Annotated in this window: 65 protein-coding genes, 2 tRNA genes, 1 pseudogene and 1 riboswitch; of the genes and pseudogenes, 16 read left to right on the top strand and 52 right to left on the bottom strand. The window is 71.6% G+C overall.

Features of this window, described 5'->3' with window-relative positions; translation table 11 throughout:
* The 3 genes and pseudogenes from ACH4MY_RS04900 to ACH4MY_RS04890 form a co-directional block, all read left to right on the top strand.
* Window positions 1-346: pseudogene (locus ACH4MY_RS04900) on the top strand (RNA helicase); the annotation flags it as partial.
* Window positions 347-640: 294 nt separating this feature from the next.
* Window positions 641-3,748, top strand: a complete 3,108-nt coding sequence (locus ACH4MY_RS04895; protein WP_397997631.1) for an FG-GAP-like repeat-containing protein — start codon at window positions 641-643, stop codon at window positions 3,746-3,748.
* 112 nt (window positions 3,749-3,860) lie between these two features.
* Window positions 3,861-3,933: transfer RNA gene (locus ACH4MY_RS04890), tRNA-Lys, on the top strand.
* Between the two features lie 245 nt (window positions 3,934-4,178).
* Here ACH4MY_RS04890 and ACH4MY_RS04885 read toward each other — a convergent pair.
* The 49 genes from ACH4MY_RS04885 to ACH4MY_RS04645 all read right to left on the bottom strand — a co-directional run bounded on the left by ACH4MY_RS04885 (window position 4,179) and on the right by ACH4MY_RS04645 (window position 36,099).
* Window positions 4,179-4,361: a hypothetical protein gene (locus ACH4MY_RS04885; protein WP_397997628.1), complete on the bottom strand. Its 183-nt coding sequence runs from the start codon at window positions 4,359-4,361 to the stop codon at window positions 4,179-4,181.
* A 160-nt stretch (window positions 4,362-4,521) separates the two neighbouring features.
* On the bottom strand, window positions 4,522-4,713 hold the full coding sequence (locus ACH4MY_RS04880; RefSeq protein WP_397997624.1) for a hypothetical protein: 192 nt from the start codon (window positions 4,711-4,713) through the stop codon (window positions 4,522-4,524).
* Between the two features lie 85 nt (window positions 4,714-4,798).
* Window positions 4,799-5,641: a helix-turn-helix domain-containing protein gene (locus tag ACH4MY_RS04875; protein ID WP_397997622.1), complete on the bottom strand. Its 843-nt coding sequence runs from the start codon at window positions 5,639-5,641 to the stop codon at window positions 4,799-4,801.
* A complete protein-coding gene (locus ACH4MY_RS04870; RefSeq protein WP_397997620.1) occupies window positions 5,638-6,381 on the bottom strand; it encodes a DUF6879 family protein in 744 nt (247 codons plus the stop codon). Before ACH4MY_RS04870 ends, ACH4MY_RS04875 begins: the two co-directional genes overlap by 4 nt.
* A gap of 110 nt (window positions 6,382-6,491) precedes the next feature.
* Window positions 6,492-6,830 carry a hypothetical protein gene (locus ACH4MY_RS04865; RefSeq protein ID WP_397997617.1) on the bottom strand — a complete coding sequence of 113 codons (339 nt, stop codon included), beginning with the start codon at window positions 6,828-6,830 and terminating at the stop codon, window positions 6,492-6,494.
* Between the two features lie 4 nt (window positions 6,831-6,834).
* Window positions 6,835-7,311: a hypothetical protein gene (locus tag ACH4MY_RS04860; RefSeq protein ID WP_397997615.1), complete on the bottom strand. Its 477-nt coding sequence runs from the start codon at window positions 7,309-7,311 to the stop codon at window positions 6,835-6,837.
* Complete coding sequence (locus ACH4MY_RS04855) at window positions 7,311-7,577, bottom strand: hypothetical protein (RefSeq protein WP_397997612.1); 267 nt, start codon at window positions 7,575-7,577, stop codon at window positions 7,311-7,313. The genes ACH4MY_RS04860 and ACH4MY_RS04855 overlap by 1 nt, the downstream gene beginning before the upstream one ends.
* Window positions 7,578-7,591: 14 nt before the next feature.
* Window positions 7,592-8,509: a peptidoglycan-binding protein gene (locus tag ACH4MY_RS04850; protein ID WP_397997609.1), complete on the bottom strand. Its 918-nt coding sequence runs from the start codon at window positions 8,507-8,509 to the stop codon at window positions 7,592-7,594.
* Entirely contained in the window at window positions 8,509-8,736 is a 228-nt protein-coding gene (locus ACH4MY_RS04845; RefSeq protein ID WP_397997607.1) for a hypothetical protein, read from the bottom strand. Before ACH4MY_RS04845 ends, ACH4MY_RS04850 begins: the two co-directional genes overlap by 1 nt.
* Window positions 8,737-8,798: 62 nt before the next feature.
* Window positions 8,799-9,059, bottom strand: a complete 261-nt coding sequence (locus ACH4MY_RS04840; RefSeq protein ID WP_397997604.1) for a hypothetical protein — start codon at window positions 9,057-9,059, stop codon at window positions 8,799-8,801.
* Between the two features lie 16 nt (window positions 9,060-9,075).
* Complete coding sequence (locus tag ACH4MY_RS04835; RefSeq protein ID WP_397997601.1) at window positions 9,076-9,561, bottom strand: hypothetical protein; 486 nt, start codon at window positions 9,559-9,561, stop codon at window positions 9,076-9,078.
* A gap of 9 nt (window positions 9,562-9,570) precedes the next feature.
* Window positions 9,571-12,330, bottom strand: coding sequence for a hypothetical protein (locus tag ACH4MY_RS04830; RefSeq protein ID WP_397997598.1), 2,760 nt, complete (start codon window positions 12,328-12,330; stop codon window positions 9,571-9,573).
* Between the two features lie 4 nt (window positions 12,331-12,334).
* On the bottom strand, window positions 12,335-14,443 hold the full coding sequence (locus ACH4MY_RS04825; protein WP_397997596.1) for a phage tail tape measure protein: 2,109 nt from the start codon (window positions 14,441-14,443) through the stop codon (window positions 12,335-12,337).
* Complete coding sequence (locus tag ACH4MY_RS04820; protein ID WP_397997594.1) at window positions 14,443-14,646, bottom strand: hypothetical protein; 204 nt, start codon at window positions 14,644-14,646, stop codon at window positions 14,443-14,445. The genes ACH4MY_RS04825 and ACH4MY_RS04820 overlap by 1 nt, the downstream gene beginning before the upstream one ends.
* Window positions 14,647-14,774: 128 nt before the next feature.
* The gene (locus ACH4MY_RS04815) at window positions 14,775-15,188 is read right to left on the bottom strand and encodes a hypothetical protein (protein ID WP_397997591.1); all 414 of its coding nucleotides are present in this window, start codon (window positions 15,186-15,188) and stop codon (window positions 14,775-14,777) included.
* Window positions 15,189-15,205: 17 nt separating this feature from the next.
* Complete coding sequence (locus ACH4MY_RS04810) at window positions 15,206-15,637, bottom strand: phage tail tube protein (RefSeq protein WP_397997588.1); 432 nt, start codon at window positions 15,635-15,637, stop codon at window positions 15,206-15,208.
* Window position 15,638: 1 nt separating this feature from the next.
* The gene (locus ACH4MY_RS04805; protein WP_397997585.1) at window positions 15,639-15,977 is read right to left on the bottom strand and encodes a hypothetical protein; all 339 of its coding nucleotides are present in this window, start codon (window positions 15,975-15,977) and stop codon (window positions 15,639-15,641) included.
* Between the two features lie 31 nt (window positions 15,978-16,008).
* Entirely contained in the window at window positions 16,009-16,428 is a 420-nt protein-coding gene (locus ACH4MY_RS04800; protein ID WP_397997582.1) for a DUF3168 domain-containing protein, read from the bottom strand.
* On the bottom strand, window positions 16,425-16,835 hold the full coding sequence (locus ACH4MY_RS04795; RefSeq protein ID WP_397997579.1) for an HK97-gp10 family putative phage morphogenesis protein: 411 nt from the start codon (window positions 16,833-16,835) through the stop codon (window positions 16,425-16,427). Before ACH4MY_RS04795 ends, ACH4MY_RS04800 begins: the two co-directional genes overlap by 4 nt.
* Before the next feature lies 1 nt (window position 16,836).
* Entirely contained in the window at window positions 16,837-17,181 is a 345-nt protein-coding gene (locus ACH4MY_RS04790) for a head-tail adaptor protein (RefSeq protein ID WP_397997576.1), read from the bottom strand.
* Window positions 17,178-17,774, bottom strand: coding sequence for a hypothetical protein (locus tag ACH4MY_RS04785; RefSeq protein ID WP_397997573.1), 597 nt, complete (start codon window positions 17,772-17,774; stop codon window positions 17,178-17,180). The genes ACH4MY_RS04790 and ACH4MY_RS04785 overlap by 4 nt, the downstream gene beginning before the upstream one ends.
* Before the next feature lie 13 nt (window positions 17,775-17,787).
* Window positions 17,788-18,267 carry a hypothetical protein gene (locus ACH4MY_RS04780; RefSeq protein WP_397997570.1) on the bottom strand — a complete coding sequence of 160 codons (480 nt, stop codon included), beginning with the start codon at window positions 18,265-18,267 and terminating at the stop codon, window positions 17,788-17,790.
* A 1-nt stretch (window position 18,268) separates the two neighbouring features.
* Window positions 18,269-18,637 carry a hypothetical protein gene (locus ACH4MY_RS04775; RefSeq protein ID WP_397997567.1) on the bottom strand — a complete coding sequence of 123 codons (369 nt, stop codon included), beginning with the start codon at window positions 18,635-18,637 and terminating at the stop codon, window positions 18,269-18,271.
* A 16-nt stretch (window positions 18,638-18,653) separates the two neighbouring features.
* A complete protein-coding gene (locus ACH4MY_RS04770) occupies window positions 18,654-19,517 on the bottom strand; it encodes a phage capsid protein (RefSeq protein WP_397997564.1) in 864 nt (287 codons plus the stop codon).
* A 17-nt stretch (window positions 19,518-19,534) separates the two neighbouring features.
* Window positions 19,535-20,287 (bottom strand): hypothetical protein, encoded by a 753-nt coding sequence (locus tag ACH4MY_RS04765; RefSeq protein WP_397997562.1) that lies wholly within the window; start codon window positions 20,285-20,287, stop codon window positions 19,535-19,537.
* 51 nt (window positions 20,288-20,338) lie between these two features.
* Window positions 20,339-21,328, bottom strand: a complete 990-nt coding sequence (locus ACH4MY_RS04760) for a hypothetical protein (RefSeq protein ID WP_397997559.1) — start codon at window positions 21,326-21,328, stop codon at window positions 20,339-20,341.
* Window positions 21,325-22,797, bottom strand: a complete 1,473-nt coding sequence (locus ACH4MY_RS04755) for a phage portal protein (protein ID WP_397997556.1) — start codon at window positions 22,795-22,797, stop codon at window positions 21,325-21,327. Before ACH4MY_RS04755 ends, ACH4MY_RS04760 begins: the two co-directional genes overlap by 4 nt.
* A 9-nt stretch (window positions 22,798-22,806) precedes the next feature.
* Window positions 22,807-24,444, bottom strand: a complete 1,638-nt coding sequence (locus tag ACH4MY_RS04750) for a hypothetical protein (RefSeq protein ID WP_397997553.1) — start codon at window positions 24,442-24,444, stop codon at window positions 22,807-22,809.
* Window positions 24,428-24,910, bottom strand: a complete 483-nt coding sequence (locus tag ACH4MY_RS04745) for a hypothetical protein (protein ID WP_397997551.1) — start codon at window positions 24,908-24,910, stop codon at window positions 24,428-24,430. Before ACH4MY_RS04745 ends, ACH4MY_RS04750 begins: the two co-directional genes overlap by 17 nt.
* 175 nt (window positions 24,911-25,085) lie before the next feature.
* Entirely contained in the window at window positions 25,086-25,442 is a 357-nt protein-coding gene (locus tag ACH4MY_RS04740) for an HNH endonuclease signature motif containing protein (protein ID WP_397997548.1), read from the bottom strand.
* The gene (locus ACH4MY_RS04735) at window positions 25,442-25,633 is read right to left on the bottom strand and encodes a hypothetical protein (protein WP_397997545.1); all 192 of its coding nucleotides are present in this window, start codon (window positions 25,631-25,633) and stop codon (window positions 25,442-25,444) included. Before ACH4MY_RS04735 ends, ACH4MY_RS04740 begins: the two co-directional genes overlap by 1 nt.
* Before the next feature lie 199 nt (window positions 25,634-25,832).
* Complete coding sequence (locus ACH4MY_RS04730; protein WP_397997542.1) at window positions 25,833-26,054, bottom strand: hypothetical protein; 222 nt, start codon at window positions 26,052-26,054, stop codon at window positions 25,833-25,835.
* 247 nt (window positions 26,055-26,301) lie between these two features.
* Window positions 26,302-26,922, bottom strand: a complete 621-nt coding sequence (locus tag ACH4MY_RS04725) for a hypothetical protein (protein WP_397997539.1) — start codon at window positions 26,920-26,922, stop codon at window positions 26,302-26,304.
* A gap of 2 nt (window positions 26,923-26,924) precedes the next feature.
* Window positions 26,925-27,224, bottom strand: a complete 300-nt coding sequence (locus tag ACH4MY_RS04720) for a hypothetical protein (protein WP_397997537.1) — start codon at window positions 27,222-27,224, stop codon at window positions 26,925-26,927.
* 10 nt (window positions 27,225-27,234) lie between these two features.
* Window positions 27,235-27,399, bottom strand: a complete 165-nt coding sequence (locus ACH4MY_RS04715) for a hypothetical protein (protein ID WP_397997535.1) — start codon at window positions 27,397-27,399, stop codon at window positions 27,235-27,237.
* Entirely contained in the window at window positions 27,396-28,295 is a 900-nt protein-coding gene (locus tag ACH4MY_RS04710) for a DUF2637 domain-containing protein (protein ID WP_397997532.1), read from the bottom strand. The genes ACH4MY_RS04715 and ACH4MY_RS04710 overlap by 4 nt, the downstream gene beginning before the upstream one ends.
* Window positions 28,292-28,657, bottom strand: coding sequence for a DUF6907 domain-containing protein (locus ACH4MY_RS04705; RefSeq protein WP_397997529.1), 366 nt, complete (start codon window positions 28,655-28,657; stop codon window positions 28,292-28,294). The genes ACH4MY_RS04710 and ACH4MY_RS04705 overlap by 4 nt, the downstream gene beginning before the upstream one ends.
* Window positions 28,654-28,875 carry a hypothetical protein gene (locus tag ACH4MY_RS04700; RefSeq protein ID WP_397997526.1) on the bottom strand — a complete coding sequence of 74 codons (222 nt, stop codon included), beginning with the start codon at window positions 28,873-28,875 and terminating at the stop codon, window positions 28,654-28,656. Before ACH4MY_RS04700 ends, ACH4MY_RS04705 begins: the two co-directional genes overlap by 4 nt.
* Window positions 28,872-29,147: a hypothetical protein gene (locus ACH4MY_RS04695; RefSeq protein ID WP_397997523.1), complete on the bottom strand. Its 276-nt coding sequence runs from the start codon at window positions 29,145-29,147 to the stop codon at window positions 28,872-28,874. The genes ACH4MY_RS04700 and ACH4MY_RS04695 overlap by 4 nt, the downstream gene beginning before the upstream one ends.
* Window positions 29,144-29,317, bottom strand: coding sequence for a hypothetical protein (locus ACH4MY_RS04690; RefSeq protein WP_397997521.1), 174 nt, complete (start codon window positions 29,315-29,317; stop codon window positions 29,144-29,146). The genes ACH4MY_RS04695 and ACH4MY_RS04690 overlap by 4 nt, the downstream gene beginning before the upstream one ends.
* A 133-nt stretch (window positions 29,318-29,450) precedes the next feature.
* Window positions 29,451-29,684 carry a hypothetical protein gene (locus ACH4MY_RS04685; protein WP_397997518.1) on the bottom strand — a complete coding sequence of 78 codons (234 nt, stop codon included), beginning with the start codon at window positions 29,682-29,684 and terminating at the stop codon, window positions 29,451-29,453.
* 49 nt (window positions 29,685-29,733) lie between these two features.
* Window positions 29,734-30,387, bottom strand: coding sequence for a hypothetical protein (locus ACH4MY_RS04680; RefSeq protein ID WP_397997516.1), 654 nt, complete (start codon window positions 30,385-30,387; stop codon window positions 29,734-29,736).
* 56 nt (window positions 30,388-30,443) lie between these two features.
* The gene (locus ACH4MY_RS04675) at window positions 30,444-30,920 is read right to left on the bottom strand and encodes a single-stranded DNA-binding protein (protein ID WP_397997513.1); all 477 of its coding nucleotides are present in this window, start codon (window positions 30,918-30,920) and stop codon (window positions 30,444-30,446) included.
* Window positions 30,920-31,354, bottom strand: coding sequence for a hypothetical protein (locus tag ACH4MY_RS04670; protein ID WP_397997511.1), 435 nt, complete (start codon window positions 31,352-31,354; stop codon window positions 30,920-30,922). Before ACH4MY_RS04670 ends, ACH4MY_RS04675 begins: the two co-directional genes overlap by 1 nt.
* 232 nt (window positions 31,355-31,586) lie before the next feature.
* Complete coding sequence (locus ACH4MY_RS04665) at window positions 31,587-34,280, bottom strand: hypothetical protein (protein WP_397997507.1); 2,694 nt, start codon at window positions 34,278-34,280, stop codon at window positions 31,587-31,589.
* Window positions 34,277-34,576, bottom strand: a complete 300-nt coding sequence (locus tag ACH4MY_RS04660) for a hypothetical protein (protein ID WP_397997504.1) — start codon at window positions 34,574-34,576, stop codon at window positions 34,277-34,279. Before ACH4MY_RS04660 ends, ACH4MY_RS04665 begins: the two co-directional genes overlap by 4 nt.
* A gap of 99 nt (window positions 34,577-34,675) precedes the next feature.
* Window positions 34,676-35,128: a hypothetical protein gene (locus tag ACH4MY_RS04655; RefSeq protein WP_397997501.1), complete on the bottom strand. Its 453-nt coding sequence runs from the start codon at window positions 35,126-35,128 to the stop codon at window positions 34,676-34,678.
* A gap of 31 nt (window positions 35,129-35,159) precedes the next feature.
* Window positions 35,160-35,816 carry a hypothetical protein gene (locus ACH4MY_RS04650; protein ID WP_397997498.1) on the bottom strand — a complete coding sequence of 219 codons (657 nt, stop codon included), beginning with the start codon at window positions 35,814-35,816 and terminating at the stop codon, window positions 35,160-35,162.
* A gap of 22 nt (window positions 35,817-35,838) precedes the next feature.
* On the bottom strand, window positions 35,839-36,099 hold the full coding sequence (locus ACH4MY_RS04645) for a helix-turn-helix domain-containing protein (RefSeq protein ID WP_397999336.1): 261 nt from the start codon (window positions 36,097-36,099) through the stop codon (window positions 35,839-35,841).
* Between the two features lie 119 nt (window positions 36,100-36,218).
* Between ACH4MY_RS04645 and ACH4MY_RS04640 the strand changes: the two genes are divergently transcribed.
* The 4 genes from ACH4MY_RS04640 to ACH4MY_RS04625 all read left to right on the top strand — a co-directional run bounded on the left by ACH4MY_RS04640 (window position 36,219) and on the right by ACH4MY_RS04625 (window position 41,161).
* The gene (locus tag ACH4MY_RS04640; protein WP_397997495.1) at window positions 36,219-37,118 is read left to right on the top strand and encodes a helix-turn-helix domain-containing protein; all 900 of its coding nucleotides are present in this window, start codon (window positions 36,219-36,221) and stop codon (window positions 37,116-37,118) included.
* Between the two features lie 8 nt (window positions 37,119-37,126).
* Window positions 37,127-38,704, top strand: a complete 1,578-nt coding sequence (gene xerC, locus ACH4MY_RS04635; protein WP_397997492.1) for a tyrosine recombinase XerC — start codon at window positions 37,127-37,129, stop codon at window positions 38,702-38,704.
* A gap of 457 nt (window positions 38,705-39,161) precedes the next feature.
* Window positions 39,162-40,547, top strand: coding sequence for a diacylglycerol/lipid kinase family protein (locus tag ACH4MY_RS04630; RefSeq protein WP_397997489.1), 1,386 nt, complete (start codon window positions 39,162-39,164; stop codon window positions 40,545-40,547).
* Complete coding sequence (locus ACH4MY_RS04625; RefSeq protein WP_397997486.1) at window positions 40,544-41,161, top strand: phosphatase PAP2 family protein; 618 nt, start codon at window positions 40,544-40,546, stop codon at window positions 41,159-41,161. Before ACH4MY_RS04630 ends, ACH4MY_RS04625 begins: the two co-directional genes overlap by 4 nt.
* 86 nt (window positions 41,162-41,247) lie before the next feature.
* Here ACH4MY_RS04625 and sigJ read toward each other — a convergent pair whose 3' ends face one another.
* Entirely contained in the window at window positions 41,248-42,189 is a 942-nt protein-coding gene (sigJ, locus tag ACH4MY_RS04620; protein ID WP_397997484.1) for an RNA polymerase sigma factor SigJ, read from the bottom strand.
* Window positions 42,190-42,386: 197 nt separating this feature from the next.
* Here sigJ and ACH4MY_RS04615 point away from each other — a divergent pair, with 197 nt between their 5' ends.
* From ACH4MY_RS04615 to ACH4MY_RS04575, 9 genes are all read left to right on the top strand, one after another.
* The gene (locus tag ACH4MY_RS04615) at window positions 42,387-42,881 is read left to right on the top strand and encodes a rhodanese-like domain-containing protein (protein WP_397997481.1); all 495 of its coding nucleotides are present in this window, start codon (window positions 42,387-42,389) and stop codon (window positions 42,879-42,881) included.
* A 52-nt stretch (window positions 42,882-42,933) separates the two neighbouring features.
* Window positions 42,934-43,007: transfer RNA gene (locus ACH4MY_RS04610), tRNA-Met, on the top strand.
* A 127-nt stretch (window positions 43,008-43,134) separates the two neighbouring features.
* Window positions 43,135-43,875, top strand: a complete 741-nt coding sequence (locus tag ACH4MY_RS04605; protein WP_397997478.1) for a MerR family transcriptional regulator — start codon at window positions 43,135-43,137, stop codon at window positions 43,873-43,875.
* A gap of 81 nt (window positions 43,876-43,956) precedes the next feature.
* Entirely contained in the window at window positions 43,957-44,346 is a 390-nt protein-coding gene (locus tag ACH4MY_RS04600) for a hypothetical protein (protein ID WP_397997475.1), read from the top strand.
* A gap of 62 nt (window positions 44,347-44,408) precedes the next feature.
* Window positions 44,409-45,452 carry a PLP-dependent cysteine synthase family protein gene (locus ACH4MY_RS04595; protein WP_397997472.1) on the top strand — a complete coding sequence of 348 codons (1,044 nt, stop codon included), beginning with the start codon at window positions 44,409-44,411 and terminating at the stop codon, window positions 45,450-45,452.
* Entirely contained in the window at window positions 45,449-46,672 is a 1,224-nt protein-coding gene (locus ACH4MY_RS04590; RefSeq protein WP_397997469.1) for an MFS transporter, read from the top strand. The genes ACH4MY_RS04595 and ACH4MY_RS04590 overlap by 4 nt, the downstream gene beginning before the upstream one ends.
* Before the next feature lie 133 nt (window positions 46,673-46,805).
* The gene (locus tag ACH4MY_RS04585; protein ID WP_397997466.1) at window positions 46,806-48,047 is read left to right on the top strand and encodes a PP2C family protein-serine/threonine phosphatase; all 1,242 of its coding nucleotides are present in this window, start codon (window positions 46,806-46,808) and stop codon (window positions 48,045-48,047) included.
* A gap of 201 nt (window positions 48,048-48,248) precedes the next feature.
* Window positions 48,249-48,396: riboswitch (cyclic di-AMP (ydaO/yuaA leader) on the top strand.
* An 11-nt stretch (window positions 48,397-48,407) separates the two neighbouring features.
* Complete coding sequence (locus ACH4MY_RS04580; RefSeq protein ID WP_397997463.1) at window positions 48,408-49,529, top strand: M23 family metallopeptidase; 1,122 nt, start codon at window positions 48,408-48,410, stop codon at window positions 49,527-49,529.
* 45 nt (window positions 49,530-49,574) lie between these two features.
* On the top strand, window positions 49,575-50,522 hold the full coding sequence (locus tag ACH4MY_RS04575) for an aldo/keto reductase (protein ID WP_397997461.1): 948 nt from the start codon (window positions 49,575-49,577) through the stop codon (window positions 50,520-50,522).
* A gap of 89 nt (window positions 50,523-50,611) precedes the next feature.
* Here the strand turns inward: ACH4MY_RS04575 and ACH4MY_RS04570 are convergent, their stop codons facing one another.
* Both ACH4MY_RS04570 and trmB read right to left on the bottom strand, forming a co-directional pair.
* Window positions 50,612-51,952: a PrsW family intramembrane metalloprotease gene (locus ACH4MY_RS04570; RefSeq protein ID WP_397997458.1), complete on the bottom strand. Its 1,341-nt coding sequence runs from the start codon at window positions 51,950-51,952 to the stop codon at window positions 50,612-50,614.
* 56 nt (window positions 51,953-52,008) lie between these two features.
* On the bottom strand, window positions 52,009-52,803 hold the full coding sequence (trmB, locus tag ACH4MY_RS04565; protein ID WP_397997455.1) for a tRNA (guanosine(46)-N7)-methyltransferase TrmB: 795 nt from the start codon (window positions 52,801-52,803) through the stop codon (window positions 52,009-52,011).
* Between the last annotated feature and the right edge of the window lie 26 nt (window positions 52,804-52,829).

Genomic DNA, 52,829 nt, shown 5'->3' with positions numbered 1-52,829 from the left:
CCGCGGTGGCGACCGTGGTGGCTTCCGCCGCGACAACGACCGTCCGTCCGGTGGCTTCCGCCGTGACGACCGCCCCTCGGGTGGCTTCAACCGCGACGACCGCGGCGGCCGTCCCTTCGAGCGCCGTGACGACCGCCCGGCCGGCGGTCACCGTGGCAGCGACCGCCCGTTCAACCGCGACCGTCGCGACGACCGCCCCGCCGGCGGCTTCCGCTCGGGTGGCGGCGACCGCCCGGTCGGCCGTCGTGACGACCACCGCGGCACCGGCACCGGCACCGGCACCGGCTCGACCGGTGGCTCGTTCCAGCGCCGCGACGACAAGCCGCGCTGGAAGCGCAACGGCTGAGGTCGACCCGGTCGGCTGAACTGACAGAGCAGGGCCCGTACGGCACTTCGGTGACGTACGGGCCCTGCTCGTTGTCGTGGGCGGGCCCGGCACCGGGTTCCCGCCGTCCCCGGCACCGGGCCGGGCGGGCCCCGCGTCGTACCCGTGTACGACGGGATACGCTCAGCGGGTCGACGTGGGTGAGAGGTGCCGGCCAGGGGGCCCGGCGGAGACTCTCCCCGAATCCGGCACACCGGCTTGAGCAGCGGTCCGGGCATCAGCCGGACTTTTCAGGTTTCCCGGGGAGGGGCCTTCTTGTCTCGTTTCGCAACCGCGCGGCGCCCCCGCGCCCGTATCGCCGTCCTCGCCACGGCGTTGCTCGCCTCGGGCGTCGTGCTGTCGCCCGTGGTGACCGCGCAGGCCTCGCCGATCGTGGGCATCGACCAGCTGGACGTCGCGCCGAACTGGCGGGCCGTGCCCCGGCAGCAGACCGTCACCGCCGTCGGCCCCACGGGCTATGTGCACGAGACGGAGGACCCCGACCGGTCGTACGGCGGGGAGCTGGAGTGGACGGACTTCACCGACCCGGCGAAGAGCGTCCGGCTGGGGTACGGCAAGGGGTTCCTGCCGTTCGCCGAGTCCGGCACCGGCGGGCGCCATCTGTACGTCCAGCGCGGCGTCGGCGTCCACGCCGTCCGTGACCTGGAGACCGGCACCGAGCGGTCGCTCGACATACCCGGGGACGTGAGCTACCGGGGCCTCGTCGGCGACACCCTGATCTTCCAGCAGTACGCCTCCGCCGAGGACACCGGCACGACCACCGGGTACTACCTGGTGCGCGCCGACGACCCGAACGGGACCCGTACGCCCGTCACCGGCTGGCCCGCGGACGCCGGTCTGCACCTGGCGCGGCTCGCGGCCGGCGACGGTTCCACCGCCGTCATCCGCTTCGGGCGGTCCGCCGACCCGAACGCCTACGACTACTCCGACCTCGGCGTCGTCGATCTGCGCACCGGACAGATGACCGTGCTCCCGGCACCCACCCCGGCGGGCAGCGTGCTCGTCGCCCCGGTGGCCCTGAGCCCGGACCGGCTCGCCTGGGTGGACGGTTCCCGCACCGTCCATGTGCGCGAGCGCACCGCCCTGACCGGCCCCGAGCGGACCCTCGCCCTCCCCGCCGGCCTGAGCACCGCCCGTATCGCGCTGGTCGGCGACTGGATCCTCGCCCTGGGCGAGGCCCCCGGCACCGACGGGGCCCTGCAGCGGAAGCTGGTCGCCCTGCACCCCGACCGGCCCGCGCAGACGCTTCTGACGGGGGCCGAGGCGGAGCTCACCCAGATCGCGGGCGGCGGCGCGGCCGTCGTCGGCGGCACGTCCGCCACCGACTGGTCCCTCCTCAAGGCGGTCCCGGGCAAGGGTGGTGGCGCGCCGGTCCTGGAGAAGCTGAGCCGTGTGGAGCCGCTGCCGGCCGAGGTGCGGTCGCTCGCCCTCGGCGCGGGCCGGCTCTCCACCCTGGAGTCGAACACGTCGAAGGGCAGCGGCTTCTACGGACGGACTCTGCCCGTCGGACCCGTGCACACCGGTGATCCGCAGCCGGTGTGGGCGGGCGCCGAGCCGAAGCGGCTGGAGAACGGCACGCCGCTGTTCGACAGCGGCGACGGCCGTACGGTCTATCTGGCCCGCGACGACTTCAAGCCGTTCGAGGTCACCTCCCGTACCTCGGCCGGCCTGGTGAAGCGGGTGTCCACCGGGGAGACGAACGGACGGATCGCCGACGCCTTCGGCCGCCGCGCGGTCTTCCAGAGCGGTGGCACGACACGCGTCGTGGACCTCGACGCGGGGACCGTCGTCCGCACGCAGACGTCCACGACGGCGGCCCTCTGGGGCGACACCCTCTACTCGGCCACGGCCGCGACGGGTGAGCTGGCCCGTACCGACCTGGTCACCGGCAAGGACCTGGGCAAGGTCACGACCGGCACGGCGTGCGCCCCGACGGAGGTCCAGGCGGCCGCCGGGCGCTGGGTCTACTGGGCCTGCGGGCCCACCAAGCAGCGGGGCGTGGTCGACCTCAGGACGAACACGAAGCTGCAGCTGTCCCCGGGAACGGCCGACGACGCCCTGCTGGGCGACGGCTATCTCGTCGACCGGGACCCCGACGCGTACCTCCGGCTCACCGACCTGACCGCCGGCAAGCCCGCGGTGCGTACGCTCGTCGACTCGGCACCCGTACGAGGCCCCCGCCGGGAGGCCTGGACCGTCGACCGCTTCGGCGGCCCGGTCGCGTACAAGGACGCCGGCAACCGTGTCCACGTCGTGTGGCCCGGCGTCCCGACCTCCGACCTCAGCACCCCCTCGGCGCGCCCGGCGACCACCATGCGTCCGCAGGACGGCTGGAAGGCGGCCTGGACGCTCTCCAAGCCCGCGTCGAGCTGGCAGCTGACGGTCCGCAACTTCTACAGCTGGGCCCTGGTCCGCTCCTACGGGGGCGGCGAGACCCGCAACGGCATCGCGGTCACCTGGGACGGGAAGTCCGCCGCGGGCAGGACCGTGCTCAACGGCCAGTACTCCTGGGAGCTGACGGCGACGACGGCCGACGGCAAGGGCCAGGACCTCATCACCTCGGGCGTGATCACCGCCTCCGGCGGCACGCCGTCCTGGCGGGACCTCGCGGGGAACGACATGCAGGGCGAGCTCCTGGCGATGGACACGGCGGGCGCGGTGTCCATGTACCGGGGCGACGGGTACGGCGGTGTGTCGGCGCGGATCGCCGGGACGGGCACGAAGTTCGCGACGAGCTCCGTCCTGGTGCCCTACGGCGACGTGAACGGCGACGGGTGCGCGGACGTCCTGGCCCGCGTGGGCGACCAGCTGCGCGCGTACCGGCCGGGCTGCGGGAAGGTGGTCTCGGCCTCCTCCCCGTACACGCCGATCGGTTCGGGCTGGGGACAGTACGACGTCCTCACGTCCCCGGGCGACGTGAACGCCGACGGTTTCACCGACCTGATCGCGCGCCAGACGTCGACCGGTGACATGTACTTCTACGCCGGCACGGCCGACCACCGGGTGAAGTCCCGGGTGCGGATCGGCACCAACTGGAAGCTGTACAAGAAGATCGTCGGCGCCGGCGACCTGAACCGCGACGGCCGCGGCGACCTGCTCGGCATCGACGCGGCCGGCGTGCTGTGGCGCTACAACGGCACGGCGACCGGCGGCGTGACGGCCAGGGTCCGGATCGGCACCGGCTGGGGCGTCTACTCGTCCCTGGTCGGCATGGGCGACCACTCGGGCGACGGCTGCCCGGACCTGGTGGCCCGCGACACCGCCGGCAGGCTCTACGGCTACCAGAACACCTGCGCCGGCACGTACGGCGGCCGCGTCCTGATCGGCACGGGTGGCTGGAACACTTTCAAGGCCCTGTTCTGATCCTGACGCCGCGTCGCATCCCCCGAGCCGCGTCGCATCCCCCGACCCGTGTCGGATACCCGATCGGTTCGGGGGAGCTCTCGGGCTATGCTGCACGGGTGTGCTTGTCCACGGGCCGTTAGCTCAATTGGCAGAGCAGCGGACTTTTAATCCGTTGGTTGTGGGTTCGAGTCCCACACGGCCTACACACAGGGCCCAGGTCAGAGACCATCTGACCTGGGCCCGCCGCCATTCTCAGCCCGCGGAAGCGCCTTTGCTCAGCCGATGCTCAGCCGAGATGTAAACGCATCAGCCCCCGAGAGCGGACGCATGCACGCTCTCGGGGGCAGCCTCGCGGAGGAACGGAGGAGTGGCTCCGGCCGCCACTGGCGAACCGGCCGGAGCCGTCCTGCCTGCCCGTGTTCCGCCATGACCACGGACGAGCAGGAGATCAGGTGCGGCTCAGTAGCCGACGGAGAGGTGAGGACTGCCCGGTCGCGGCCTCGTCCGCCGTCACGCAGCCTGCGGTGTCCTTGTGCCAGTACGCCGTAGGCCGGGCGCCACTCGCCGACTCGGGTGCGATCGTGAGGGCCTCGCCGGTGATGGGGTGCCCGCAGTAGGTGCAGCGCTTCATGGGCGGGCCTTCCTTTTGTGGCACGAGCAGTCGCAGCGCGGCGCCGGGAAGACGAGCACCCCGTTCACGCGGACCTCGTCGAGCTTGCACCAGCTGTGCTCAGCGACTACGCACTCGGGCCGGAACACCACCCGGCTGGTCTTGGCCTTGAACGCCGCGCTCACAGCGCCGCCCCGGCCGGCTGGTCGTCCGTGAATACGTACAGCGGGATCCTGCCGCGCGCCTCCGCGCAGGCACGGTGGGCGTAGATGTGTGCGCCGCCCTCCTCGTCGCGCTGAGAGCGGACACAGACATCGGCTCCAGGCTCTGGGCAGTACATGCAGTGCCGTGGCCTGCGGGTTCGCGTCGCCATGGGTCGACCGTAGGCCGTGAAATTTCATGGGCGCCCGAGGATTTCTCCGGATTTCTCGCGGAGTCCCAGCGGTTTCCCGGATGGCTCACATTGGTCCGAGGGATGCCCTCACGCGGCCGAGTAGCCGTTGGGCCTGGACCCCCGTCACAGCGGAGCCCTGGAGCCACTCCCAGGCCCGTTCGTAGGTCTCGATGGAGTCGGTGTCGGCGAGCCACATTTCGGTCCCGATGGTCTCGACGATGACGAGGCGCCGGTCGTAGATCCAGAACGCGTGTGAGGGGGCGCGGCGCAGCTGGGCGCCGAAGGGGACGATGCCGAGCTCGATGGTGTCCAGCCCGATGACGCTGATGAGCCTGTCCAGCTGCGCGGCCTGTACCGCGGGGGTGCTCGTGCGGGTGTGAAGGGCGGCCTCGTGGATCAGGAACTCGAACCGCTTGTCGGGGTCGTAGAGGGCCTCCTGACGGCGCAGTCGCGCGCGGACGGATCCCTCGATGTCGCTGTCCGTCTCGCGGAACTCGGCGGCGGCCCGGAAGACGGCCCGCGCGTACTCCGGGGTCTGGAGGAGCCCGGGTACGCGGACGACCTCGACGGCGCGGGTGAGGGTGGTGACGGCGGTCTCGGCGATGGCCTGCTCCTGGCGTGCACGGTGGCCGGCGACGAGCTGGCGCCGCCACGATCGGTAGGTGGACTCCAGGCCGGCCGCCCTGCCCTTGAGCTCGGGCAGGGCATCCGGGCGGCCGACGGCCTCGGCCCATGCGGCGAGGTCCTCCGTGCTGGGAGTCTGGCGGCCGTTCTGCAACTTGCTCACCTTGGACGGTGGCCAGCCGAGTCGGGCCGCCAGGCTCCGCCCGTCGAAGCCGGCCTCGGCGCGGAGCTCGGAGAGGCGGGCGCCGAGGGCCTTCCTACCGGTCTGGTAGTCGGTCGTCACCCGGCCGACGGTACCCGCTGCGCGTACTCGCGGACGGAGACCGCGTGGTGCCACGCGGCGTCGCGGGCCTGGCAGGCGGCGGCGATGTCGGCCGGGTCCTCGGAGAGGACGACGCCGAGAGTCGTGTCGTCCTCGTCGAAGACGAACCGCGCGAGGATCTTGGAGTCGAAGAGCCAGAAGTCCCCGGTCGGGAGGTTCAGCCGGTCGGCCTCAGCCCGGGTGAGGATCCTGATGTCCTCGCCCGCCTCGACGTTGGCCTTGCTGGTCGCCAGGAGGTAGCGCTGGCCCTCGGTCATCGGCTCGTCGACGAGGCGGACGCGCTCGAACCGACGGCCAGCGGCTCGGGCCGCGGTGACGTTGGCGTGCCAGGAGGTGGCGGGGTCGGCAGCGATGTCCTCGCCCGCCTGCCAGCGGGCCCACTTCTCGCTGTGACGGTCGGTGGCGTAGCCACGGCGGGTCTCCAGCCGCCACGCGGTGTGGCGGAACTCGCGGAACAGGTGGGCCGCCTCGGCGAACGGGATCATGTCGCGGGGCTCGGCGCGCGGGGCGAACCGGGTAAGGAGGTCGCGGGGCACGGCGACGAACGCCTCGTGCTCCTTCACGTGCCGGAGCTCGGCGAGCTGCTCGGGTGCGGTCACGCGGTCGCCCTGGACGAGGATCGTGTCGGTGCCCTCGACCTCGTACAGAGTCGGGCAGTCACCCTCCTCGGACGTAGTGCCGATGAACCTGAGCGCGGACATGGGGTCTCCGTTCGGTCGGGGCAGGGAGCACCCAGGATTACCGCTCCAGGGCCGGGACGGGCCCAGAACGCAGAAAGCGCCCCCTCCGCCCGGAGGCGAAGGGGGCGTGCTCATCCGGCGATCAGCGGCGCGTCATCCGGTGCAGGCTCGGGGGGCTCCACACCGCGGTCTCGCATCGCGGTCTTGAGCGCGAGGACGTACCGGCGCAGCGCGCCGATCAGACGGGCGTCGTGCTCGCGTCCGGCCTCAAGTTCCGTGATCCGACCCTCGGCCGTGGCCAGCTCCGTACCCTGCCGAACCAGCTCAGCCGCGATCCCCGCGATCGTCGTCAGATCCCGGCGCGGCTCGGCGTCATCGGTGTCTTGCTCCTTCGGCTGCCGGGGCCTGGAGATCCAGGCCACCGCCACCGCCACCACCCCACCGACCAGCGTCGACAGGATTCCGGTCACGGTCTCAACTTGCATGCTCCGCCCCTCTCGTACAGGCGGCGGCTGCGCGCCTCAGGGTGGCCACCTCCCGGTGCAGAGTCACCAGGCGCCGGGTGGACGCCGCGAGGACGGCCAGCAGCGCGGGGAACGCGCCCCACGTGACGCCTGAGTACCACCCCTGAGGGAACTCGCCGAGGAGCCGGGCGCCGGTGTAAGCGACCGCCCAGACACCGGGCATCGCGGCCGCGCACAGCCACCCCCACCAGTCCCGCCCGGACCGCAGTACCGACGCCGCGCATGATGCTGCGCCGGTCACGATCCAGACCCACCCCCAGACCGCGAGAGGGGCGAGCGACGTTAGCGCCGTCGCCCCTCTCGCCGTCCCGAACCGAGGGTCGGCCAGGAGGCCGGCCCCGTAGTTGATCCAGGCAATGCCGCAGATGAGCAGCGCGGCGCCGCGGTAGCCGAGTCGGCGGCCGGCCTGCCGCGCCAGGCCGGTCATCACACGTCCTTGGCGAGGCTCGCCGAGTTCGTGACGGACCGCCAGCGGGCGATGAGTCCCTTCACGAGCGCGAGGCTGGCGGCGACTCCGGCCATGCCGGCGGCCTCCCACATGCTGAGGTCGAAGGGCTTGGTGACGACTACGGCGCCGAGCCCGGCCTGGAGGCCGGTGGACACGACGCGCTCGGCGAGGTCCCGGACGTAGGTCTTGCCGGTCTTGAGGACGGTCTCAGCGTTCGGGAGATCGACGGAGTGCGGTACGGACATGGTGGTGATTCCCTTCACTTCGAGGTCTTGGGGACGCGGAGCGCGGCCCAGGAGGTGGGGCCGGGGATGCCGTCGGCGTCGGAGCCGCGGAAGCCGAGCTTGCGCTGCCACTTCGCGTAGCTGAGGCGGTCGGCCTCGGTCCAGCGCGGGCCGGGGCCCGACTTGTACGCGGAGCAGCCCTCAGCGACGAGGCGGCGGCCCATGGCGGTGATGACGGGTGAGCTCGCGCCCGTGCGGAAGAACGAGGTTCCGGGGAACGGCGCCAGGGCCGGCCGCGTCGGCGGGGTGGGCTTAGGCACGGCGGGCTTCGCCGGGTCCTTGCCGAGGCGGGTCTGCACGCGCACGCGCATGGCGGGCATGCCGAAGCCCTTGGGGTCGGACTTCCAGTCGGACCACTCCAGGTGGCCGATGACGGAGCGGGCGCCCCAGCCGTGTGCGCGGCACAGGGCGGCGGACACGCGCTCGATGGCGAGCAGCTGCTCGGCAGGCCACGGGTCGGTGCCGTTGCCGAGGTTGACGCACTCGAACCCGTAGAAGCGGGAGTTCCCGTCGACGGCTCCGGGGCTGCCCTGGTGGACGCGCGGGGCGGGCGGCCGGTCCCCATACGTCTCGGTGATGACGGCCTGGAGGACGGACGGGTCGCCGCCGCCGGCGTGGTTCGCGCGGCCGTTGCCGACGAGGTGGACGGTGCCGTCCTTGGCGATGACGCCGTGGCAGAGCGGTCCGGGCAGCCCCGCGTAGCCGTTGAAGCACATCTCGACGGAGGAGGCGGTGCCGGAGCTGACGGTGTGGTGGATCATCACTCCGGCCACCGGGCCCCAGTCGCCGACCGAGTTGCGGTTGTGGGTGCGCCAGCCGGGGTGTTCGACGACGGTGACGCCTTCCGCCCGGAGCGCGGCGAGGAGGCGGTCTGCGGACAGTGGTGTGGCCATCAGAGGTCCTCTCCGGCCTGCGCGATGAGCGAGGCCCGGACCGCAGCGTCCTTGGACTCCAGGAGCTTGCGGAGTGCGACGGTGAGCTCGGGGCCGTCGAGGTCGGGCCGGGCGACCAGGCCGTGCGCGAGGTCAGCGAACGGACGGCTGACCTCAGCCAGGCGGTCCGGGAGGTGGTCGTGGGAGAAGAAGCGGAGCACGTTGGCGATGGCGGGGTGCTGGGTCATGGGGCCTCCAGATATGACGAAAGCCCCGGCCGGATCGGCGCGGGGCAGGCGGGCGGGCAGGGTCAGGGGGTGGTCGGCTCCGGTGGCCTCCAGGTCTCGGCCGCAGTCTGGAGGCGGGTGATGTCGAGGATCTTCTCCCCGCCCATCGTGGGGAGGAGGTCCGCAGCGAACTGGCGGATCAACTCGTCCAGCGCCTCGCCGTCGAAGACGTTCGCGGGGTAGCTGGGAATGCCGACTGAGACGTGGACCGGCCCCCACTCGGGGTGCCACAGCTGGACGTCGTAGCCGATTCCGGCCTGGTCGAAGGCGGGGAACGTGGGCATGGGCGGGCCCTCCTGGTCAGGTAGCGGAGATGCGGGTGATGCCGAGGGTCACCACGGCGGAGATCGACGAGCCGGACTGGGTGTTGAGGTACAGCTCGATGTATCCGCCGGCGGCCAGGACGACGGTGCCGGTGGCGGCGACCTGCATGTTGCCCGCCGAGCCGCGCTGGGAGCCGACCCGCGTACCGGTCGCCGGGGAGGCGCTGCCGTTGGCGCGGATCTCCCCGCGCGCGTCGGCGGTGCTGAGGGCGCCTGGCCAGGTCACGCCGCCGTGGATGAGGTAGACGCCGGCGGCCGGGGCGATGAGGCGGGTCGGCTGGCCGGCCGCCCACATGCTGGACGTGTTGCCGCTGATGGTGCTCGTGAAGGTGACGGCGGTGTACGTGCTGGCCCCGGACGGCACAGTGGCCGCGCCGGCCACTGCCTGGACGTGGGGCTGCACCAGCCCGTTGATGGGGTCGGCGGTGATGGTCTGTCCGGGCTGCACGATGGGAGCGACCACAGGACCTCCTTACAGGGCGTAGACAGCGGGCCGGGCGACCCTCACCGGGGTGGTGGCGGTGTGGGACTTGGTCACGCCGTTGACGGAGCGGATGACCGTGAACGTCTGGGGCGAGCTGGCGCCGGTGATGGCGGTGACTGTCATCTCCTCGCCGCCGACAGTGATGGAGATGGGCATCTCTGCCGGGGTGGTGATCCAGGGCAGGCCTGCCGTGGTGGTGACGGAGAAGGAGGTGGCGCTCGAGGTGATGCCGGAGGTGAGCTGGGAGCCGGACGTGTCGCACTTCGCGTGGGCGGCGGCGTTGTAGATGCCGACCCGCCATGGCGTGCCCGGGTCGCAGATGAACGTGATCTGCCAGACCTTGTCGCCGACCTCTTCGGTGTAGCCGCGGATGATGAGGTCGACGTCGTCGGGCCCGTACTCGTCGGGCAGTTTGGTGAGCCGGATGAGGTCGCCGATGTCGGCGGCGAGGATGTCGTGGGCGAGCGCGGCCGCGCGGGGGTTGGCGAGGTTGATGGTGATGCGGGGGTAGCGCAGGCCCTGCGTGGTTCCGAGGTGGACTCGCCACCATGCCTGCGGCAGGGCCTGGGCGTCGTCCTGGAGGGACAGGGTGACGGCGTCCTCGTACTGGCCCACTCCGGCCGGCGGATCGGCCACGGACATCGGGCCGGTCGTCTCGACGGCGCGGGCGGTGGATCCGCCCTCGCGGGTGACGGCGATGTCGTTGCGGGTGAGCCGGTCGTCGGGGACGGGCCGCAGTTCGCCGCTGATGACGCCCTGGCTGTAGTCGAGCGTCACGGCCGGGGCCTGGGAGTAGAGGCTGGCGCGTGTCCGGTAGAGGAGCGAGCGCGCGTCACGGCGCTCCAGGAGGTAGCCGAGGTCGGCGTCGGAGGCAACCTCCAGGGTGTCGAGGAACGTGGCCGGCCGCTGCACGCCGAGCCGCTCGGAGGCGGCGGCCTCGCCGTCGAGGTCGAGCGGGATGCCTTGTTCGCCTGCGAGGCGGACGGCGCGGGCGCCGGCCGTCTCCCCGGGAAAGCCGCTTCCGGCCCGGTAGACGTCGTCAGGGTCGGGGGAGCCGGTGCCCCAGTAGGTGAGGTAGCCCAGGGACACCGGCTCGGAGTTGGAGGCACCCAGGAGCGCGGTGTGGCGGATGGCCGAGAGTGAGGTCGTGGCCGCGGCGTAGGTGTCGCCTGCGATGACCTGGCCGTCGACGTACAGGGTCCACAGGGTGTTGCCCCCGGTGACGTACACCTGGAAGCGGATGTGGTGCGGGCGTCCGTCGAAGATGTTGATGGGGGTGACGTTGATGAGGAGCGTTGTCGTGCCGGTGTTGATGTCCTCGACGACCACACGGGCGGCGTTGCCGAGCCGGTCGGTGACGATGGACCACTCCAGCCGGGACGTCGCGGGGTTGCGGTCCATGAGGCGGACGATCTCGACGTCTCCGCCGCCGGCGCGGACCCATTCGACGGCCCACTCGGTGGCCGCCGAGGCGGACGCGGCGACGGTGGCGGACATGTCGCTGTTCGCGCCGTTCTGGATCTCGACGACCGGGGCGAGCCACTCGGCCAGAGTGCCCTTGCCCCATGCGATCTTGGAGTCCGCTTTCGATGAGCGCATGGGCGAGCCGGTGCCGATGAGCGGGGCGCCGGCGGTGGCCTGCGTGCCGTCGGTGAGCGGCCAGCACTCGATGGGCGCGGTGGCGGTGATGGCCCGGTGGAGCGCGTTGTCGAGCGGGCGTTTGCCGATACCGAGGCGCCGCATGATCCCGGCCGGGGTAATCGACATCACGCTGTCGTTGCCGCTCGGGTGCCGCTGCGGCGACCAGGCGGGCACCTCTCCCTCCAGGCGCACGTGCTTGTTGGACAGCGTGACGCCGGCGGTGAGGGTCCACACGCGGCCAGCGTCGTCGGTGAACGAGCTGGCCCCGGGCAGGGCCTGCTTCTCGGGGCGCACGTCGACCCTCAGGACGGCGTTGTCGTAGACCTGGACGGCGTGGACCCGGCCGCGGACGCGTGGCAGGCCAGAGAATCCGTCGGGCGTGAGGGAGAAGTCGCTGTTGCCGATGTCCAGGGGCGCGGTGCCGTCGAACACGGACGTCGTCCCGGACAGGGTGACCGGGTCGCCGATCGGCAGCCACAGAGGCGAGTCCAGACGCCGGGCGTACAGGAACCGGATCGTGCATCCGGCGGCGCCGTTGTTGATGTCGAGGGTGGCGCGCAGGACGATGCGCTGTCCGTCGTAGGCGGGCACCGGTGCGGTCGCGGCCACCCACCGGCGCGAGGCGACGGTGCCGTTGGGCGACCACAGCAGCTGCGGCACCCTGTTCTGCGCGATGCACAGCAGGTAGGACACCTGAGAGCCGGTGGTCCGGGCCCGTGAGACCAGAGCGGCGGGAACCGCCCACGACGTGGGGGCGACGTCGACTCGGACGTCCAGGTCCCCGGCGACGCCGAGCGAGGCATGGTCGGGTGTCGAGACGACCGGCGACCCGGACGCCGGGAAGTCCAGGTGCGGCCCGCCGCCCTGGACAGCGAACCGGATGGGCGTGTTGGGGCCGAGCCCGTACAGCGCGGAGGCCGGGTCGTGCACGGACACCTCGCGGGCCCGGTTGCCGAGCACCATCGGCGCGGAGGCAGGGGCCGCGCGGGTCCCGCTCCCCGTGAGGCCGCGGGTGATGCTGACGGTGGTCGACTCCCGCACGCTCACCGCGTGCCAGGCGCCGGAGTAGTACAGCTCGGTGGTACGCGGCGGCGGCAGAGAGACCATGGGGCTACTCCTCTCCTGCGTAGCGGGCGATGGACCCGTTGCCGGTGGTGGCGACCTCGTACTGCAGGAAGTCGCGGAACCCGTTCCGGTCGGCCTGCGCGGTCACGAGGACCTGGACCGGCTGGACCTTGCCCGTGGACGGGGCGGCCATCGTGGTGGGTGTGTGGGTGTTGATCAGGGCCTCCAGCTTGGACAGCGGGAGGACGGCCTCCTGCTCGCTGCCCTCGCCGATCATGGCGAGCGTCGGGCCCGTGGTGACGCCGCCCTCGGCGAGGTAGGGGATGTACGGGATGAACGGGATGCTGATCCCGGGCACCCTGTTGGCGCCGCTGATCAGCGTGTTGATGCCGCCGATGGCGTTGTTGATCAGCCAGATCGCACCGTTCAGCGCATTCTTGAGGCCGGTGGTGATGCCGTCCCACATGCCGCCGAAGAAGGAGCCGATCCGCTGCACGGCTGAGCGGACGTTGGTGATGAGGGTGTTCCACTGGGCACTGACGAACGACGTGATCGCGCTCCACACCCGGACCGCGTCCGCCCGGGTCTTCTCCCACGCTCCGGCGAGAAACCCGGTGATCGCGTTCCAGACCCTCAGCGCGTCGGCCTTGGTCTTGTTCCACGCCGCGGCGACGGCCCCGGTGATCGCGTTCCACACGCGGATCGCGTCCTGCTTGGTCTTGTCCCACGCCGCAGCGAGGAACCCCGTGATCGCGGTCCAGACCCTCAGCACGTCTTCCTTGGTCTTCTCCCATGCCGCGGTGAAGAACGAGGCGATCGCGTTCCACACCCGGATCGCGTCCGCCTTGATCTTCTCCCAGTACGCGACGAGGGCCGCGGCAACCTCGTCCCACTTCATGACGAGGACGACGACGATCGCGATCAGCGCGACGATCCCCGCGATGACCAGGCCGATGGGGTTCGCCAGCATCGCGATGTTCACGATCCAGATGGCGGCCGCCATCAGGCCGAGCGCGGTGACCAGGATCAGGATGACCGGCACCAGTTCCTTGATCGTGTCCTTGTGCTCCTTGATGAAGGAGCTCACCGTCTTCACGAGGGGCAGGAACGCCTCGCCGAGGGTCATCTGCAGCGTCCGCATCGCCGCGTCCATCTGCCGGGCCGGGTCCGCCTCCATCGACTCGGTCAGCTTCTTCGAGGCGCCGGCCGCTGTGTCCATCCCGGACGCGGCCTTGGCCGTCTGCGGATTCATGGCGAGGAGCGCGTCGGCCGCCTCACCGGCCATGTCGCCGAAGAGTGCCACGCCGAGCTGTGCCCGCTTGGCCGGGTCCTGGACGCCTCGGAGTTTGTCCAGGGTGAGCTGCAGCGCGTCGGCTGCGGGCTTCCCGCCCTTGCCGATGTCGGCCAGCATCTTCGTACCGTCCAGGCCGAGGCCCTTGAAGCCTTCCTTGGCCCGGTCGGTTTCCTCGGACGTGATCCTCGCGAACTCGTGCAGCACGTCGCCCGCTTGGTCCAGATCCTTGCCGCCGGCCTTCACGAACTGGCTCATCATGCCGAAGCTCGTCGCGGCGTCCAGGCCGATGCGCTTGAAGTGCGTTCCGTACTCGCTGACGATCGCGGGCACGTCGGCCAGCATGCTCTTGGGCAGGGTCTGCGCCGCGCGCGCGAGGACGTCGAAAGCTTCCTTGCCGTCCTTCGCGAGGCCCTGTTTGAGGAGCTGGCCGGCCGCCGTCGAGGCGTCGGCGACGTCGACCTCGAGCTTCTGCGCCAGGCCGAGGGCGCTCTTGGTCATGTCCTGCAGCTCGGCGTCGGTGAAGTCGCCGAGCTTGCCCATGGCGGCCGTGACGGTGGACAGGCCGGAGGTGACCTCCTCGAGGGACTCCCCGAACCCGTCGGAGAACACGTCGCCAGCGATGCCGCCCGCCCGCTCGGCCTCTTGCTCGGTGAGGCCGAGGGAGTCCTGCAGTTCGTGCTGTGCCTCGGCGATGTCCATCGCTCCCGCGATGCCGATGGCGAAGACCGCGCCGGCGGCGACACCGGCGGCGGCGGCCGGGGCGGCGAGGCCGTCGAGGCGGCTGGTGGTCTCCTGGGCGCCCTCCTCGACGCCGGAGGAGTCCATGCTGATGCGGACGAGCAGCTCGTCGAGGACAGGCATCACGCGCCCCTTTCTCGCCGGTCGGGGCGGCGGTCGAACCCTGCTTGGATCCCGCGCACGGCGGCCAGGAGCTCGCGGCCGGACTTGCGGGGGCGGGCGGTGCGGCTCCACTGGACGAGGTGGTCTTTCAGCTTCGGCCGCTGCCCCTTCTTCATGTGGGGGGCGGCCATGTCCATGCCGAGGCGGGCGGCGACGACGTCCATGCGCGAGGGCCCGAGCGGGCCGTAGAGGTTCTGGTAGGCGATGAGGCGGATGATCTCCTCCTCGGTGAAGCGGTCCAGGACCTCGCCAGGGGGGATGCGGTAGGCCGCGCTGAGGTCGTAGAGGAGCCTCAGCTCTGGCCGTCGCCGAAACCCGCCTCCGCCTCCTTCACGCGCTGGGTGAAGTCCTTGCTGTCGTCGGACAGGTGGCGGACGAGTTCGAACAGACCGTTGACGATGCCCGCGCTGCGCTTGGAGAGGATGGAGATGCCCTCGCGCAGGTCGGGGAAGACGAGTTCGTCGGTCTCCTGGTCGCGCAGGGCCTTGGCGACGATCTCGGCCTTGCGCGAGCGGACGCTCATCTCGATGCCGTCCGCGGAGTCCTTCCGGGTCATCTTGGCGAGGCTGTTCTGGTAGGCCTCCCAGTCGCCGGACGGCAGGCCGGTCACCCGGAAGCGGGCGTCCTTCGCCCACTCGGGGATCTGCACGTCGTCCTGGCGCCGGATGTCCTGCGCGGCGCGAATCTGGTCCTTGAGCGATGCCATGGTGTGTCGGTCTCCTGTCAGCCGGTGGCGGTCAGTTCGGGCTTGCCGCTGATCTTGAAAGTGACCGAGCGTTCCATCTTGTCCTCGGTCGGGTACTCGTCGCCGATGCTGGTGATCAGGGCAGAGAAGTCCCACGTGTGCTCGTCGTCGGTCCCCGGGAGGATGACGATCTGGTAGTCCCGCAGGTCCTTCTCCTCGAAGTCGGCGTCCAGAGCCGTGTGGGAGGTGGCGGTCGGGTCGTAGTTGACCGTGATCTCGACCTCGCCGCCGTCCTTGAGGCCCTTGATGAACTCCCTGTACTGATCCGGGGAGTCGTGGGCGGTGACCTCGATCGCCTCGCGGCTCCTCGAGGGGCCGCTGATGTCGGACACGTTGGCGATCACACCGAAGCTTCCGGAGCCGGTGCTGTCTCGCTTGAACTGCGTGCCGAATGCGTCCTTACCTGCCATGTCAGCCTCCCAGCTTGATGACGGCGACGGTCACCGAGGTGACCGAGTTGTAGGTGATGGCGGCCCGGTCGTTCGCGCCGCGGAAGTCGCTGGTGAGCGCGACGACTCCGGTGTCGCCGGCCGCGACGACGAGGGTGGCGTCGGCGATGGCGAGCCCGTTGCGCGTGCCCGGGGTGGCGATGGTGACGGTGTGCGGGGACGCGTCGCCGTTGAAGACGACGAGGGCGTAGCCGGGGCCGCAGGGGGCGGTGTCGCCGCCTCCGGCTGCGGCGACGGCGGCCGCGGCGAGGTCGGCGACACCGGCGGCGCCGGTGACGGGTACGGCGGTCAGGGCGGCCATGTGGGCTCCTGTCTGCGTGCGCGGGGGCGGGTCAGGGGGTCTGTTCGGTGACGATCCGGAAGCGGAGCACGAGGTGGCGGATGTCGCCGGGGGGTTCGGGGTCGGTGAGGGGCTGGCCGAACTCGTACCGGGTGACGATGTGGGCGAGGCCGGGGATGGTGAGCGGCTGGTGGTCGAGCAGCGCGGTGATGCGGGCGCCGATCTGCAGCACCCGCTTGAAGCCCCGCTGTCGGTCCCACACGTGCAGGGTCGCGACGGTCTGGCGGCCGAAGCGGTCGTGCGCGTTGCGGGGGGTCTCGATGGCCTCGCCGAGGTGGATGTACGGATAGACCGCGGTCTCGGGGACGAAGTCGTAGACGCCGGTCACGAGGGCCATGAGCGGGGCGTCGGCGGTGAGCTTGCCGTACAGGGCGGTCTGCACGGCGAGGAACGGCAGGGGCGCGGTCGTCACGGCAGGACCCTCCTCACCTCGGTCTTGACCCGGTCGTTGATCCGGTTGCGTTCCTGCTCCAGGGCGGGCCCGAGCGTGGGGTGGGCGGGCATGCGTTTCGTGCCGAACTCCTGGTAGATGGAGTAGCGGTCATCGGCGTCCCACCAGCCGACCTCGGCGACCAGGCGGGCGTTCTCGTACCGGGCCTTGACGGAGCTCTGCAGGTTGCGGGAGTCGACCTTGACGGCGCCCTTGACGCTGGCGATGACGGCCTCGGCCGACTCCCGCAGGGCCTTGAAGAGTGCGTGGCGGACCTCGGCGGGGAGGTCCTCGATCCGGTCGGTGAGCCGCTCCAGGCCCTCGATCTCGATGGTGAGCGGGCCCTGTCGGCGGACGGTTCCGCCGCGGCGTGCTCGGGAGCGGGGCATGTCAGGCGCCCTCCTCCTGGATCAGCTCGGCGAAAACTTTGGAGTAGATGGGCCGGGACGGCTGAACGACGGACAGGACGCGGAACCGTTGCGCCTGGCCGAGGCCGTCGTTGCCGTGCAGCTCGTCACCGCGGCGGACGTCGGCGGAGGCCCGGAGCCACACGTCGTGGCTGTGCTTGGATCCGGCCTGCGCCGCGACGAGGCGCTCGGTCGGCGAGGGCTGGTCCACCTTCGCGCGGACGGTGGCCTGTTGGACGAGGGTGGTGTCCTGTCCGCCGGCGCCGTCGTCGACCGTGACAGGGCGCCAGACTTCCAGGCGCCGGGTCAGGTACTGGCCGACGCTCACCGCGATTTCAGCGCGTGCGCGCCGCCGCCGAAGCGGGCCTCCAGCCGTTCGCGCCAGTGCTGCGGGAGTTCCATCTCGGTGATGCGGCCGTCGCTGGCGTAGGTGACGGCGTAGTCGCCGAGGCGTTCGGATGTGATGACCTTGTCGGCGGCCAGGCCGCTGCCGTCCTCCTCGGCACGCTGTGCCTTGAGGGCGCCAGCGGTCATCCTGCAGACGAGGTCGACGATGTCCGCGGGGACGACGGCCAGGCCGTGCGTCTGGGTGATGTCGACGAGCGAGGGCCCGCACCCGGACGTCCACCCGCACGCGCGCCACAGACGCCCGGAGACGAGCCGCCAGTCGGTGACCGCCTCGCCGTCCATCAGGACGGCGGCGACGGCGGTGACGGGCTGCCCGGGCAGCGTCAGCCACTGCCCGGGCTCACCCTCTACGGTCACCGTGGACGTCGCCTGAGAGATCGGCGTACCGGCCGCCTCACGGACCGCCGTAGAAGCGACGTCGAGGTAGGTGCCGACGATCGTCTCCTCGGCGGGCTCGACCGTGAGGCCGCGGGCGTCCAGGTCGGCCAGCGTCGCCAGGGGTGCGAGTGCCACGGTGCCCCCTCTCTCAGCTCATCAGGTCGATGAGGTCCTCGCGGGTGAAGTTGCCGGCCTCCTCGGCCGACATGCGCCCGGACTTGGCGACGAACGTGACCCACTCGGCCTTCGGCCCATCGTCGGCCGGGCGGCCGACGGCCGCCGCCTGCTCCGCGGCCGGGCCGTCGACGGGCTCGCGGGGCTCCTCGGGCAGCTCCTTGAGCTGCGCGAGGGTGAGCGCGTCGGCGTCCTCGGGGCTCATCGCGTGGACGGCGACCGCCCACGCGACCCACTCGGGCTTCCGCGCCGTCGCCCCGGGCCGCGGCAGGCCGTCGGTCGGCGTGTCCGCGGCGGGCTCCCGCGCGGCGGCCGCCGACGCCCAGGGGGAGCCGTCGGAGTGCACGCGCTGGATCAGGCCGCCGTCGTAGCGCTCCTGGATGGACTCGGGGAGCGGGAGGTCCATCGCGATGACGGCGCCGCCCTCCCCGCGCACGTAGATCGTCTCGGCCATGTCAGGTGTTCCTCGGGATCTTGAAGGCGGTGATCGTGGCGTCCACGGTCGCGGCCTCGATGAGGAGCGAGCCGTCGGCCTGGATGAACCGGCCGGACTCGAACGGGCCGATGAACTGCACGCCGGTGGTGGCCGCGACGGTGACGGACAGGTCGCCCTGCCCGGCGGCGATGGCCTGCGGACCGGTACCGGCCTTGACCTTGATGACCTGCTGCACGCCGGTGTTGACCACGCGCAGGAGGGTGAGCTCGGCGAACGCGTCGGCGACCTTCATGTTGTTCGCCGGGGCGACGACGGTGGTCGTGCCCGCGGGCTGCGCGAGGTTCCCGTTCGGCACCAGGTTGGAGTACGGGATCGTGGTGGTGGCCATGGTGGTGACGCTCCGATCAGGCGGCGGGGTTGATGAACGCGGCGGCCAGGTGGTCGGGCCGGATGACCTTCGCCCCGTACAGGGCCAGGCCCTTCACCGCGTCCGAGAACGAGGACTCCGGCCGGTAGGCCTCGGTCTTGTTCAGCTGCTCGGCGAAGGTGATGGCCTCCTTCACGCCGGCCTGGACGACGGTGGTGTCGCCGGTCGGCACGGGGCAGTTGTTCGACTCGTAGATGTCGAAACCCGCGGCGCGGCCGACGAGGCCGTTGCGCAGGCCGGCGTCCGTGCCCGCGTTGTCGGCCTTGATGAACCGGTCGTCCAGGAGCAGGGAGGCGTAGGCCTCGGGCGGGACGATGACGTACCGGCCGGCCGTCGGCACGTTGGCCTTGGTCAGCTTGGTCCGCAGCGGGACGAGGACCTTGTCGTAGAAGTCGGTCGGCGCGGTGTACGTGTCGATCGGGGAGCCCTGCGCGTTGAGGAAGTTACCGGCCGCGATCTGGGTGTAGAGGCCAGCAATGTACTGGTCCATCACGTCGGCCAGGCCGTAGGCGGCCTCGCTCATCGCCTGCGGCATCAGGCTCGACTTGGCCTGCCGCTTGTCGACGTCGTCGACCATGAACGCCCAGTACTTGGACTGGTCCACGGTCAGCGTGCGCTGGCCGGTGGTGAGCTTCTCCGGGGTGATGGTCGTCGAGCCGGGCACGTAGGTGCCGATCGCCGGCCGGGACACGGAGGTGATGCGGACGGTGTCGCCCGCGTCCGCGATCTCGCCCTCGTAGTCGCGGTTCACGACGCCGGGCGCGGCGTAGACGAGGGCCTTGCGGGTGGCGACGAGCAGCTTGCTGCTCCACACCTCGGGAACGAAGTTCTTCACGGTCATGGTGGGTCCTCTCCTGGTTACTGGCCGCCCATGAGGTCGTCGAGCCGGCCGTCTTCACGGGCCTTGTCGATCGCCTCAGGGGTCATGGACTTGAGGTCTGCTCGGGTGAGCTGCTTCGGCCGGGACGCCTTGCGCGCCGCTCCGCCGTCGCCGGTGCCCTGGAACCTCTTCGCCGGTGCGGCTGCCAGGTAGGGCTTGGACTTGATCAGTTCCTCGATCGCCTCGGCGATCTCTTCGCTGTCGACGTTGCCGTCGTTGTCGACCTCGAAGGTGTCGAGGTCGAGGAATCGGTAGGCGTCGGCCGGGTCGGCGAGCTTCCCCGCCGCGGCGGCCTTCACCTCGGCCCGGATGATCCGGGTGTTCGCCTTGGACAGGGCGGCGGTCTCGGCATCGCGCCGGACCTTCTCCGCCTCGTCGACGGTGTCCTTCTCGGCCAGGCGCTGCTCGAGCTCCTTGGCCCGGTCCCGCTCGGCGCGCCACTTGCCCTTCATCGACGCCAGGGCCCGCTTGCCCTTGTCGCCGAGCGCATCGGCGCCGTCCTCCTCGCCGTCGCCGGCGGCGCCCTCCTCGCTGCCGTCGCCGTCGCCGTCGCCGTCCTCCTCGTCGGTCCCGTCGGTCCCGTCGGTGCCGTCGGTGCCGTCGGTGCCGTCGCCCTCGGCCCCGTCGCCACCGTCGGCGTAGAGGACCGGCGAGAACGGGCTGGCGGCGTAGGGGTGAGTCCAGCCGGACGCGTGCGCGCGGGCGTGGCGGGGCAGGGTGCTGCGGTCCATGTGGGTCTCCCGTTGCGGGTGTGGGGCCCGGGGCGTTGCGCCCAGGGCGGGTCAGACGATGTAGCCGTGGAACCGGAGCAGCCGGACGGCGTGGTCGCGGTCGCCGTCGGCCTGCTTGTAGATCTCCTCAGGCATGAGGCGGGGCCGGCGGCTGCGCGCCCGGGCAGCGGTCTCGGCGGTGAAGCGCTGGCCGCCCGCCTTCTGGAAGTCCCGGAGCCGCTGCCCGGCGATGCCCCGGCGGGTGATGCCCTCCGACGTCTTGAGGATCTTCTGCCCGTAGACGACGGCGCTGTCCATGCCGCGGCGGGCGTTGACGACCTGCGCAATGTCGGCGCCCTCGTTGATGGCCTTGACCGCGGCCTCGCCGAACGTGCGCTTCTTCTCCGCCTCGGACATCCGGTCGAACATGTCCTTGGCGTCGACCGGCTCGGGCCGGTGGTCGCGGGTCACCGGCTCCATGCCGCAGTGACAGCGCGGGTGCCGGGCGAACGCCTTGGACACGCCGTACTCGCGGCCGGCCAGGACGATGCACCGGCTGCAGGCACCGGACTCGACAACGCGGACGTAGGACGTGACGGCCGGTCGGGAGACCATGCCGACCGAGTCCGCGGCCCTGCCCGCGTCCGCGACGGCCGTGCGGGCGATGACGTCGAGGACGGCCTCCCCTCGGGCCATCGCGTGGGCGACGGGCACGCCACTGGTGACCTGGCGCAGCGCGGTCCACATCGGGGCCAGGAGGACCTCGGCAAGCGGGGTCCCGTCGCCGTCCACTCCGGCGAACATCGCGGGCACCATCTCGATGTCCTGCTCGTCCTCGCCGGACGGGCCGAGGAGGGCGAGCAGCCACGGGGCGGTTGCCTGCGCCGCGGCGAGCTGCCCGCCGGACACGATCGCCAGCACGCGGGCGAGGAGGGCGAGCCAGGACGAACGGATCGCGTCGCGGTCGACCTCCCGCCACAGCTGCCTCGAAGCGCGGGCCGCGGCCGCCGCGAGCCGCTCGCGCGCCTCCTGGTGGGCGGCCGCCAAGGGCGGCGGGCTCACGCCGCGTCCTCGGCGCCGGGCTCGCCCTCCTCGGCGGCGGGTGCCGGCGGCCCGGTGGCGGCGATCATCTGGCGGCTGATCTCGGTGACCGGGTCCATCTCCAGCTCGGCCTCCTTCATCGCCAGCATGTCGGCGACCTCGGTGGGCGTCAGGCCGTACTTGAGTGCCAGCCACTGGAAGGGGAAGCCGAGCTGCTTGAGCTTGAGCAGCGCGTCGGCCATCTGCGCATGGCTGCGGGACTCGGAGTCCGCCCACAGCACGCGGCCCGAGCGCAGCGCGCGGGCCTTGGCCTCCTGCCCCTTCGCCAGGGCGATCAGGCGGGCGACCTCGCGCAGGCCCTGGCCGAACCACAGCTTCTTCTCGTCGCACCTCTGAACGAGGCCGGTCTCCGCGGCGAGCAGGGAATCGGCCGACAGGTTGGCCATTTTTCCGATCAAGTAGTGCTGCGGGGTGCGGGTCTGGGCGGCGAGGTGGCCGACGGCGACCTCGATGATCCCGGTGTACATGGCGAGGTTCGCGGCCTGCCACTGGTCGATCTTGGTGTCCTTGCCGGAGAACATCATCACGCGGTCGACGGCGAACTTCTGGATGTCGACCAGCTGCTTGCCGACGATCTCACCCGCGCTGTTGAGCTTCGGAATCGTCGGCGGCTCGGCGCCGAGGATGACGCGCTGCGGGAACGACGCGTAGTCGGATGCGGTGAAGAGCTGCGCCCACAGGAGGTTGATGGCGTCCTGCATGGCGATGACGCCCTGGACGTCGGACATGGGCTCGTCCACCAGCATCGGCTTGTTCGGCAGCTCCACCATCGGCACGAGGCCCATCGGGTTGGGCTGCGGGTTCGGCTCGTCGCCCATGTCCCGCGGCTGCCAGCCCTTGAGCTCCTCGTCGACGTCGGCCATCTGCGGCGACTTGTCCTGACGCGCGAGCGGCCGGCAGAACTTCCACACCTCATCCGGCAGGTACAGGGTGGCGTAGTCCTCGTTACCGTCCTGCCAGCGCTTGAGCGCGGCACGGCGGCGGGTACGGGAGCCGGGTTCGTAGGCCACGATGGACTGCGAGGCGTCCTCGAACGTCACGACCGGCATGTCCGGGTCGTCGGGGTCGCCCCACACCAGCACGAAGCAGCGCGCGCCGGTCACCGCGCCGAGGAACCCGAGCTGCGAGTCGGAGTCCAGGCCGTTGACCTGCCACACCTCCCACAGATCCTTGTCCGCTTGCATCTCACCCGAGGCGAGGAACCCCGTCACGGTAAGCCGCTCGACCGGGCTGTCGGCGACGACCTGCGTCCAGTTGTCGGAGAAGTCGCGGTAGCGGTTGCCGTGGAACTTCGCGAACTCATCGCTGGCGAACTTGAGCCGGTGCTTGCCGCGGTAGTAGTCGGTGTGGACGTCGATGCGGCCGCGCCGCCGGATCAGCTCGTTCTCCAGCAGCGCGACCAGCTGGAGGGCTTGTGCCTCCGTAGCCATGGGCCCTCCTCATCCGCCGTAGTAGTAGGACTGCACCCGCTCGGCCAGGCCGGCGGCGATGACGTCGCCGAGGGCCTCGTGGGCGAGGATGCTGGCGACGGTGGCGTCGATCTTCTGGGGCACGGACGCCTTGCGCAGGACGTAGCGGTCCATCGGCCTGCTGGCCGCGCGGGTGTTGGCGATGTGCCCCTCGGTGATCTCGCACCCGTCGTGCGTGAAGGCGGGCGCCCCGGGGCTGTTGCGCTTCGTCACGTCGGTCTTGAGCCGCTCGGCCGCCGAGTGCATCTGGACGATGCGCCGGGTGTACCAGCGGATGACGCGCTCCTCGCCGTACTTGTCGACCCAGTCGTCGACCTCGGTCTCCCAGTACGGCGGGTCCGCGTACAGCCGGACGACGTCGTAGCGGGCCATCAGCTGGCCCATCGCGGCCTGGACCTCGGCGCGCGGGACCTGCCCGCCGTAGTCGGCCGGATTCCAGATCGTCGGCTCGTCGTTGACTCCGTACAGCGGGGTGAACTGGTAGCCGTCCATCGTCTCGGCGCGGATCGCGGTCCAGTCGTCCACGTCGGAGCCGTCGAACCCGAGGACGATCCGGGTGAACGGGCGCACGCGGCGGGGCTTGGCCTTCGCCGCCCACTTCGCTCCGTCCAGCCACGACGAGGCGCCGGCCACGCACCGGTTGCCGAAGAACCGCTCGGCCTGCGCCGGATCCTTCTCCATGATCTCGGCGGCCTCGGCCTCGATGGCGTCCAGGTCGACATGCGACGAGCCCGCATAGACCACGGTGTGGATCTTCCGGCGGTCCCGCTTGTTGCCGTAGGACAGGGTCTTGGGTGCCTGCGGGTGGTACCGGAAGATGTCGCGTGCCTTGGCCTCGGATGTCGTCTGTGCGACCGAGTTCTCCGACGGGTCCCACCCGTTGGTGGTCTCCATGCTCCTGCCGCCCATGCCGGCGGTGCCGCGGCGCTGGGTCTCGGCGACGCGGCGCAGCTTGTTCGCCGTGTTGTAGAGGCCGGTCTCGTCCTGGAGGGCGAAGATGATCGGGTTGCCGAGGCGGGACAGAGCCGAGGAGGTGACGACGTCGATGCGTCCGTCGTCGCCGACCCGGGTGAACTCCTCGCCGGTCTGCATCACTTCCGCGAGCGGGCCTCGCCGGACCATGCTGCGCAGCGGCCGGTAGACGTTCGCGACCTGGTCCTCGGACGTCGCGGTGAGCTGGATCAGCGGCGTCGGCCAGGACGTGCCCATCGGCTCGCCAGGCTCGTAGTCGTACCACCAGCCGCAGCCGCAGCCGTGGTCGGAACACCGGTACCGCTCGCCGCCCTTGGCCCACCCGTCGAAGACCACGGGCCCGGCGGCCTCGGCGAGCACGATGGTGGCGGACCACGGGCCCTTGCCCGTCTTCTGCGGGGCGACGACCTGTGAGCGCCGGTAGTGGAACGCGGGCGCGAGCTGGCCTACCGTGGCCGTCGGGCGGACCCGGTAGTGGTTGACGGTGCACCACAGCTGCCACGGGTACAGCTCCATGCGCTCACCAGCGCGGAAGCCGTCGGGGACCGGGCAGTGTTCCTCAATCCAGTCCGGGACGATCCACAGGGTGGGGAAATCGACGAGGAACTCGGCGCCCGCCTCAGGCACCTTCGCCACTGGGCACGACCTTGAGCCGGTCCCGCGCCGACGGGCGGCGGACAGGCTCGACGTTGACGGCCGGGCCGACAGGCTCGGCCTCCTCGACAGCCGGGGCGATCTTCCAGCGGTTGCGGTTCATGCCCGCCACGCTCAGCCCGAGACTGTCGAGGTAGCTGCGGATCATCTTCTTCACGTCGACCCGGGCCTCGGGGGTCTCCGCCTCGGCGAGGGTCCGGACGAACAGTGCGACCTCGAGCTCCTGGCCCATGTCCGCCCACGCGACGCCCTGCGGCTTGGCCCACAGCTCTTCCCAGAGGTCGACCTCGCGGTCGGTCGGGGCCGTCAGCGGCCACTCGGGCGGCTCGGCCTGGCGGCCCTCCGCCGGCAGCGTCCGCCATCCACCCTTGTCGGCGGCCTTCGTGCTGCGCAGGGACCTCGGGTCCGGCGGCGGCCCGGAGACCGCGCGTGCTCCTCCACGGGGCATGGTCGATCACTCCTCGTCGCTGCGTTGCGCAGCACTGAGAGCCGTCACCTTGCGTGATCGGCTGGGACCCTCTGAACCCGGCTCGCCCCTCGGCGCCCTCCCCCGCGCTCTGCACCCCCTGGCCGGCCGGGGTCACCCCCCTGGGTCCGGTCGCGGAGCGTGACGTGGTCGCGGGTCAGTGACCGAAGGTGTCGCGGGCGGTCTTGCGGCTGTGGTGCGCCTTGCTCATGGCCTGCCAGTTGTCCGGGTCGTAGCCGCGCGGACCGAGGGGTCCGAGGCCGTCGATGTGGTCGACCTCGGTGGCCAGGTCGCGCTGCAGGGGAGGCAGCGGAGCGCAGTCGTCGCACTCGCAGTACGGGTGGTCTTCGAGGTAGGCGGCGCTGGCTCTGAGCCATCGCCTGTCGTAGCCCCGGGAGTGCGAGGTGGGTCGGTCTGCTCGGGCCTGTGTCTGGCAGGTGGGGCATCGACCCTGGGGGGTCAGGTTCGGGCACCCGGGGGTGGGGCACACCTGGAGGGCCTGACGTCGAGACATCAGGCGATGTCGAGCGTGCCAGTGGAGACGAGGATCCCGCGCGCTCCGAGCGTGGTGGCGGACTCCGCCGCGCACGCCCGTAGCGCCGATGCCTCCTCCTCGCTCGCCTGGTCGATGACGATGGCGAACGGGGTGGTGGTGTCGTCCCCGCGGTGCTCCATGGGGAGTTCGAGGATCTGGATGCGGGCCATGGTCGCCTCCGGTGCGGGAAGGCCCGTCCACGTCGGGGATCGTGGACGGGCCGGTCTGAGGGCACACGAAAGGCCCCGTCCGAAGGAGCGGGGCCCGGTGCTTGCCGTGCCGTTTCTGGGCATGGCTGTAGGCGGAAAGCGTGGCGCATGAATCGCTCCAGGTCAAGCGACCTTGACGGCGCGCATGAATCGCTCCAGGTCAAGCGACCTTGACGGCGCGCTGCCCGGCACGGGTTGGCTTGGCCGCAGCGCGGGCAGCCTGGACGTCCTCGACGCGGAACACCGGGCGCCCGGGCGAGCCGCCGCAGCGGGTGAGGATCCCGCGGCGGACCCAGTCGCGGATGGTCGCGGGCTGGACGCCGGCGGCGAGTGCGGCGAGGGAGGTGGTGAGGGTGCCGGAGGGCGGGTGTACGTACTCCATGATCCCCATCATGCCCCTGCCCCCGTCGGGGCGCTGTTCCCGACGAGGGCAGGTTCTGAGTCGCGCGGGCAGCCTGTCCGCAATCGAACTGTTGGTCCGCTCACGGTACGAGCGCCCACTGACATTCAGTGGCTGTGCGGCGGGTGCCACCAGCCGCACGTGCCGCAGTACACGAGCTCTACCGCGACACGGATGAGGGCGTGGATGTGGCGTCGCATGGGGTCTCCAGGGTGGCCTACGGCCTGCTCTACGCGGGGTCTACAGCCCCTTCCGGGGCTGGCTGACCTGCGTCTACAGGTTCGGCAGGGGGGTCTACGGGTGTGGGGGAGAGGAGGGCTGCGACGTCGGCGGCCTTGATGCCGCTGCGCCCGGTCTCGTCGCCGATGCGGAGGCTCTTGTGGATGGGGACCTCGCACCGGACGAGGAGCGCGCGGAGGCGGGTGTCGTCGAGGTGCGCGGCGGCCGGGCGGGACTGGAACTCGGCGTAGAGCGCGCGGACGTGGATGCCGGGCCGGTCGCCGATGAGGGCCTGGACGCCGAGGAGGAAGCGCCGCCGCAGCTCCTCCTCGGTGGGCGGTACGGGAGGGACGGGCCGTCCGGCACGCCAGGCCGCGAGCCCGTAGGCCCCTGCGGCGAGGGCGAGGAGCCGCGGCTGGTCGTTCGCGGTCCGCCAGGCCATGAGGCTGCCGAGTGCTGCTCCGCTGATCCGGCCGGTGAGCGTCCAGGCTCGGGCGCGGGCGAGGAGCTCGCGGTGGCCGGCGGCGAGGCGGCGGGGGTGGATGCGATGGACTGCGAGGCGGGGCCGCCCGCGCCCCCATCGGGGGACGGGCGGCAGTTCGAGGGTGTCGGCCTCGGGGTCGGTGCCCACGGTCAGACGGTGCCGGCGAGGTTGGCGACCATCTGGGCGATGCTGCCGAAGAGGATGCCGACCTGGGCGCCGATCTGGGTGCCGCTCAGGGAGAGGCCGAGGCCGAGGCAGACGATGCCGGGGGCGATGTGGAGCTTCTTGGTCTTGTCGCCGTGCTTGAACATCCACCAGGCGATGCCGCTGAGGGCGAGGACGAGGAGGACGGAGATGGGGACGGATCCGGTCTGTCCGGTGACGGCGGCGGGGGCGGCCATGCCGTGGACGCTGGCGGTGTCGATGGCGGCGAGGAGGGTGGTGTTCATGGAGGGGTCCTCAGTAGGAGAGCGCGACGGTCGCGGCGACGAGCAGGAGGGCGGCGAGGGTGAGGCGCGCGGTGATGCGGCGCATGGTGGACCCGGCCGGGGCGAGGCGGCAGGCGAGGATGCCGAGGGGGATGCCGTAGAGGCTGTAGTAGCCGAGGACGTGGTAGGTGATCACTTCGCGGCTGCCCGCAAAGTGATCGCTTCGCGATGCTCGGCGAGGGCGGCGCGGCGGACGCGGCGGCCGTAGGTATCGCTCTTGCCGAGGCGTTGGCCGATGGCGGTTCCGGTGAGTTCCGGTTCGGCGGCGAGCCAGTTCCGGGCGTCGGTCACCTGACGGTTGAACGTGGTGTTGCTGGTGTCCTCGGACTCGATGTCGTCGGCACCGGAACCAGCGGGCGGAACCAGCGGAACCAGGGGCGGTTCCGGGTGCTCCTCGGCCCCCTCGCCAGCGGCCTGGAGTTCTTCCCGGGGTCGGGAAAAAGGCAGGTCACGGCTGGTTCCGGCCGGTACCGCGAGGAGTTCCGCCACGGGCACCCACGGGCCGAGGACGGGCAGCGCGGGGACCTGCGGCAGCCGCTCCGGAACCATCGCGACGGGGGACGGTTCCGCCTCGACCTTGATCGGTTCCGGTGCCGGTTCCGGTCGCGTCTCGACGGCCGCGAGGGCCTGGTGGATCTGCCGCATGAGGGCGCCGAACGCGAGGAGCGCGGCGGTCGGCGGAACCGCGGCCACGACGTAGTCGAGAAGCGGAACCGAGCCGGGGTCCCGGGTTCCGGTGACGCCCGCGACGTTCAGCACGATCGAGCCGACCGACCCGACCGCCGTAAGGGCGATCGCCCAGCCGTCGACCTGACGCCTCAGCGCGGCCCGCAGCATGAGGAGTTCTCCCGCGACGATGAACAGGTCCAGGGTGGCGGGCCACGCCCAAGCGCGTTCGGTGGCCTGCCCGAGGCCGTGGGCCAGGGCGACCTCGGCGAGGTGGGCGTAGGAGAGCCAGAACGCGGCGCCGGTCAGGGTAATGATGACGAGGCCGGCGGCGACCGCCAGGGCCTGGGAGGGGGTGAGCTTCACTTCCCGCCCTCCTCGGCCTGGATCGCTGCGAGCTGGTCGGCGAGGGTCCGCAGGTGGATCGCGTGCACGGTCAGCGTGGCTGCGAGCTGCCGGACGTCGGTGGGGTCCAGGGTGGCGGAATAGCCGGTCTGCTCGACGTACAGGCCGGTCCGGCGCCGATCGGGGTCGGGAACGAACGGGTCCTGGCTGAGCATGGCGACGAGCAGGGTGTCGCCCGCGAAGGCGAAGGCGTGTTCGGCTCCGGTGTGGGTGACGTCGATGCGGTAGCCGGGGGTGCGGCCACTGTGCCCGGTGCACCATCCCGGCTCGGGCAGGGTGACGTTGCCGTGGTCGAGGGTCGGGAGGGTGATGGGGCGCTTCACTGGTCCTCCTCGGCGTCGAGTGCGGCGAGGAGGGATCGGAGCCTGAGGTCGAGGGCGACGGCGGCCCTGAGCATGTCGTCGTGGTCGTGGATGCTGGCGGTGGCATGCTCGTCCAGGGTTTCCAGAGCGAGGCGTCGGGCCAGGTCGAGTGGCAGCGTCTCGTCGGGGCCGGGCAGGTCGCCCAGTTGGTCGAGGCCGGCGGTGGTCACGGTGGTCACTGAATGACCCCCTCGGCGATGAGGCGGAGGAGGGCGGCGTACTCGCCGCGGGTCTGCCGTTCGCGGACGGGGGGCATCGCGGCGAGGAGGTCCTGCTCGGCGGCGAACGCGGCTTCGGTGGGCCCGTGGAGGCGTTCGGCGAGGACGAGGGGCCGCGCGAGACGGATGGCCTCGTGCATGGCGGCGCCCGGCTGGACCCGGTCGAGGGTGTCGGCGAGCTGGCCGAGGAGCTTGCGGGTCTCGTCGCTGAGGACGGGGGTGGGCTGTGTCATCGGGCACCGCCGCGGGCGGTGATGGTTCCGGTGACGCCAGCCTCGGTGGCGCGCACGGTGATGGTGCGGCCGTCATGGCGGCGGGTGGTGCCGACGGCGATGAGTCGGCGGTCGGGACTGGCCAGAGTTGTGCGGGCCGTCACAACGGAGGGAGGATGCAGTTGGTCCATGACGAGGTCTCTTCTCGTTCGTGGGCAAGTGCCGGTGCGTGTCAGCGCTCCGGGGCGTTGGGAGTCGGGCGACGCGCGCGCCTCTCAGGTGTTCCAGCACCTGGGAGAGCTGTCGGCCGGCTCCCGCTCTGCGTTATGCGGTTGTGTGAGGGCCTGCCGTGGCGGGCCCGTTCTTCTTGATCGCGTTGTCGACGGCGGTCCAGCTCTTGCCGAGGTCCTGCGCGACCTTGTAGACGCTGCCGAGCTCGGCGACCCCTTCGACCAGGGCTGCCGCTCGGCGCTTGGCGGCTTGAGAGACCTGGAGCTGGAGCTGTTCCAGCAGCTCTTCCTCCAGGCGTACACGTTCCCGCCAGGGCTTCGTATCCATCACTGAGACGTTATCACAGGGAGGGTGTGATAGTCGAGAGCTTGGCACGTCAACTCGCCTGTTCTAGACGTGCGTTCGATGCCTCGTAGTCGATCCACTCCCGCAGCTCACCCCACTCGTGAGGCTCGAACGCGCACCCGCACCACCGGCACGTCACCGCCCGCTCGCCGGGGTAGTGCCGCAGCACCGCCCCGCACACCACCCCGGAGGGGTCGGCGGCCGGGCACTTCCCGAGCCGGGTCCCACACTCCTCGATCAGCCGCGGGTGCACGATGCTCGCGGCCGCGCCGTGGAGGTCTCGGATCTCCCGCGCGAACTGCCCTGCCTCGGGCCAGCAGCGCGCCGCCCAGTCCACGGAGTAGGCGAGGGCGGCGGCTGCGGCAGTGACACGGTGTGGGATCCCTGCAGTGAGCACCGGGGCCGACCAGCGGCGGGCGGCGTGCATGGCCGAGCGCCAGTCCTCAAGGATCCCAACGATCCCTCCGGGGCCCCGGAGATCGAGAACGTGCTCCGATACGGGCAGGGCGCCGTCCACAGCCTGTGCATGGCCGCCGTGCTGGGCGCCCCGCGCGGCGGGCGTCAGGAAGGCGGCGAGACCTCTGTACAGGGCGGGCATGCGGTGCAGCTGCTCGGTGAGGACAGGGGCGCACCTGGCGCAGAGGTAGTCGTCGGTCTGGTTGGTCTCGCAGAGCTGGCAGGTCATGGCGTCCTCTCCGGGTGGGCGGCCGCGTTCCAGCGCGGCCGCCCTGGTGGGTCTGGTTAGAACGGGGGCTCGTCGGAGTAGCTGGGCGCCGCCTGGGCCGGGGCGGGAGCGGGCTGTGCGGAGCCCCAGCCGCCGGGCGCCGGCTGCCCATCCTGCTTGCCGCCGCCGGGCGGGTTCTTCGTCACGGTGGCGGAGGCGCGGAGCAGGGAGGGGCCGACCTCGTCGACGTCGATCTCGTACACGGTCCGCTTCACCTGCTCGCGGTCCTCGTAGGACCGCTGCTTGAGGCGGCCCTGGACGATGACGCGCATGCCGCGCTGGAGGGACTCGGCAACGTTCTCGGCGGCCTGGCGCCAGACCGAGCAGGTGAGGAACAGGCCCTCGCCGTCCTTCCACTCGTTGGTCTGGCGGTCGAAGACGCGGGGGGTGGACGCGATGCGGAACTTCGCGACGGCGGCGCCGGCGGGCGTGAAGCGGAGCTCGGGGTCGTCGACGAGGTTGCCGACGATCGTGATCGTGGTCTCTCCAGCCATCAGTTGGACTCCTTCTCGGGGGCGGGGCGATACGGGCTGGCGTCGGGGTGGCCGGGCGCCAGGAAGCTGCCGAGCTCGCTCTGGTCGTAGGGCTCCGCGTGCCCGTCGGCGTTGGCGATGAGCGGCAGGGCGTAACCGTGACGGTCGACGACCCAGGCGACCACGGGGTCCGGGGCGGCGCCGTCGGGGTAGGCGACGCTCCAGCCCTGGCCCGGCACAACTCCGGCCACGCTGCTCTCGGCCTCCTGTAGGCCGCGGAAGTGGGGCAGGCTCGCGGCGGGCACGCGCTGGCCGGCGCGGCGGTCGACGACGAGGGCGTCGCCGTCGTGGCTCCATCCGTCGACGGGCAGGTACCGGCCGGGCTTCTTGTTCTCGATCTGCTCGGCGGTGCGGTAGGCGGCGAGCCATCCGGTGGGGCTGGTGGGGAGGGACACGGGGTCTCCTTCAGGGCCTGGGGGGGGACAGGGGGGACACCGTTTGTCCCCCCTCCTCTCGCGCGGTACGCGAGTCGAGATGTAGTTGATCTTGATCTTCTTTAAGTGCAGGTCAGAGGGTTACTTGCATCTGCAATAGTTTCGATGTGCAACCACTTGAGGTGTTCTGAGAGGGAGACAGGGGGGACAAACGCTGTCCCCCCGTCCCCCCTGTCCCCCCCCCTGTCCCCCCTCATGAAGGGGGGACAGGACCGGGCGGGAACTGGCCGGACTCCTCGAGGATCCACTCCCGCAGGACGGCGTAGGCGAGCGCGTCGTTCACGTACTTCTTGTCTCGGCCGGCGGCCCGGGCGCGCACCGACTTGCGTGTCTGCGGGCCATGTTCGCGGGCCAGGACCGCGATGCGTCTGGCCATCCGTTCGACGGCCCGGTCCGTCCGTGCGTCCTCGGCCTGCTTCTTCGCGTCGTCGACCCGCACCTCTTCCTCGATGCGGGCTGTGGTGCGCTTCTCCTGCTCCAGCCGCCGCTGGGCCGCGCTGTACGCCAGGATTGCGTCGCGCGTCGCGGAGGAGGACTGCCACAGCATCAGCGCCAACTGCCAGTCTTCGACGGTCACGTGGCGGCGCCCGGCGAGAATGGCCAGCAGAGAGGCGAGCTTCACCCGCATGACGGGGGCCTGCGAGTCGAACTGGTTCAGCTCGGCCGGGTCGGCCTGCCCGCGGGCCTTGGCGAGGTCGGCCGCGCGGAGCTCGGCCTTGATGGACTCGTCGAACGACACGAGGCAGAAACGGCTCGCCTCGTCGGCCGGCCCCGCGGCGGCCGCGTCCCTCCACGCGAGGAGCTCCCCGGGCCACGGGGGCTGGACGTCTGGGATCGAGGGGTCGATGACCTGCACCCAGACGAACCGCTGTGGCGTGCCCTCGGCGACTTCCTCGAACAGCGGGGCGACGGTCTCGGGCTGGAAGCCGACCAGCAGGCCGAGGCTGTACGAGCCGCTGGGGATGTACCGGCTGGTGTCCTTCGAGGCGTTGGTCTGCCCGAGGGTCTGGCCGACGGCGGCGCTGCGCAGCGTCTCGCCGAGGGTGGACCCGGAGCGCTCCTTCATGAGGCGGGTGATGGTGGCGCCCTCGTCGACGTAGAAGAAGGCGTTGTGCCGCACCTGCTTGCGCACGGTGACGGTGACCGGGGTCTCGGTGCCCCCGCGCCCGCGGCGGACTTCGCCGGTCTCCTCCTCGACGATGCCCATGAACACCTCGGCCAGGCCCTCGCCGGAGCCGAGGGGGAGCCCGTCGCGGAAGTCGAGGTCGGGCGGGGCGGGCATCAGCCGGTCGGCGACCTCGACGCCGGTGGACTTGCCGATGCCGGACGGGCCGATGACGCCGCCGAACAGGTTCAGCGAGGCGTACCCGGCGATGCCGGTGTCCGCGCGGATCCGGTGCGATACCAGAGACGAGAGCCGGGTAAGGACCGACAGGAGCGCGACGTCCCCGGACCGGCTGCGCGAGTGGCCGGCCTGCCGGATGTGCGCCAGCTCAGGGCGGGCCGCGTAGAACTCCTCGGGGATCAGGCCCGGCACAGGAGCCGGGCCGTCGGGCTCCCCGTCCTCGGCGTCGGGGGGCAGGGGCGGCTCGTCGAGCGAGCCCCACATATCGTCGGCCGGCGGGACGGGCACGTCGCGGCGCTGAGCCGGGGGGCGGCAGTGCTGCCGGACGCGGCCGAGCACCGCGACGGGCAGGGCCCGGGCGGCGGCCTGGGCGTCCTGGTCGAACGCGGCGCGCAGCACGTCGAGGGTGGCCTCGCGCTCGTTCCCGCCGTAGTAGAGGTGCGCCCACAGGGTGGGGACGGTGAGCTTGCGACCGGTCGGCTGCTGGCCGACGGGCAGACCAGCCCGCTCCGACCAGTTCACTGCCACGTGGTCGTCGCAGACGAGGCTGTATTCGCTGTCTGCTGCCCCCTCGGCCCCGGCGGGGCGCAACCACTTCTCCCGGCCGTCTGCGGCCGTGCCCCGGTAGGTCCAGCCCGCCGGCTCCAGGATGTCCCGGAACGCCAGCTCGGCGGCGAGGATGTCGAAGACGCTCGTGCCCCTGTCGGTGCGCGGCAGCGTCGAGCGCTTCGGCATCGGGGCCGGGACCCGGGTGCGTCCGGTGCGGGTGTCGTGACGGGCCCGTTTCTCCGCGGCGGCCTTCTCCAGCAGAGCGCGGGCGTCCGGCTCCAGGCGGGCGACGGCCTCGCGCATGACCGCCAGGTCGACGGGGACGCCTGTGCCGGGGATGCTGCCCGTGAGGCGCGGCTCGGCCTTGCGGTTCACCGTGCCCGGGATCCGCATGAGCCGGTCGAGGTTGCCGATCTGCGTGTCCCAGCCGCAGCCGTGGGAGTACGCGGCCGCGCCGAGGACCGCCTGAAGGCCCATCGTGAGCCGCTCGGTCTCGGCCCGGTCGTCGTCGCTGCCGATGATGTGCCCCTGGTCGAGGACCCAGATCGGGTTGCAGCCACCCCCGGACAGCCACCAGCCGGACGGCTGGGGCAGCCCGGAGGCGAGGACGATCTCCTGCACGTGGTCGGCGTCGAGCGGGTGGGGCAGGTCGTCGAGGCCCGGCTTGTGGCCGGTCGTACCGAAGTCGCCGTCGGCCCACAAGAACGTGAGGCCGTGCGCGAGGTCCTTCCCGCCACGCCCTTCCGCAGGGCGGTCGCGGAGGGTCGTCACCTGGGCGTACACGCCCTTGGCCGCGCGGCGGTCGAGCGCGACGGCGTACTGCGTGGCCGCCTCGATCCCCGCGGCGTCGGTGGTAAACCGCTTCCCGGCCCAGCCGTCCTTGTCGGAACAGATGCTGAGCAGCCCGGGGACGTCCTGGAAGTGGTACGCGAGGGACTCGCGGACGAGCTGCTCGTCGGCGACGAGCCCGGCGCCGGGCGGGGCTTGGGTCACTGGTGAACCGCCGGGAAGTAGTAGACGCCGGTCGGACCGCCGACGCACCGCGAGCGCCGGAGGCAGACGCGCGGAGCTGAGGCGCGGCCGGCGGGGTGGATGTGCTGGTGGTCGCAGAACGGGCAGGCAACGACGAGGAGGACGTGCTCCTCGCTGTCCTCGTCGAGGGCGTCGCGGTAAGGGACGAGGCGTGCGGGGGCGGCGGCCAGGCTGAGGCGGGAGGTCGGCGCCGGGCGCGGCGCTGGTGGCCGCCCGGTGTCCCCCTCGAAGAGCGGGAGGGTGGTGGTGCTGTTCACGAACGTGCTCTCTTCTGCAAGCGGGGCCGGTGTGGTTCGTGAGTGCGCACGCAGCCCCGGGCCTGGGGGATGGCCCGGGGCTGCAGTGCGCTTCCCGGGCTAGCTGGCGGCTCGGAGGCGGTTGAGCATCTGGGCGTGGTCGGCGCACATCAGCCGGAGATGCCGTTGCACCTCGGCCGCCAGGTAGGAGTTCCGGGTACCGGCGGGCACGTGGATCTCGATGTGCTGCGCGGAGAGGAAGAACCTGTTGGCGATCTGCTCGGCGAGGCCGAGCCCGTGGGCGAGAGCGTCGTGGCCGCAGGTGACGATGGCGGCGTGGCAGTCGCTGGACCTGCGGGTCTGGTCGTAGAGGTCGTTGATGACCTGGCTGCTGCTGTCGTAGCGGCCGGTCAGGTCGACGGTGATGACGAGCCGGACCTGCGGCACAGGCACCACGACCGGGGGCTGCGGAGCGGTCGGCGTCTGGTTCTGTCCGGCGTCCGGCGCGGGCAGGAGGGGGACCGGTTCGGCGATGGGCCACTGGCCGGGGATGTGCGGCTTCTGGCTGGTCACGCTGCCTCCTTGCTCGGGCGGGCGGGGGTGGTCACTGCGCCTCGTCGGCGGTGTCGATGAGCTTCTCGACGGCGTCGAGGTGCGCCCGGAGCTCCGCGAGCTTGGTCCGGGCGTCGGCGGGGGTGAGGTCCTGCTCCAGGAAGCCGACCCGGATGCCTTTGCTCCAGTGCGTGAGGCCGGCGGCGAGGAGTTCCCGGCGGTCGGCCTCCAGGAAGGCGGGTTCGACGCTGTCGCTGGTGTGCTCGACGTGCGAGCCGGTCTCGACGCACCAGCTGTAGTGGGGACACAGGGTCTGCGTGTTGCCGCAGACCTGGCCGAAGAGTTCGACCACGCGGGCGATGACTCCCGGGGCGTCTCCGGAGCGGTCGACGTAGTCGAGGACGGCGGCGAACAGCTTGCTGCTGGCAGCGTCTCCGATGGCGTCTCGGCCGAGTTCGCGGAGTCCGTCGACCTGCTCGCCCTCGGTGAAGTCGACGTAGATGTTCGACAGCAGGCGAGCGTCGAGGGCGTTGATCTGGGAGGGGTCGTACGTGGCGAGCAGGACGCCGTCCTCGTACTCGTGGAGCATCTTCGTGCGAGTGGGGAGAGTGGCCTGCATGAAGCGAGCCATGGGGCTGGCCGGAACCGCCCCGGCCTGCTGGCTGGCGGTCCGCTTTCCGGTGTCCGAGGTGTCTGCGATGATGTTCATGAGCGTTTCCTCTGGTCTGCTGCTACGCGGGTTCGGTGGTTCGCTCGCTCGAAGCCGTTGGGGGTACCGCCCCAACGGCTTCGCTGTTTTCAGGGGTGATCTGCAGGACCCGAAGCAGGTCCGCCGTGATCACGCGGTATGCCTTACCGGCGCGGATGACCGCGCAGGGGAACTCTCCGGTGCGGGCGAGGGCGTAGGCGGTGGTTCGACCCACACCGAAAGCGCGGCCGGCGGTGACGAGGTCCACGCTGGCCGGAAGAGCCAACAGTTCGTTTCGTGTCATCACCTGTCGCCCAATGCCTTCTCGTGTCATGACGTGTCACCCTTACATCAGTTGCGTCATCACGACACAGCATGGGTGATCCAGTTGCCTTGTGTCAAGTCCTGTCGTATTGTGCTGCCATGACACAACAAGGGTGGTCGGAGCGGTACACCAAGGTGGTTGCTGCGGAGCTCCGACGGCATCGCGAGCTGCGGGGGATGAGCGCGCAGGAACTTGCTGACGTGTGCGCGGAAATTGGTGCACCCATCCAGCGGTCGGTAATTGCCAACCTCGAAAACGGCAGGCGAGCGTCGGTCGGGATCGCAGAGGTGATGGCGTTTGCTGCGGCCTTGAAGATCCCGCCCGTCTCTCTGATCATGCCTTTGGGGTACGAATCGAAAGTCGAGATCCTGCCGGGTGTTAGTAAGGATCCCTACGCGGCTGCCTACTGGATGATGGGCATGACTGGCCCTGATCCAGACGGTTTGCTCGCCGACGACTATGAATCGCCAATGATCCTTGCAGACTCCGCTCTCATGGATGTCGATGAGGTGCTCTCGCTGAGGGACTTGGTGAACAGGGTCGGGCAGCTTGTCTTGGAACAGAAGCCACAGCGGGACCGAATCAAAGCCCAGGTAGCGGAGCTGCAGGCCGAGTTTCAGAGGTACACCGAAGAGGACAACACCGCAGCGCTCGATCTTCTCGAGCCTGGGAGCCCCGAGTACGCTCACGAGGTCGCCGAAGGCCGCCGAATTCTCGAGCAGATGAAGGCAGTCAACGAGCAATTGAAGGAGAAGGTGGAAGAGCTAACCGAGTCTGACGAAGCGCTTTACAGCTTGCAGATGTACCAGGAGCGGTTGAGCGAGTCGGAAGCCGCAGCGCGAAGGTCTATTGGACTTATTCGGGAGAAGGGGTGGCTCCCTCCAGAGCTGCCGGAGGAAGTCGCCGACCTGTTGGAACAGCCCGAAACTTCGCGCAAGTCGTCTGGGCGGCAACGGTCTAGCCGTATGAGCCAGAGTGGCATCGTGAACGAGAGGTAACACTTTCTATGTCTCTGACTCGCCGCGCCGGCGGCATCAGCAAGCGGTGTGAGTGCCGCGGTCCGGATGGTAAGCGCCGCGGCGCTTCGTGCCCTCTGCTGTCGAAGCGGTCACACGGCAAGCACACCCTGCACCAGGAGCTGCCGGTCGACGTCGACGGGAACCGCCGGCGCTTTCAGCGCACCGGCTACACCCAGGTCAAGGACGCGCAAGCTGACCTCGACAAGATCCGCGCCATCCTCGACCTTGCCGGAGGCGACGAGGACGCACAGCGTCGCGTCGGCGACCTCCTCGACGGCCTGCAGACGAAGCGCGCCTCCATCCCCGAGCCGACTGAGGTGTCCCGGCGGCTCGGCGTCGGCGTCCCCCTCAACGGCGCGATGACGGTGGGCGAGTGGCTCGATACCTGGCTAGCCTCGAAGAAAACCAAGAAGAAGACGACCGGCGGCTACGCCTCCCATGTCCGCGTGCACCTGGCCCCCGCCCTCGGGCACCTCCGCCTCGACCGGTTGAACGTCGGCCACTGCCAGGAGATGTTCGACGCCATCGACGAGGCCAACGACGTCGTGGCTGCGGAGAACGCGGCTCGCCGAGAGCAGACCGCCCGCTGTACGACCGGCCGGCCCGGCTCCCCGAAGGCCAGCGAACGAGCCAGCCTCGCGGCCGAGCGAGCCAAGCTCGCCGAGATGAAGCCGTACCGGCGCATCACCGGCCCCGCTACCAAGCAGCGGATTCGGTCCACCCTGCGCACCGCGCTCAACGGCGCGATCGCGCGCCAGCTCATCACCTTCAACCCGGCCTCGCACGTAGAGCTCGCCTCCGGGCGCCGGCCGAAGGCTGTCCTGTGGACGGACCAGCACGTCACACGCTGGCGTGAGACCGGCGAGAAGCCGTCCGGCGTCATGGTGTGGACGCCCGCGCAACTGGGCGCGTTCCTCGACGCGGCCGCCGATGACCGGCTGTACGCCTTCTTCCACTTGATCGCGTTCCGTGGGCTCCGCCGCGGTGAAGGCGTCGGCCAAGACTGGGTGAACGTCGACCTCGACGGACAGTCCCTCACTGTGGCGAAGGAGATCATCGTCGACGGCTGGACCCCGGTTGAGGACGTGCCGAAGACCGACGGCAGCGCGGGAACGATCGGCCTCGACCTGGCCACCGTGCAGGCCCTTCGCGAGCACCGCGTCCACCAGCTGGCGGAGCGGGTCGCGTGGAATGCGCGGGCGGCCGAGGAGCGGGCCGCTGGGAAGGACACCGCAGACTGGACCGACACGGGCAAGGTGTTCACCGCCGAGTCAGGCGAGTGGCTGCACCCGGACGTCGTGAGCAAGGCGTTCCGCCGGCTGTCCGAGGCGGCTGGTCTCCCGCCGATCAACCTGCGCGACCTGCGGCACTGTGCGGCGACCCTGATCCACGCGGGCGGTGGCGACCTGCACGCCATCAAGGAGACGCTGCGGCACTCCACGATCAAGCTGGCGTCCGACACCTATACGTCGCTGCTGCACGAGGTGGACCTGGAGATCGCCGAGAAGGCGGCCGCGGTTGTGCCGCGCGCCCGCCGGGCATCGGAACCCCTGCCTTCGGAGTGACGGGGCTGTAGACTTGAGGCGTACGTATGAGGCTCCGTCACCGCAGGTGGCGGGGCCTTTCTGCTCAGCCAGTGCTCAGACGAACGCTGTGGAACGGGCTGTCAGTTCCCGGCACCAAGCGACATTCGGCACTGTGAGCGCTACGCTCGGAACCGCCCTCGACCAGGCGTTTCCGGCAGAGGGCGGTACGGACTGACACGGCGCGAAACAGGGTGGTCCGGCCCCTCCACCGACTTTTAATCCGTTGGTTGTGGGTTCGAGTCCCACACGGCCTACGTGTGGCGGGCGGGGGTCCTGACCCCCGAGGCGCCGAGAAGCGCCCCGACCGGTTCCGACCGGGCGGGGCGTTTCGTCGTTCTCCCCCGCGGAGTCCCCCGGCGCCGGCTTTTCCGCGAACGGATCTTTCCCGGGCGCACAGTGGGGCACCGTGGGCGACGCTGGAACGTGCAGGCTGAGCATGGAGGTGGGGACCGTGACGGTGAACGGATCGAACGATCCGACGGAGGAGGCCATACATCTGGCCCGATGGGCGCTGGCCGCGGCCGCGGCCGCGGTCGTGCTCCTGCTGACCGGACTCGGCGCCGGCGGGCTGCTGATCCTGCTGACCGGTCTCGTGGGGCTGTCCTTCTCGGCCGTGGGGATCTGGTGGTTCCTCGCCCATCGCGGGCCGCTGCGGGTGTTCGGCGCACTGCTCGCCGTCGGCGCGCCCATCGCCGTCCTCGCCCTGTACGTCATCGGCGGGTTGTGGCTGACCGCGCTCCTGGCCCTCGGGCTGTGGGGCGTCGCGCTGCTCTGCGCCCGGGCCGCACTGCGCCGCATCCGGGCCAAGGGCGGCGGCAGGCGGACCGACCTGGCGCGCGGGGAGCGGCGGCCCCGGCCGCAGCGGCCCGTGCTGATCATGAACCCGAAGTCCGGGGGCGGGAAGGTCGCCCGGTTCGGCCTCGTGGAGCGGGCCGAGAAGCTGGGCGCCCGGGTCGTCCTGCTCGACCCGTCAGCCGAGACCGATGTCGCCGCGCTCGCCCGGGAGGCCGTCGCCGACGGCGCCGATCTGCTCGGGGTGGCCGGAGGCGACGGTACGCAGGCGCTCGTCGCCGCCGTGGCCGCCGAGCACGACCTGCCGTTCCTCGTCATCTCGGCCGGGACCCGCAACCACTTCGCCCTCGACCTGGGCCTCGACCGCGCCGACCCGGCGACCTGCCTGGACGCCCTCGTCGACGGCGAGGAACTCCGGGTCGACCTGGGCTCGGTCTCCGGGCGGGCCTTCGTCAACACCGTCTCCTTCGGTGTGTACGCGGATGTCGTCCAGCGCCCCGAGTACCGCGACGACAAGGCGGGCACCGCGTTCGAGGCCCTGCCCGATCTGCTCCAGGGCGGCGAGGGCGACCGTCTCGACGCGACGGCCGACAAGCTCCGGCTGCCCGCGCAGCAGGCGCTGCTCGTCAGCAACAACCCGTACGCGGCGCCCGATCCGTTCAATGCCGTCGCCGCCCGCAGACCCCTGCTCGACGGGGGTGAGCTGGGGGTGATCGGCATCCGCGTCGACGGGGCCGCCCAGGCCGCCGAGCTGGCCGTACGGGGCACCCAGGCGACCGGCCTGAACGTGCTGACGGCCGCTCGGGTCGAGGTGACCGGGCAGGCCGTGGAGCCTCCCGGCACCATCTCCGTCGCCGTCGACGGGGAGGCGCTGACCCTGCCCACCCCCGTCGTCTGCACGCTCCGCCCCCGCGCCCTGCGGGTCCTGGTGCCGCGCCACCGGCCCGGCGCCATCGAGCCACAGCCGCCCATGGACTGGCGGCGCATCACCGAACTCGCCTTCCGTCCCACCCCGAGGAGCCGCACATGACCGGCACGACCGAGAGCACGATCGGGACCACGGACGGAGCGGCGCCTCCGGGCTCCGTCCGGGCCGTCCTCAGGGATCTCCGCGCGATCGACGGCGCGGTGTACGCCGCCGTGGCCGCGACCCCCACCCCCACGCTCGACACGGCGCTCCGCCGGCTCTCGCACACGGCCGACCACTCCAAGATCTCGTTCGCCGTGGCGGCCGCGCTCGCCCTGGTGCCCGGCCGGCCGCGCCGGGCGGCCCTCGCCGGTGTCGGGGCCGTGGCGGTGGCCTCGGCCACGGCGAACCTGCTCGGCAAGCGGCTGGTCCGCAGGCCGCGGCCGGACCGGGAGGCGGCCCGGGTGGTGGTGGCCCGCCATGTGACGATGCCGGACTCGGCCTCCTTCCCCTCCGGGCACACCGCGTCGGCGGTGGCCTTCGCCACCGCCGTCGGGGTGGTGCTGCCCCCGGCCGCCGTCCCCCTGCAGATCCTGGCGATGGCCGTGGGCTACTCCCGCGTCCACACCGGGGTGCACTACCCGGGCGACGTCGCCGCGGGCGCCGTCCTCGGCATCGCGAGCGCCGCCGCCTCCCTGGTGGTCGGAGCCTCCCTGACGGCCCCCAAGGAGAGCTGAGAGGGCGTCAGGGACGGCGTGGAGCCGGGGCGGGGGCGTCGTGCGGGCGTCGGAGGGACACCGTGGGGGCTGCGGAGGGGTTCGCCTCAGTACGTCGCCCGCGCCAGCTCCTCCTCCGAGAAGCCGAGCGCCGCGATCCGCTCCGGGTCCGCCAGGATGTGCAGCTCGACGATCCGGTCCCCGGCGATCGTGAACGCCATGAGGGCGCCGGGGCGCCCGTCGACGACCGACAGGACCGCGGGCGCGCCGTTGACGACGACCCGCAGCGCTCCCGTACGGAACTTGGCGTAGGTGAGGGCCTGCGCGATGACGGCCTCGGCGCCCCGGACGACCTTGGAGACGGCCGCGAGGGTCCGGCCGCCGTCCGCGCGCAGCACCACGTCCGGGTCGAGGACGGTGAGCAGCCCCTCGAAGTCGCCGCCGTGCGCGGCGGCGAGGAAGGCGTCGGCGATCTCCCGCTGGCGCCGTGCGTCGGGACCGGCGGCGGGGGTGGCGTCCTGGACCCGGCGGCGGGCGCGGCTGGCGAGCTGGCGGGTGGCGGCCGGGGTGCGGTCCACGATCCGGGCGATCTCGTCGAAGGAGACGGCGAACATGTCGTGCAGGACGAACGCGAGCCGCTCGGCCGGCCCCAGGGTCTCCAGGACGACGAGGAGCGCGAGGCCGACGGACTCGGTGATCTCGGCCGCGTGCTCGGGGTCGGCGATGTCCCCGACCCGGACCACGGGGTCGGGGACGTAGTACTCCAGCGGGTCCTCGCGGCGCGAGCCGCGGGAGCGCAGCATGTCGAGGCAGACGCGGCCGACGACGGTGGTCAGCCAGCCGCTGAGGTTCTCCACCCCGCTTACGTCGCTGCGGCTGAGCTTGAACCAGGCCTCCTGCACGGCGTCCTCGGCCTCGCCGAGCGAGCCCAGCATCCGGTAGGCGACGGCCCTCAGGTGGCCCCGGTCGGTCTCGAAGCGGCGGGCCAGCAGTTCTTTGTCGTCGCGGTCCTGGTCCACTGGTCGTTCTCCCCGTTCGCTTGCCGTCATGTCCTCATGACGGATGGAACCGCGCCGATGTGACACCGGCGGCGGCGGTGGCGGAGGGGGAGTCGGCGGCTCTCACCGTCCCGATGCGTGAGATCCACGCCGTCCCCCGGCGAAGGCCCGGGATTCCCCGGCCGATGCCCCTGACCACCGTGGATCCTCGCTTCAGCACGGTGATCATCGTCCGTAGATTGATCACCATGACGACGACAACGACGCAGGTCAACCCCGTACTCCGCACCCCGCCGGCCTCTCCCGCCGCCGCTGCCGCGTACTTCTCCGCCAGCCTCGTCTTCCACGCCGATGTCTCCGACGTGGCCTCCGCGCTGGCCACCGCGGCCGCCGACGGCACCGACCCGGGCTTCGTGGTGATCGACTCGCGGTCGACCGCCTCCTGGGACCAGGGGCACGTCCCCGGCGCGATCCACCTGCCGACCGCGCTCGTCCCCGAGCAGGCGGAGCAGCTGCTCGACCGGTCGGTGCCGGTCGTCACGTACTGCTGGGGTCCCGGCTGCAACGGCGCCACGCGTGCCGCGCTGGCCCTCGCGGAGCTGGGCTTCCAGGTGAAGGAGATGCTCGGCGGCTTCGAGTACTGGGTGCGTGAGGGCTTCGCGTACGAGACCTGGGAGGGCCCCGCGGAGAAGGCCGCGGACCCCCTCACGGCGCCGGTCGACTCCGACGACTGCGGGTGCTGAGGAATCCGATTTCGTGATCGCCCCGCTCATGCCGTAGAGTCGTGTTTACCGACGCGGGGTGGAGCAGCTCGGTAGCTCGCTGGGCTCATAACCCAGAGGTCGCAGGTTCAAATCCTGTCCCCGCTACTCAGTAGCAACGAAGGCCCGGATCCAGTCACTGGATCCGGGCCTTCGTCGTGTGCGGGTGTGCCCCGGGGCGGGGCGCCCACGTCGGCTTGACCTTTACGCGACGTCAAGATTTAGCGTTCTCGGTATGGAGTGGTCGATCCAAGAGATCGCCAGGAAAGCCGGCACCACCAGCCGCACCCTTCGGCACTACGGGGAGCGCGGACTGCTGGAGCCGAGCCGGATCGGCGCGAACGGTTACCGGTACTACGACCAGGCGGCGCTCGTGCGGCTGCAGCGCATCCTGCTGCTGCGCGAGCTGGGGCTCTCCCTGCCCGCCATCGCCGAGGTCCTCGAAGGCCAGCGGGACACGCCGGCCGCCCTGCGCACCCATCTGCTCCTCCTCGAACAGGAGCGGGAGCGGATCGGCCGGCAGATCGAGGCGGTGCGGACCACTCTCCACAAGACCGAGAACGGAGAAGAACTCATGGCGGACGAAGTGTTCGACGGATTCGATCACACGCGGTACGAGAAGGAGGTCACCGAGCGCTGGGGCCGCGACGCGTACGAGAAGGGCGACCGCTGGTGGCGCTCGCTCGACGCCGCGCGGAAGAAGGCGTTCATGGACGAGCAGACCGGCATCGCCCGCGCCTTCGCGCGGGCGCTCGGGGACGGCCTGGCCGCCGGCAGCGACGAGGTGCAGGCGATCGCCCGGCGCCAGGTCGCCTGGCTCTCGGCCACCACGACCCCGAGCAAGGAGTACGTGATCGGCCTCGGCCGCATGTACGTCGACGACCCGCGCTTCACCGAGAACTACGACAAGCACGGCGAGGGCACCGCCGTCCTCGTCCGCGACGCGATGGAGATCTACGCGGAGCGGAACCTGTAGGGGTGTCCTCCCGCCCGAAGTGAACGGTGTCCGAAAACGGGCACGCCTCTTTGCGGCCGCGCGCTGCCGCACCGTAACGTCATGCGCACCATGCGTGACGGGACAGCGATCGACGTACGACGGCGGGCGCCCGCCGTCCTCGTCCTGCTCGCGCTCATCGCCCTGCTGGTGAGCGTCTGCCACGGGACGCACGGGCATCATCCGCTGCCCTTCCCCGACGACACGGCCACCGTCGCCGCCCCCGCCCTGCCGCACGGCTGCGAGCGGCCCGGGGACACCTGGGCCTTCGACGTCCATCTGCCCGCCCTGACGGTCCCGCAGCCCGCGGCGCCCGTCGCCGGCGGTGCCGCACTTCCCGCCGACGGCGAGGTCCTCCCCGCCGATCCGCGCGCGTGCCGCGCCCGCGACCGGGCGGGACCCGGCCCCGAGCCGGGCCTGCTGCTGATCGCCCTCGGAGTGAACCGGAACTGAGCCGGGTCGCACGACACGACCAGGCTCCCTTTCGGCGTACCCACTCCAAGGACGTACTCCTGATGAACAACCTGCTGCCCGTCGCCGCGTCGGCGTCCCTCGCCGCTCAGGCCGTCGGCAACACCCCCGTGCTGTGGATGGACGACGGCTACTGGGCCAAGCTCGAAGGCTTCAACTTCGGCGGTATCAAGGACCGCGCCGCCCTCCACATGGTCGAGCGGGCCCGCCGTCGCGGAGAGCTGCGGCCCGGCGCCCCGATCGTCGAGTCGACCTCCGGCACCCTCGGTCTCGGCCTCGCCCTGGCCGGTGTCCTGCACGGCCATCCCGTCCATGTCGTCACCGACCCCGGCCTCGAACCGATCGTCGAGCGGATGCTCGTCGCCCACGGAGCCACGGTCCACGTCGTCCCGGAGCCGAGCCCGCGGGGCGGCTGGCAGCAGGCCCGGATGGACCGGGTCGCCGAGCTGCTCCTGTCCCTCGACGGGGCCTGGTGGCCCAACCAGTACGGGAACCCCGACAACCCCGAGGCGTACACGGGGCTCGCCGCCGAACTGTCCGGGCAGCTCGACCGGATCGACGTCCTCGTCTGCGCGGTCGGCACCGGGGGCCACTCGGCCGGGATCTCCCGGGCCCTGCGCGCCACCGGCAGCCCCGCCCTCGAACTGGTCGGCGTGGACTCCGTCGGCTCCACCGTCTTCGGACTGCCCGCCGGCGAGCGGCTGATGCGCGGCCTCGGCTCCTCCATCCACCCGGACAACGTGGACCACGGGGCCTTCGACGAGATCCACTGGGTGGGCCCCGCCGAGGCGGTACGGGCCGCCCGCCGCCTGGCCTCGCGCCACTTCGCGACGGGCGGCTGGAGCGTCGGCGCGGTCGCGCTGGTCGCCGGGTGGCTGGCCCGCACCCGGCCGCGCGGGACGCGCATCGCGGCCGTCTTCCCCGACGGGCCGCAGCGGTACTTCGACACCGTCTTCAACGACGAGTTCTGCGCGGCGCACGGCCTTCTCGCCGGACCCGTACGGGAGGACCCGGCCGGATTCGAGGCGGGCGCGCCCGTCGACGGCTGGACCCGCAAGGTCCTGGACCGGGCGGGGCGGGCCCGTTGAGCACCACGACGGCGGCTCCCCGGGGCGGGGTGTGGAAGCAGAGCCGTACCTTCGAGCCGGCCGTGCGGCTCCTCTTCCTCAACCAGCTCACCATCAACCTCGGCTTCTACATGCTGATGCCGTACCTGGCCGCGCACCTCGCGGACGGGCTCGGCATGGCCGCCTGGGCGGTGGGGCTGGTGCTCGGCGCCCGGAACCTCTCCCAGCAGGGCATGTTCCTCGTCGGCGGGGCGCTCGCCGACCGGCTCGGCTTCAAGCCGCTGATCGTGGCGGGCTGTGCGCTGCGGACGGCCGGCTTCGGGGCGCTGGCCTTCGCCCAGTCGCTGCCGATGCTGGTCGTCGCCTCGCTCGCGACCGGTCTCGCGGGGGCGCTGTTCAACCCCGCGGTACGGGCCTGTCTCGCGGCGGAGGCGGGGGAGGAGCGCCGGGTGGAGGCCTTCGCGCTGTTCAACGTCTACTACCAGGCGGGCATCCTGCTCGGGCCGCTCGTGGGGGTGGCCCTGACAGGGGTGTCGTTCCGGCTGACGTGCGGGGTGGCGGCGGTGCTGTTCGCCGGACTGACCCTGGTGCAGCTCAGGTACATGCCCGTACGGCGGGGGAAGCCGGCGCCGGCGGGGGAGGAGCGGGGGCAGTTCCGCACGGTGCTCGCCCACCGCACCTTCTGGCTCTTCTCGCTCGCCATGACCGGCTCGTACGTGCTGTCCTTCCAGGTCTATCTGGCGCTGCCGCTCGCGGCGGGCGGTACGGGGCCCACGACGGCGCTCTTCGTCGTCTCCGCCCTGGTCGCGCTCGCCGGGCAGCTGCGGATCACGGCCTGGTGCAAGCGGCGGCTGAGCCGGGAGCGGTGTCTGGTCCTCGGGCTCGCCCTGATGGGCGGGGCCTTCCTGATCCCGGCCGCCCTGGGGCGGGGCCTGGTGGGGCTGTTGTCCTGCTCGGCGGTCCTGGCCGTCGCGAACGCGGTGCTCTACCCCTACGAGATGGACACCGTCGTCGCCCTGTCCCGGGGGCGCTGGGTGGCCACCCACTACGGGCTCTACAACACGGTCTGCGGGATCGGGATCACCCTCGGGAACCTGGGGACGGGCGCGCTGCTCGATGTGACCGGATGGTCGGCGATGCCGTGGCTCGCGCTGTGCGCGGTGGGCCTGACGTGTGCGGCGGCGATGGCGCTCCTGGCGCGCGGGGGCCGGCTGGCGGAGGGTGCCGCGGCGGCGGACTGAGCCGTCGCACGCGCGCGTGCCCGGGCCGTACGCCAGTCGGCCCCGTGGGAGTCGCCGCCCCGCGGGGCCGCGGCCACCCTGGGAGGGCGCGGTACGGGCCGCGCCCGGGTACGGACGGGGGAGGGGAGCACAGGTGGGGCACCCCCCAGGAGCGTTCGGCGGGCGGCGGGGCGGCGGGGGCCGCCGCCCGTACCCCCGTGCCCGGAAGTTCATCCGGGCACTGCCGCCGCTGATCATCCTGGGCGGTGTCGTCTTCGACCTGCTGACACCGGCCACCTACACGGCGGCGCCGCTCTTCTCCGCGGCCCCGTTGATCGCCGCGCCCTTCTTCTCCACCCTCACGACGCTCCTCACCGGGATCGCGGCCGTCCTCGCCTCCGTCGAGCTGCACCACTACAACGGCACCATCACCGACATCCCGTCCCTGACCGAGACCCTGACCGTCCTCACGGTCGCCGCGCTCGCCCTGCTCATCAACCGGGTCGTGCGCCGCAGCGGCGAGCGGCTGGCCTCCGCGCGGGTCATCGCGGAGACCGCGCAGAAGGCGGTGCTGCCGATGCCCGCCGAGCGGATCGGCGGGCTGCAGTGCGCGGCCCGTTACGAGGCGGCGCAGGCGGACGCGTTCATCGGCGGCGACCTGTTCGCCGTCCAGGACACCCCCTACGGGGTGCGGCTGGTGCTCGGCGACGTCCGCGGCAAGGGGCTGGACGCGGTCGAGGCCGTGGCCGTCGTCATCGGGGCCTTCCGGGAGGCGGCCGAGCAGGAGCGGACCCTGGAGGGCGTGGCGGAGCGCCTCGAACGGGCCCTCGCCCGGGAGGGCACCCGCCGGGACGGGCTCGACGCCTTCGAGGGGTTCACCACCGCCGTCCTCGCCGAGATCCCGCGCGGCGACGGAGGGGGCACCTTCGAGGGTTTCGTACGGGTCGTCAACCGCGGGCATCCGCCCCCGCTGATGCTGTACGCGGACGGGCGTCTGGAGGCGCTGGAGCCGAGCGAGCCGGCGCTGCCGCTCGGCATGGGCGATCTGGCGGCGTGGCCGGACCGGGCCGAGGGGCGGCCCTACCCGCCGGGAGCGACGCTGCTCTTCTACACCGACGGCCTCTCGGAGGCGCGGAACGCGGCGGGTGTCTTCTACGACCCGGGGGAACGCCTGGCCGGCCGGATCTTCCCGGGCCCCGAGGAGCTGCTCGACGCGCTGGTGGGCGACGTACGGCTGCACACGGGCGGCGGGTCGACGGACGACATGGCGCTGCTCGCGGTGAGCCGTCCGGCGGCGGGGCAGCCGGAACGGCGCCGGACGATGCCGGTGGTGCCGCCGGGCGGTCCCGGCGGCACCCGTGGCGGGCCCGGCCGCAGGCCCGGTCACCGGCCGTAGTCGCGGGGTGTCGCTGCGATAACAATTGACATAACGTCAGATCGCGAGAGTTCCACGGCCCCTTACTGAAGGGGGGTCAACTCGGGCCATTCCCTCCCAATTCAATGAATGATCAAGAGGAACGGCTTGGAATCGGGACCCCCTGTCTATTAACGTTCGATAACGCAGCGCGGTCGTCCCAGCCGTCGCAAGAGGCGGCACCGTGCGCACGCGCCGAATCCTGAAAAGGAACCGGGGAACCACTACTTGGGGTGAATCGGGCCCTTCGCACCTGGTGCGACCGTGCCCGTAGGAGACCTTCCTGCTCCGAACCCGTCAGCTAACCCGGTAGGCGAGAAGGAAGGAAAGGAGCGCGCCTTCGTGGCGTCCAACACTCCCGCACCCGAAGCCCCCTTCGATGCCTTCGGTGGTGGTGCGGGTCCTTCCGCCCCGGACACCGAGTGGAATCCCACCGAGGACTCCCTCCGCGCCCAGAACCGTTCCGGCGGCCGTCACCGGGTCGTCAAGCAGCGCTCCAACTTCGCCCGTTCCTCCACCGTCCTCGGTGTCGGCGTGATCGCGGCCGTCGGCGCGGGCGGCCTCGCCACCGCGCAGGAGAAGCCCCCGGTGGCCATATCGCTCCCGGACCTTCCCGACCTCCCGGACCTCCACCTGCCGGACCCCCACGACCTTCCCGGTGTCGGCGACCTCCTCCCCGAGGAGACCCACGAGACGGTCAGCGCGGCCCGCGCCAACCCGAACCCGCTCACCGTCGCCACGTACGCCACCCTCGACGACACGCAGGACGCGGCGACCGGCCGGACCGCGCAGGCCGTGACCGGCGCCGGCGACGCGGGCGAGGCCCTGCGGGCCCGCATCCTCCAGCAGGCCGAGCAGCAGCAGGCCTCCGCCGACGCCGCCGAGAAGGCCGCGGCGGAGAAGGCGGCGGCGGAGAAGGCCGCCGCGGAGGCGAAGACGAAGGCCGACGCGGCGGAGAAGGCGGCCGCCGAGGCGAAGGCCAAGGCCGAGGCGGAGGCCAAGGCGAAGGCGGAAGCGGCAGCCGAGGCGAAGGCCGAGGCCGAGCGCCTCGCCAAGCTGGCCGCGAGCTACTCGATGCCGCTCTCCTCGTACAGCCTCAGCGCCACCTACATGCAGTCCGGTTCGATGTGGTCCTCCGGCTACCACACGGGCCTCGACTTCGCCGCTCCCACCGGTACCCCGCTCAAGGCCGTCCACGGCGCCACCGTGAAGTCGGCGGGCTGGTCCGGCTCGTACGGCTACCGCATCGTCCTGGAGCTGGAGGACGGCACCGAGGTCTGGTACTGCCACCTCTCGTCCATGACGGTCGGCGCGGGCCAGACCGTGGGCACCGGCGAGACGATCGGCCGCGTCGGCGCCACCGGCAACGTCACGGGCGCCCACCTCCACATGGAGGTGCACACCTCCGGCGGTGACGGCATCGACCCGGCGCAGTGGCTCCGCTCCAAGGGCCTCAGCCTCTGACACCACCCCGGAATAGCCCCGGCGGTGCGGACGGTTGACCGACCCATGACCTCCCTCCGCCCGCTGGGCCGATCCGACCTGCACGTCTTCCCGCTCGCCCTGGGCGGCAACGTCTTCGGCTGGACCGCCGACGAGGCACAGTCCTTCGCCGTCCTCGACGCCTACACCGCCGCGGGCGGCAACTTCGTCGACTCCGCCGACGTCTACTCGGCCTGGGCCGAGGGCAACCGGGGCGGCGAGTCCGAGACCGTCATCGGCCGCTGGCTCGCCTCGCGCGGCAACCGCGACGACGTCCTCGTCGCCACCAAGGTCGGCGCCCACCCCCACTTCAAGGGCCTCTCCGCCACCACCATCAAGGCGGGCGCGGAGGAGTCGCTGCGGCGCCTCGGCACCGACCGCATCGACCTCTACTACACGCACTTCGACGACGAGTCCGTCCCCGTCGAGGAGATCGTCACCGCCCTCGACCAGCTGGTGAAGGACGGCAAGGTGCGGGCCGTCGCCGCCTCCAACATCTCCCCGGAGCGGCTGCGCGCCTCCCTCGACTTCGCCGAGGCCGAGGGCCTGGCCCGTTACGTCGCCCTCCAGCCGCACTACAACCTGGTCTCCCGCGACACCTACGAGGGCCCCCTCCTGGAGACCGTCGAGCACGCCGGGCTCTCCGCCGTCCCGTACTACGGCCTCGCCGCCGGCTTCCTCACCGGCAAGTACCGCCCCGGCGCCACCGTCGACAGCGTCCGCGCCTCCGGGGCCGGCGGGCACCTGGACACCGAGCGGGGCCGTGCCGTGCTCTCCGCGCTCGACACGGTCGCCGAGGCGCACGGCGCCGAACTCGCCACCGTCGCCCTCGCCTGGCTCGCCTCCCGCCCGACCGTCGCGGCGCCGATCGCCTCGGCGCGTACGGTCGAGCAGGTCCCGGCGCTCGTCGCGGCGGCCGATCTCACGCTCACGGACACCGAGCTGACCCTGCTGACCGAGGCCTCGGCCGTCTGACCGGGGACCTCCGGGCGGCGGGCCGACCGGGGACCTCCCGACGGCGGTCCGGCCGATGACCTCCCGACGGCGGTCCGGCCGCGGACCGTCTACCTGCGGTACGGGTTGTAGCCGTCGTAGTCCAGGTACTGCGGCGGCGCCCACACCCGGCCCGTCGCCCGCGCCGCGTACGTGAGCGCGGGCGAGGCGACCTCCCTGCGCTGCCACAGATGGTGCAGCAGCTCCTGCTCCCGGGCGGGGAAGTCGGGCCCGGCCGTACCGCGCCGGGCCCGGTCCCGCAGGAACGCCAGGGTCGTCGCGAAGGACTCGTACTCGCCGACGACCCGTGCGGCGGGCTGCCCGTACGTGCGGGCGGCGAAGGCGCGGGCCAGCTGACGGGCGCGCATCGAGGAGAGCGCCAGCGGCTCGGCGGGGGAGAGCCAGCCGGCCGCCGCGTACGCCGGGAGCTCCCCGGATATCGTCCGCAGCTCGCGCTGGCGGCTCCACACCGCGAGCCAGGTCAGCAGACCGAAGGCCGGGACCATGAGCGCCCCGTACACCGCGTAGAAGGTCAGCGGGCCGCCGAAGGTGGCCGAGCCGTTCCACGCGGCGTGCAGCCCCATGGCGAGCAGCAGCCCGGCGCACGGCAGCAGCACCCGGCGGAGCCGCTTCCCGCGCGGCGCGAGCGCGGCGAAGCCGAAGCCGATGCCGGTGAGCACGGTGAAGAGCGGATGCGCGAACGGGGACATCACGACCCTGACGAAGAAGGTCGCGGCGGTCACCGAGCCGAGGCCGGTGGAGCCGAACTCCTGGTCCTCGCCGAAGGCGTTGCCCAGATAGAGGATGTTCTCGGTGAAGGCGAAGCCGGTCGCGGTGAATCCGGCGATCACGACCCCGTCGACCAGACCGCCGAAGTGCTTCCTGCGGAAGAGGAAGAGCAGCAGGACCGCGACGGCCTTCGCGCTCTCCTCCACCACCGGAGCGATCACCGTCGCGCCGAGGGTGTCCGCCGAATCGGGGTCGGCGGTCGCCGTCGCGATCCAGCGGACCGCGAAGGAGTTCGCCAGGATCGCGACCAGCGCGGCGGCGAAGGCGCCCCAGGCGAAGGCGAAGAGCAGGTTCTTCCACGGCCCCGGCTCGACCCGGTCCAGCCAGCGGAACGCGGCCATCAGCAGCGGTACGGGAAGCACGGCGAGGCCCAGACCGACGAGGAAGCCCTCGGTGCCCGTCTGCTCGCGGACCAGCCCGAGGATGAACAGGGCGCAGATCGCGAGCACGGTGACGACGGCGACGGCCCGGACCACCCGGCTGCGCCAGAAGGCCCGGCGGGGCCGGTAGCGCCACTGGGACCGGTCGGCGGCCGCCGGGAAGGCCGGCTCCTCGGTGTCCCGGTGGGGGACGGGAGCGGTTCCGGCGCCGGTGGGTGCTTCGGCGGGGGCGGGGTTCGACACGTCAGCGACCCTAACGACCCCCACCGACACCGGGCCAAGGAGTTCTTCTCTCCCCGTCACTTTCTCCGGAAGAGGAGGTCGTGCACGACATGGCCCTTGTCGAGGCCCTGGCCCTCGAAACGGGTGAGGGGCCGGAAGTCGGGGCGCGGCGAGAACCCGCCGTCGGCCTCCGTGTTCTCGAAGTCCGGGTGCACGGAGAGCACCTCCAGCATCTGCTCGGCGTACGGCTCCCAGTCGGTGGCGCAGTGGAGGACGCCGCCGGGCTTGAGCCGGGTCGCGAGGAGACTCAGGAACTCGGGCTGGATGAGCCGCCGCTTGTGGTGGCGGGCCTTGGGCCAGGGGTCCGGGAAGTAGACGCGGCAGCCGTCCAGGGAGTCCTTGTCGAGCATCTCGCGGAGCAGGATGATCGCGTCGCCGTTGGCGACCCGGACGTTGGTCAGGCCGTTCCGGTCGGCGAGGCCGAGCAGATTGCCCTGGCCGGGGGTGTGCACGTCCACGGCGAGAATGCCGGTGCCGAGGTCGGCGGCCGCCATCTGCGCGGTCGCCTCGCCCATGCCGAAGCCGATCTCCAGGACGACCGGAAGCCCGTCGAACATCTCGCCCAGGTCGAGGATCCGCTTGCCGTCGATGTCGAGACCCCAGTCGGGCCACCGCTTCAGCAGGGCCTCGGCCTGGCCGGTGGTGACGCGGCTGCGCCGCGGCTGGAAGCTCCGGATCCGCCGCTCGTGATGCGACCCGGCGGGATCGGGCAGGGGGCCCTCGCCGGGAGCGAACCGCTGACTGCCCCGCTGGGTGACGGGCTGTACGGACTCGGCGACGGGCTGCGCGGTGTTCTCTGGCTGCTCAGACACAATGCCCCGATTCTACGGCGCCCCCC

Source organism: Streptomyces sp. NPDC017246, assembly GCF_044331325.1.
Taxonomy (GTDB): Bacteria; Actinomycetota; Actinomycetes; order Streptomycetales; family Streptomycetaceae; genus Streptomyces.
Note: the sequence above shows the minus strand (reverse complement) of the source record. Positions and strands in the feature narration are given on the sequence as shown.

Coding starts and splice junctions, on each gene's coding strand:
- ACH4MY_RS04625 (WP_397997486.1), top strand. CDS start 40,544: ATGACCGGCACGACCGAGAGCACGATCGGGACCACGGACGGAGCGGCG.
- sigJ (WP_397997484.1), bottom strand. CDS start 42,189: ATGACGGCAAGCGAACGGGGAGAACGACCAGTGGACCAGGACCGCGAC.
- ACH4MY_RS04690 (WP_397997521.1), bottom strand. CDS start 29,317: ATGGACCAACTGCATCCTCCCTCCGTTGTGACGGCCCGCACAACTCTG.
- ACH4MY_RS04730 (WP_397997542.1), bottom strand. CDS start 26,054: ATGGAGTACGTACACCCGCCCTCCGGCACCCTCACCACCTCCCTCGCC.
- ACH4MY_RS04850 (WP_397997609.1), bottom strand. CDS start 8,509: ATGGCCACACCACTGTCCGCAGACCGCCTCCTCGCCGCGCTCCGGGCG.
- ACH4MY_RS04720 (WP_397997537.1), bottom strand. CDS start 27,224: ATGAACACCACCCTCCTCGCCGCCATCGACACCGCCAGCGTCCACGGC.
- ACH4MY_RS04745 (WP_397997551.1), bottom strand. CDS start 24,910: ATGCCCCGTGGAGGAGCACGCGCGGTCTCCGGGCCGCCGCCGGACCCG.
- ACH4MY_RS04680 (WP_397997516.1), bottom strand. CDS start 30,387: ATGACCTGCCAGCTCTGCGAGACCAACCAGACCGACGACTACCTCTGC.
- ACH4MY_RS04780 (WP_397997570.1), bottom strand. CDS start 18,267: ATGGCCGAGACGATCTACGTGCGCGGGGAGGGCGGCGCCGTCATCGCG.
- ACH4MY_RS04845 (WP_397997607.1), bottom strand. CDS start 8,736: ATGACCCAGCACCCCGCCATCGCCAACGTGCTCCGCTTCTTCTCCCAC.
- ACH4MY_RS04810 (WP_397997588.1), bottom strand. CDS start 15,637: ATGGCAGGTAAGGACGCATTCGGCACGCAGTTCAAGCGAGACAGCACC.
- ACH4MY_RS04695 (WP_397997523.1), bottom strand. CDS start 29,147: ATGACACAGCCCACCCCCGTCCTCAGCGACGAGACCCGCAAGCTCCTC.
- ACH4MY_RS04735 (WP_397997545.1), bottom strand. CDS start 25,633: ATGGCCCGCATCCAGATCCTCGAACTCCCCATGGAGCACCGCGGGGAC.
- ACH4MY_RS04855 (WP_397997612.1), bottom strand. CDS start 7,577: ATGTCCGTACCGCACTCCGTCGATCTCCCGAACGCTGAGACCGTCCTC.
- ACH4MY_RS04630 (WP_397997489.1), top strand. CDS start 39,162: ATGGAGGTGGGGACCGTGACGGTGAACGGATCGAACGATCCGACGGAG.
- ACH4MY_RS04740 (WP_397997548.1), bottom strand. CDS start 25,442: ATGTCTCGACGTCAGGCCCTCCAGGTGTGCCCCACCCCCGGGTGCCCG.
- ACH4MY_RS04645 (WP_397999336.1), bottom strand. CDS start 36,099: ATGACACGAAACGAACTGTTGGCTCTTCCGGCCAGCGTGGACCTCGTC.
- ACH4MY_RS04880 (WP_397997624.1), bottom strand. CDS start 4,713: ATGGCGACGCGAACCCGCAGGCCACGGCACTGCATGTACTGCCCAGAG.
- ACH4MY_RS04795 (WP_397997579.1), bottom strand. CDS start 16,835: ATGCCCCGCTCCCGAGCACGCCGCGGCGGAACCGTCCGCCGACAGGGC.
- ACH4MY_RS04755 (WP_397997556.1), bottom strand. CDS start 22,797: ATGGCTACGGAGGCACAAGCCCTCCAGCTGGTCGCGCTGCTGGAGAAC.
- ACH4MY_RS04685 (WP_397997518.1), bottom strand. CDS start 29,684: ATGGATACGAAGCCCTGGCGGGAACGTGTACGCCTGGAGGAAGAGCTG.
- ACH4MY_RS04575 (WP_397997461.1), top strand. CDS start 49,575: ATGACCTCCCTCCGCCCGCTGGGCCGATCCGACCTGCACGTCTTCCCG.
- ACH4MY_RS04885 (WP_397997628.1), bottom strand. CDS start 4,361: ATGAAGCGCTGCACCTACTGCGGGCACCCCATCACCGGCGAGGCCCTC.
- ACH4MY_RS04775 (WP_397997567.1), bottom strand. CDS start 18,637: ATGGCCACCACCACGATCCCGTACTCCAACCTGGTGCCGAACGGGAAC.
- ACH4MY_RS04830 (WP_397997598.1), bottom strand. CDS start 12,330: ATGGTCTCTCTGCCGCCGCCGCGTACCACCGAGCTGTACTACTCCGGC.
- ACH4MY_RS04600 (WP_397997475.1), top strand. CDS start 43,957: ATGCGCACCATGCGTGACGGGACAGCGATCGACGTACGACGGCGGGCG.
- ACH4MY_RS04615 (WP_397997481.1), top strand. CDS start 42,387: ATGACGACGACAACGACGCAGGTCAACCCCGTACTCCGCACCCCGCCG.
- ACH4MY_RS04805 (WP_397997585.1), bottom strand. CDS start 15,977: ATGGCCGCCCTGACCGCCGTACCCGTCACCGGCGCCGCCGGTGTCGCC.
- ACH4MY_RS04675 (WP_397997513.1), bottom strand. CDS start 30,920: ATGGCTGGAGAGACCACGATCACGATCGTCGGCAACCTCGTCGACGAC.
- ACH4MY_RS04820 (WP_397997594.1), bottom strand. CDS start 14,646: ATGGACGTCGTCGCCGCCCGCCTCGGCATGGACATGGCCGCCCCCCAC.
- ACH4MY_RS04860 (WP_397997615.1), bottom strand. CDS start 7,311: ATGACCGGCCTGGCGCGGCAGGCCGGCCGCCGACTCGGCTACCGCGGC.
- ACH4MY_RS04840 (WP_397997604.1), bottom strand. CDS start 9,059: ATGCCCACGTTCCCCGCCTTCGACCAGGCCGGAATCGGCTACGACGTC.
- ACH4MY_RS04770 (WP_397997564.1), bottom strand. CDS start 19,517: ATGACCGTGAAGAACTTCGTTCCCGAGGTGTGGAGCAGCAAGCTGCTC.
- ACH4MY_RS04825 (WP_397997596.1), bottom strand. CDS start 14,443: ATGCCTGTCCTCGACGAGCTGCTCGTCCGCATCAGCATGGACTCCTCC.
- ACH4MY_RS04815 (WP_397997591.1), bottom strand. CDS start 15,188: ATGGCATCGCTCAAGGACCAGATTCGCGCCGCGCAGGACATCCGGCGC.
- ACH4MY_RS04650 (WP_397997498.1), bottom strand. CDS start 35,816: ATGAACATCATCGCAGACACCTCGGACACCGGAAAGCGGACCGCCAGC.
- xerC (WP_397997492.1), top strand. CDS start 37,127: ATGTCTCTGACTCGCCGCGCCGGCGGCATCAGCAAGCGGTGTGAGTGC.
- ACH4MY_RS04640 (WP_397997495.1), top strand. CDS start 36,219: ATGACACAACAAGGGTGGTCGGAGCGGTACACCAAGGTGGTTGCTGCG.
- ACH4MY_RS04595 (WP_397997472.1), top strand. CDS start 44,409: ATGAACAACCTGCTGCCCGTCGCCGCGTCGGCGTCCCTCGCCGCTCAG.
- ACH4MY_RS04605 (WP_397997478.1), top strand. CDS start 43,135: ATGGAGTGGTCGATCCAAGAGATCGCCAGGAAAGCCGGCACCACCAGC.
- ACH4MY_RS04765 (WP_397997562.1), bottom strand. CDS start 20,287: ATGGACCGCAGCACCCTGCCCCGCCACGCCCGCGCGCACGCGTCCGGC.
- ACH4MY_RS04870 (WP_397997620.1), bottom strand. CDS start 6,381: ATGTCCGCGCTCAGGTTCATCGGCACTACGTCCGAGGAGGGTGACTGC.